This window comes from Paraflavitalea speifideaquila, assembly GCF_032395985.1.
Taxonomy (GTDB): domain Bacteria; phylum Bacteroidota; class Bacteroidia; order Chitinophagales; family Chitinophagaceae; genus Paraflavitalea; species Paraflavitalea speifideaquila.
Genome location: NZ_CP135920.1, coordinates 6,562,820 through 6,620,490, shown reverse-complemented (window position 1 = coordinate 6,620,490; position 57,671 = coordinate 6,562,820). Strand labels below are relative to the sequence as shown.

Genomic DNA, 57,671 nt, shown 5'->3' with positions numbered 1-57,671 from the left:
CTTGGCTTCATCCTCAGCCTTTGGGTTTGTACCCTCCTGTTTCCATTTGTAGATGCGATCCTTTGGAATACCACTCATTCGGGAAAATTCAGGAACTCTAATGTGTTCTATTGCCAGTTTTTCATATAATTTGACAACCAATGGATTGGTATGCGTAATTGCCATAGTTTACTTGTAATGTGGATAAAAATACAATAATAGGGTTTATTGTTGGAGAAATCTCCATTATCTTTGCCTCCCTGTTCAAACAAATTAACACCTATTATGGGAGAAAACAGGCGGCTGCAGTAAATAAATGGAAATATCTACACTAAAATTTTAAAAATACATCAATTATGCAACAGGTTTTTTATTCCTTATCATGCTTTGTATAGCTACCTATGGAAAAGCACAAACAGCATTCCCTGAAAAATTCCGGTTAACAATTTTTCAATGGGATCAAATTACCGGTTTATTGAAACATCAAAAACAATCAAATCTAAAAGGGAATGGCTTTTTAGATACCAGAAGCCAGGGGATAGCATTCATGTTCGGTCAAGTGTAGAGACTGTTACGGATGATCTGGTGGAAGAATATTCCGTACAGATAGCCACCACCGATTCAAGGCCGGTAACAGTATTGACCTTGCCTACCTTGCCGGGATATAAGTATCGGCTGGAAGTAATATGCAATGGAGTAGTAGATGGGGGAAATGGATCTATGGAAGGAAAAAGAAAAGAGGTTTCCTGGTAGATGCAGGATGGATGATCAACGCCGGCATATTGAATACCATTGAACCGACGGAGTATTTGGGAGGCGGATTGTCTTCGGCTGATTATTTTATCACCAATAATGATAGTGAAATCATTGTACAAGCTATTGGTGAAGCAAATACCTTGATCAGGTATGAATTCAAAATTAAGTTTTATGCGTTGTGGACTAATTTGTAGGCATCCTGTACAATGAAAGAGGAAACACTTCTTTATAAATAAGGCTGCGTTTATTCCTCTTGGGCAAGCCCCGTTCGCTGCCAGAAAAACAAAACCCGCAACGAAAGTTGCGGGTTTCTTGTTGCCCGACCAGGATTCGAACCTAGACAAACTGAACCAAAATCAGTTGTACTACCATTATACTATCGGGCAGCCTTGCCAATTTCTCAATTGGGAGTGCAAAAATAGGTGTTCCAATGATTTGCGCCAAAAGCTTTTAAGAAAAATTATCAATTTACCTAACATTCTCTGCCGCAGGTCATAAAGTGAGCAGGCAGAAGGTAATAATTGTTTAATTTTCGGATAAACCATTGTACATGAATCCCTTTACCCGTCGCTCATTTCTTAATAAAGCCTCTCTTTTTCAGCTACCGGCTTGTTATCAGTCCTAACACAGCCCGCCTGGAGCCGTGAACTTAATCATGCCTTTCAGCAGGCCGCCAATATACCACCCGATCAATTGGCCGGGGAAGAGGATTTTTGGTATTACGTGCAGCAATCGTATACCGTTTCTCCTTCACTGATCAACCTGAATAATGGGGGTATCGCCTTCTCCCAAAACCGTGCAGGATGCGATGAAGCGTTATCATGATCTGAGCAATGAAGCGCCCAGTTTTTATATGTGGCGTATTCTGGACCAGGGAAGGGAGCCCTTGCGAAAAACCTGGCCTTACTGGCAGGATGTTCGCCGGAAGAAATAGCCATTCACCGCAATGCCTCGGAAGCATTGGAAAATGTAATTTTTGGATTGCAACTGAAAGCTGGGGATGAAGTAGTGCTCAGTAAACAGGACTATCCCAATATGATGAATGCCTGGAAGCAACGTGAACTGCGGGATGGTATCAAACTGGTATGGGTAAACCTCGATTTGCCCAGTGAAGACAATGAGGCTATGACCAATGCATATACCAGGGCCTTTACCGCCAAAACCAAAGTAGTACATCTTACCCATGTTATTAACTGGAACGGACAGATCACTCCAGTGCGAAAGATTGCAGACGCCGCACATCAAAAAGGGATCGAGGTAGTGGTAGACGGGGCGCATAGTTTTGCCCATTTTCAATATACTATACCGGAACTTGGGGCTGATTATTTTGGTACCAGTTTGCATAAATGGCTAAGCGCTTGTATAGGCAGCGGGCTTTTGTACATTAAGAAAGACAAGATCAAAAATATCTATCCCCTATTTGCGGCACCCGACCCCAAAAGTGAGGATATACGCAAGTTTGAGAATATGGGAACACGCCCGTTCTTTATTGAACAGGCCATCGGTAAAGCCATTGAGTTTTATGATATGATCGGCGCTCAACGCAAAGAACAGCGTCTTTTCTACCTGAAAAATTATTGGATGAGTAAGGTGAAAGATATTCCTAAAGTACAGTTAGGCACTTCTATGAAACCCGGTTTTGGATGTGCCATTGGCCTTGTAAACATTGAAGGTAAGAAGCCTAGTGAATTGGAAGGATTCCTGCTTTCCAACTATAAGATTCATACCACTACAGTAGATTGGGAAAACCTTAAAGGTGTGCGGATTACCCCCAATGTATATACTACCACAAAAACCTGGATCTATTGGTTCAGGGTATTGAAAAGTTTGCCAAAGGAGGGTTTTAAGAAAGGCTTATTTACTAATAATCTTGATTTCTACCCGGCGATTTTTAGTTTCTTCCATCGGCGTACGCTCGGAAGGAAATAACTTTTGGCTGCTTCCAAATCCTTTATAAGACATGCGATTTGCAGCAATGCCGGCACTTAGCAGGTATTGGTAGATGGCTTTTGCGCGTTGTACCGATAGGTCGGGAGCGCCTGTATCAACATCAGGTCCGTCAGCTCCGCCCGATATACAACAAATATGACCGTGTATCTCAATTTGCAGGGTAGGATTGTCCTTCATCACTTTGTATAGTTCTCGTAAAATGGCGTAGGAGCCCGATAATAAAAAATGCCTGCCAGGTTCAAAATTCAAATTGGGTAAAACCAGTGTACTTCCTGCTTTGATGGCGGTATCCCTGATCATGGCCGATAAACGGGATTCAGTCTTGCTGGTTACCGGTACTTCCTGGGGTGGGGGCACTTTTACTATAGCTTGCTTAATAATAATTATTTCTACCCGTCGGTTGATAGCCCTTGCGGCATCCGTTTCTGCAAGTTCCAGCGGCTGTCGTTTTCCCAGCCCTGTTGCCTGACCAAATAGAGTAGGGGAGCATCCTTTACCCTCCAGGTATGCCCTGGTGGCTTTTGCTCTTTCCTGCGACAGGGAATCATTGTACTGATGGGAGCCTATAAAGTCGCAATGGCCTGTTATAAAAATTTGGGTGATGGTTGCCAGCGGGTTGAGCTGTAAAAAGCTATCCAATGTAGCGGTGGCCGGTGTACTAAGGCTTGCCTGGTTGAAATCAAAACGTATCAGCAGGGTATCTGCAGTTTGCTGGGAACGGGTGCCGTGCCAGCAAATGATCAGGAGCAGGCTAAAATAAAATGATCTCATACCGGGAGGCAATTTTTCACGGTTATTTCAGTAAGACGAAAGAATGGGCATATTGGTTGGGGTAGGGGATAAACAAAAAAGATGATCTGTTGATCATCCTTTTCATAAATATCAGTTCAGACAGCTTATTTAGCTTCCACCAGGTAGTAGTTCGATTTGCCCTTCTGTACCAATAAGTATTGCCCATGCAACAACAGGCTGCTTTCTATAGTAAGCTGGATATTCTCTACTTTTCTGCGGTTAATCTTCACTCCTCCGCCCTGAACGGTTTTGCGGGCCTCTCCCTTACTGGGAAAGATGCCTGTTTCGGCCAGAAAGCTCACCACATCAATACCGGCGTTGATCTTATCAGCGGGGAAATCGAATTTTGCAAGGCCTTCCAAGCCTTCCAGGTCTTCCAGGCTTAAAGATTCGGCAGGGGCGCTTTGGTTGTTGAATAATTTTTCGCTGGTTTCCATCGCTTCTGTCAATCCTTTTTCTCCATGCACGAAGACCGTTACTTCCCGGGCCAGTGCTTTTGCAGTTCCCGGGCGCCCGGATTCTCCCGATGTTTACTGATCAATCCATCCACCATCTCAGGTGTAAGGAAGGTGAATATTTTGATCCATTTTTCTGCATCTTCATCTTTTGCCTTGAACCAAAACTGATAAAAGTTATAAGCAGAGGTTTTGCTGGCATCCAGCCACACATTGCCTTTTTCCGTTTTGCCAAATTTGGTACCATCGGCTTTTGTGATCAACGGACAAGTAAAGGCAAATGCTTCGCCACCTGCTTTACGGCGTACCAGTTCGGTACCGGTGGTGATATTGCCCCATTGGTCACTGCCCCCATCTGAGTTTACAGTTTTTATGGGTATACAACCAGTAATAATCGTATCCTTGCATAAGCTGGTAGGCAAATTCGGTATAACTGATACCGGTATCGCCCTCAATACGTTTTTTACACTGTCCTTGGCCATCATGTAATTGACAGTCAGGTGCTTACCTACATCCCGCAGGAAGTGAATAAAGGAGATCTCTTTAAACCAATCGTAATTATTGACCATTTCGGCAGCATTGGCCCTGGCAGGGTCAAAATCCAGGAATTGGGATAGTTGATTCCGGATGCCTGTCACATTTATCTGTAGTTGTTCCTCACTCAATAGGTTGCGCTCTTCGCTTTTCATGGAAGGATCGCCAATCATGCCGGTAGCACCCCCACCAGGGCAATGGGCTTATGGCCGGCCTTCTGAAGATGTACCAATAGCAATATGGGTACCAGGCTTCCGATATGGAGGCTATCGGCCGTAGGATCAAATCCGATATAGGCGGTAGTCATCTCCTTTTTAGCTGTTCCCCGGTTCCCGGCATTATATCCTGGAGCATGCCCCTCCAACGTAATTCTTCTATTAGGTTCATAATATATATATCTTTGACATTGAATAGCTAATGGGAAATTGGCATAAAAAAATGAATATCCAAACTGTTCAGGTCCCAATAGCGTATTTATTTAGGATCAATACCCTCATTACCAGGTAGATCAATGAATTGTGCAAATGTAAGGATTACAGCAGGTTTACCCGGAGGGAAGCAATATTTTAGTAATAAAAATCGTTAGACTAAGTTAAGTTCTGGTGGCCTGAAATGGCTCATTTTCAGTGATCAGCCTAATGGTTTTAGGATACGTGCAGCCAAAACCTTAATGAAATAACCTTTGTAAATGAAATTGCTTATTCCGAAAATTGGATTAATGAAGAAAGCTTCATGCGTTGTCGTATCCCTTACAATAGCCCTATTGTTGCAACTAAGTTCCTATGCTCAATTTCGTAAATACTCCAACGAGTTCTTGAATATCGGCGCGGGAGCAAGGGGATTGGCTATGGGGAGCGCCCAGGTAGCCAGTGTTCATGATGGTACGGCTGGTTATTGGAACCCGGCTGGTTTGGTACATGTTAAAGACCAACCACAGTTGAACCTCATGCACGCTGAATATTTTGCCGGTATTGGAAAATATGATTACGGTAGCATAGCGATACCTTTGAAGGATAATAAAAGGGTGCTTGCTTTATCATTACTACGTTTTGCTGTGGACGATATCCCCAATACCATCTTCCTGGTAGAAGCCGATGGTACCATCAATTACAATAATATTACCAGTTTTTCTTCTGCTGATTATGCTTTTCTGTTATCATTTGCACAACCTGTAAAACTGCGTGATCCCAATAAGAGTTTAAGTGTTGGCGCCAATGCCAAAGTGATCCATCGCAAGGCAGGCGATTTTGCCACCGGATGGGGGTTTGGTTTTGACCTGGGTATACAATACCAAAGTAAACGGTTGCGATTGGGAGCTACCGTGCGGGATGTTACCACCACTTTTAATGCCTGGACCTTTAACCTGAATGAACGGGAAAGAGAGGTTTTCTTTCTTACCAAAAATGAGATACCCGTTAAATCTACTGAACTAACAGCCCCCAGGCTTATCCTGGCGGGCGCTTATACTTTCAAGATCAGCCGTACCCTGGGCCTGCTGGCAGAAGCCAATCTGGATCTTACATTCGATGGGAAGCGTAATACCGTATGGGGATCGGATGTAGTGAGTGTAGATCCTAAAATTGGATTGGAAATGGCCTGGAAAGATGTGTTTTTTGTAAGGGGCGGGGTAAATAATTTCCAGAAAGGGTTGGATGACGATGATATTACCAACCAGAAAAAAATATGGATCTATCAGCCAAGTATTGGTGCTGGCTTTAAGATATCCGATGTGCAAATTGATTATGCATTTACTAACCTGGCCAATCAATCTAATCCGTTATATACACATGTTTTTCACTGAAGCTGGACCTAAAGAAAAACAGAAAAAGAAACAGCCTTAATCCCTATAGAAAACCTTGAAACATCATACTATGAAGCGAATTTTTACACTGTTGTTAATGCTGGCGGCACTGTCTGTGGCTGCCCAGTCATATAACAATGAATGGATAAAGTTCAATCAAACTTATTATAAATTCAAAGTAGCGAATGAAGGTTTATTGCGTATTTCCAAAACCGTTCTGGATGCTGCCGGCCTGGGTAGTGCTGACGTTCAAAACCTTGAATTGTGGCGCAATGGTGTAAAAGTGCCTTTTTATTCTTCTGTGCCCACGGGAGCCTTGCCATCCAATGGCTACCTGGAATTTTGGGGCCAGCCCAATGATGGAAAGCCCGACCGGGATTTGTACCGTGACCCTGTTTATCAACATACCAACAAATACAACCTGATAACTGATACAGCTGTTTATTTTTTGAGTGTTAATAACAATCAATCTGGCTTCCGGTACCAGGAGGTAGTGAACAATGTAAGTGGCCCCTTGCCACCCCAGGAGTTATACTTTATGTATACGGCGGGTAATTATTATAAAACAAAGATCAACCTGGGCTTTGCGGTTGACTTAAAAGAATACCTATACTCATCCTCTTACGATAAAGGCGAGTTTTGGTCAAGTAGTGATATCAATCCCTCTGCCTCTTCCTCCATTGAGACTACCATTAGTGGCCTGGCTGTATATCCTTCTGGCCCCAATGCTACGTTTAGGTTTGGAGTTACAGGGAATGCGTTGAATCCGCGTACAGTAAAAGCAACAGTTGACGGAGTTGTGGTGAAAGATACTGTCATGGATTATTTCAATGACCTGAATACTTCTGCTACTTTGCCACTGACCAATATCACTGACGGGTCTGCAACTGTTAAGTTTAGCAATGGGTCTCCCATTTCTACTGACCGTATGGTGGTATCGTATTTTGAGATCATTTACCCAAGAGAATTCAAGTTTGGCAACCAGCGAAAATTCAGGTTTACCTTACCTGCAAAAGCTGCCGGTTATTACTTTGCCATTAAAGAGTTTGACTATGGCAGTACACCACCTGTACTGTATGACATGGCTTTAGGCGAACGTTATGTTGGGAATACAACAGCTAGTCCAGGTTCAATACTGTTTGCTCTCCCCGGTACTGCATTGCCTCGGGACCTGGTATTGGTAAATGCCGAAGTGGGAAATATAGCTACCGTCACTTCATTAACGGCTAAAACATTCATTGATTACAACCAGGCTTTGAACCAGGGTAATTATTTGATCATTACTCATCCATCCCTTTATGTTGGATCGGGAGGTAATAATCCCGTAAATGACTATAAAGCTTACCGGGAATCAGCAGCTGGTGGCGGCTATAAAGTGTTGGTGGCCGAAATAGATGAGTTGGTAGATCAGTTTGCTTTTGGGGTTAAAAACATCCCCTTTCGGTGAGAAATTTTATTCGATATGCCAGGGCGGCCTTTCCTGGTTCAATCAAGGATGTATTCCTGATTGGGCGTGGAACGACTTACTTTGAATACCAAAGGCATATAACCGAGGCAGTAATGGACAAATTGAACCTGGTTCCCACTTTTGGTAACCCGGCTTCGGACAACCTGTTGAGCTCGGCTACTGTATCCAGTCCTGTTCCTACAACGCCTATTGGGCGATTATCTGTTGTTAATGGAAAGGAAATTGAAGATTACCTGGAGAAAATAAAAGAATACGAAAACGTACAACACAATGCGCCTAATACTTTAGCCGGACGAGATTGGATGAAAAATGTAGTGCAGGTGACTGGTACCGCCGATTCCTATCTGGGAAATGTATTGTGTAATTATATGAGTGTGTACAGGCAGATCATAGAGGATACATTATTTGGTGGGGAAGTATATAATTTCTGTAAATCGACTGCAGGTACTTCGGAACAATTTGCTTCAGATAGAATTGCCAGTCTTTTTGCAGAAGGTATCGGATTTCTGAACTACTTTGGTCACTCCTCTGCTACAACGCTTGAATTTAATTTGGATAATCCACAGAATTATTCCAATCAAGGTAAATACCCCGTCTTTTTGTAAATGGCTGTAATGCAGGTAATTTCTTTTCGTATTATCCGCAACGCCTGGTTTCCAATGAAACTTTATCTGAAAAATTTGTATTAGCCAAACAACGGGGCTCTATTGCTTTTGTGGCTAGTACACACTTTGGTATCGTGAACTACCTGAATTTATTCCTTACACATCTATATGGGACAATATCAAGGACTGACTACCATAAATCCTTGGGAGAAACAAATAGAGATGCATTTCAATTAATGCAGAATGCTACAGGGCCATCTGACTTTTATACCCGTATACATGCTGAACAGATAACCTTACACGGAGATCCTGCCTTAGCCCTCAATTCTCAACCAAAGCCCGATTATGTGGTGGAAGAATCGCTGATTAGGGTTAATCCTGCTTTTATTTCTATCGCCGAAAGCCATTTTGAATTAAGGGCGCGGATGGTAAATTTAGGAAAGGCTGTAAACGATTCTATCGTTGTAGTGGTAAAACAGCGATATCCCGATGGCAGTACTGCTGTTTTGTATCGTGAAAAATGAAAGGAATTAATTATTCAGATTCTATTTTCCTCAATGTTCCTATTGTTGCAACCAGGGATAAAGGCACCCATACCATTACTGTAACGGTAGATGACGAGTCGGCAGTGGATGAAATGGCGGAAAACAACAACACAGCTTCCAAGGTTATTAATATATTCCAGGATGAGGCAAGGCCCGCTTTCCCCTACAATTTTTCGATCGTAAAAGACCAATCACAAAAGCTTTATGCTTCCACTGCCAATCCTTTTAGTACTGCGAAGGATTATATCATTGAAATTGATACTACCGAAAAATTTAATTCTATTGATAAGAAAAGCAGAACTATTTCGGCTCCAGGGGGTGTCATAGAATTTGATCCACAACTAGCCTATAAAGACAGTACAGTTTATTACTGGCGGGTCTCACCGGTTCCTGCTAGTGGAGGTAATTATCTATGGGCCAATCAATCCTTCATGTTCAAGAATAATATGGAAGGATTTAATCAATCACATCTTTTCCAACAGGAAAAATCACAGGCCGATCGTATGTACCTGGATACTACTTCGCGGGTATGGAAATACGGATTGCGGAAAAATAAGCTCACTATTCGTAATTGTATATTTCAGGTCGGAGCCAATCTTTGTAATCTAGAATCAGATTTCACTGTTTCAATTAACGATGATAATAGCCAAATGCGAAGTACCTGTGATGGAAGGTCGTTGGTTTTCAACGTGTTTGATAGTGTTACATTCAAGCCATGGCTCAATACCACGCCAGATGGCCTAACTAACTTAAATCGATTTGGTAGCCGACGGGCGAACTGCTTCGCTGGAAGGAAGTACAATTTTGAATTCCGATATGAAACACAGAGCGAACGAAAACTAATGATGGACTTTATGGATAGTATCCCTAAAGGGGCCTTCGTAGTAGTTCGTAGTTTTGATACCCAAATTCCTTTCTCCTTGTCTTCTACGTGGCGTGCTGATACTACCGATTTTGGTTCTAATAATTCTTTGTATCATAAATTATTGGAAGCAGGTTTTGTTGCTATTGATTCAATTAACAGGGAGAGGTCCTGGTTATTTGTATACAAGAAGGGGCAGAATGAAACATTTATTCCCAAATATGCTTTTAGCGATAATCTTACGGATAGATTAGCCGTTACTGCCGATTGCTTTACCCCTGATACGTTAGGGTTCATTACTTCCTCCACTTTTGGACCGGCCTCCGCCTGGAAGGAATTTCGTTGGGATGGTACTTCGCTTGAACAACCTTCCAGCGATCAAGCCAATATTCAGGTAATTGGCATTAATGCTAATTTTGCAGAGACGCCCTTATTTACACTTGATGAAAATACCAAGCAATTGGACATCTCTTCAGTAAGTGCGGCCGATTATCCCTATATGAAGCTGAAAATGCGTACCGCAGATTCTGTGAACCTTACGCCTTATCAGCTTAATTACTGGCGGGTAAATTATGTACCTGTTCCCGAGGGCGCTTTGGCTGCCAATATCTTCCTGAATGCACATGACTCGATAGAAGTAGGAGAACCTTTTAAGTTTTCTATAGCTTTCAAAAACGTGAGTAAGCACGATTTTGACAGTCTGATTATTAAAGCCACTATTACCGATAATAGTAATGTGCCGCATCCCATAGTCATACCCAAGCAAAAAGACCTCAAATCCGGCGATACGGTTACCATAAAAATTGAACTCCCGTCCAAGGACTATATAGGGAATAATACTATCTACGTAGAAGTTAATCCTGAGGGCAATCAGCGCGAACAATATCATTTCAATAATTTCTTGTACCGGAACCTATATGTAAAGGCTGATAATACCAATCCATTCCTGGATGTTACTTTTGATGGTATCCACATCCTTAACCGGGATATTGTTTCAGCCAAGCCGCATATTCAGATCAGGCTGAAAGATGAGGCTAAACATCTATTACTAAATGATACCAGCCTTACAACGGTACAAGTGAAATACCCCAATGGTACCATCAGACTGTATCGATTTGATAATGATACCTTACGCTTTACACCGGCTACCAACGGAACGGATAATTCGGCAGTACTGGATTTTACTCCTGCGTTTACTAATCAGGTGAATCCGGAAGGTGATGAATATGAATTGATTATTACAGGAAAAGATAGAAGTGGAAATAAAGCGGGTAGTGAATACCGGAGCCTATTCAGGGTAATTAATAAACCAATGATCTCGAATTTGCTCAACTATCCAAATCCGTTTAGTACTTCTACAGCCTTCGTATTTACCATTACTGGCAGTGAATTGCCTCAAAACATCAAAATACAGGTATTGACGGTGACGGGTAAGATTGTTCGTGAAATAACTATCAATGAATTAGGCCCACTTCGGGTAGGTAGAAATATCACAGAATTCAAATGGGATGGTACGGATCAATACGGCCAAAAGTTAGCCAATGGCGTTTATTTGTACCGGGTGGTGACCAGCCTAAACGGAAAACCATGGATAAATACAAATCAAGTACGGATAATACTGATAAATTCTTTACCAATGGGTATGGAAAAATGTACTTGATGCGGTAGAACCAACAAATACCTCATTTATATTAGGCTGCCTCCGGGGCAGCCTTTTGTTGTGTGCCGGGCATGTATATCAGCTCTAGGGTGAAAGTCCCGAATACGTGTTACAGTGCATAGTATTAGCCAAGGGCAAGGGTGTCCATCGCGAGGTGGAATCTGAAAGAAGCCGGCGGCAAACGTTCGAGCCTACGAACAGAAATTGCATACAAGGCGGGCTGACATGGGTGATGTTGCAACACAAACAGAAACCCTACACTGTGCAGACTGTCAGAACGTAAATGCAGAGGCTACATGAACGGAAAGCGGATATACTTACCCCGGGAGGTCTGCAGGCGATTCTTCGCTTAGAGCAGAAGTCAGCCGAAGCCGTAGTAGGAAGGAAACGAGCCATCTCCCCGTAAAGGGCAAAGACGGAAGACTCACAGCCAAACCGAAGGGCCGAATGTTAGAATGGCGAAAATGAACAAGACGTTTATGATTGAGGCGATTACAATAGAAGAACATTAGAAAACTACCTGTGTGAGGATAAGCCGGAAGCTAAAAGTAAAACACAGGAGGAGTTGAGCCTCATCATGCAACCAATGGGAATAACGCTGGGATGATTTTTTTAAGTAATAGTATGCTGGAAGAAATATTAGATATCCGCAATGTACAAAAGCCTTTAAGCAGGTAACTGCCAATAAAGGGGCTGGAGGTATAGATGGTATGCAGACCGATGAACTTCGCGACTACCTGAATACCAACTGGCAAACACTGCGTACTAGTATTTTAGAAGGCACGTACCGCCCCCAGGCAGTGAAGAAAGTAGAAATAGACAAGGAAAACGGAGGCGGTAAAAGGATGTTGGGAATACCTACAGTAATCGACAGGTTAATTACGCAGTCAATAGCCCAGTGGTTGAGTCCGCAGTATGAAGCGGAGTTCTCCAATTATAGCTATGGGTTTAGAGAGAATCGCAGTGCTCATCAGGCAGTGTATCAGGCTCAAACCAGCCTGAACGACGGCAATGAATGGGTAGTAGAGCTGGAGCTGGAGAAGTTTTTCGATCGGGTGAACCACGACCGGTTAATGTCGGCGCTGGCCCAAAAGATAACGGACAAGCGGACACTGAAGCTACTGCGAGCGTACCTGAACTGCGGAATAATGGAGAATGGAGTAGTGATAGAACGCAAAGAAGGCACTCCTCAAGGTTCTCCGTTATCACCGCTGATGAGCAACATTGTTTTAAATGAACTGGACAAAGAGTTAGAGGCAAGAGGCCACCGGTATGTACGATATGCAGATGACTGTAGCATCTATGTGAAAAGTGAAAAGTCAGCGGCTCGAGTGCTGACTACAATCACAGAGTTCATAGAAAAGAAGCTAAAGTTAAAAGTAAACCGCACAAAAAGTAAAGTCAGCCGCCCCAATGACAGTACGCTACTGGGTTTTTCTTTTTACCGAAGCGAAAAGGGCTGGCAAATACGTATTGCGCCCAAATCGCTGAGAAAGATTAAAGAAAAGATGAAAGAGCGAACTCAGCGTAAAGCCCCCGGTAAAGTGGAAGACAAGATAAAGAAGATGGAGGCGACAATCGTTGGTTGGGTGAACTACTTTAGGATAGCCAAAGCCAAAAGCAGAATGGAGGAACTGGACAGATGGGTAAGAACGCGTCTAAGGATGGGAATATGGAAACAATGGAAAAGACCAAAAACGCGGTGGATTAACCTGAAAAGGCTGGGAATCAATCCTGGGAAAGCCTATGAGTGGTCAAATAGCCGTAGGGGCTATTGCCGCATTGCACACAGTCCAATATTGACAAGGGCATTAAATAATGAATACTTTGTCAGGCATGGATACGTAGGGTTCGCAAACTACTATTACTGGAAAACAACTCACCAAACTAAGTTATTCTGACAAACCGCCGTATACCGGTCGGTACGTACGGTGGTGTGAGAGGTCTGTGAGGGAATTAATCCCTCACAACCTACTGATTGACTATCTATTGGGGCAGTGGTGAATATGTCTATGATCTTGAGTGGATTATAAAATAAATAGTATAATTTAGTTCTTCTCGAAAGCAATTATTAAGTGCTCACACTAACTAATGGAGATATATGGTAAAACAATACTTTCAGGTATGACAAACTTTAGTGTTGCCAGGAAAAATGCCTTGATCCTGGCTGGGTCGCTCATCCTGTCTTTTTGCTGTATTTTCCTATTTTAGGCAATGCCTTTTATCTGATGATTATCTTTCCTTATACCGTATAATTATTGAGAAGAAGATATTGGTCAAAGACTTTCTTCGCCCACTTATTGATTTATCATTTTACTTTAATTATAATCTTTCTGGCCTTAATCCTATTAGTTTTTATGTTTTTAATATAGTGATTCACGCAATCACTGTATGGCTAATATACTTATTGGCTATGCGCTTCCACCTATTTGAAGGGAAGGAGCAGGAATACTTCGCGGCCATTACAGCAATGCTGTTTCTTATATATCCCTTTCATTCAGAAAGTATAGTTTGGCTATCTGGTAGGTTATCCTCTATTGCCTGTCTATGTGCGCTGTTTTCCTTGTATATTATGCTTGGTGATAGCGTATCCTGGAAAAACGACTATTGGCAATTCTAAGCTACTTGATTGGACTGCATGCTTATGAGTCAATTCTATTCTTGCCCTTTATAATCCTGGTTTTAAAATGGGAAAAAGGTGGAAGCCGGAAACCGCTTATTACAGAGGGCATAGTATGGAGTATTATTATGTTGCTGTATCTTTTGTGGAGATACTTGATTTCAGGAGTTGTATATAATGATTATGGAAGTCATGTAGGTGATGGCCGGTTAACGAAATACCTTTTGCAGGGACTGAAAACATTCGGCAGGTCGGTATTACCACCAGTAGAGCATTCACAACTCTTAATTATTCTGTTTTGTTGTACAGCCGTTTTCCTGGGTATTATCCATTTTTATCTAATCCGTAAGTCGCAATTAAATAAATCGATCCTGTATAGGTATGGGCAATTGATGGTTGCTTTCTTCATCGCAATGTCAATACCAGTCCTTTTGGGCTAAGTACAAGAACTACAGAAGGTGATCGACTATTGTATTTCCCTTCCTGCTTTTTGTGTATGATGGCAGCCTTTATGCTATTGGTATTGATAAATAGAAATGCTTACCGGTGGGTCATTATTGGCGTTCTGACAATTGTATCGGTTTTTCTTATAGTTCAGAATAACAATCGGTGGAGTAAGGCATCTGATCTGACAAAGGAAGTACAGAAGATCATTAATCAGGATGATAAAAAGCAGGTGGTTTTGATTAATCTGCCTGAAGAATTGGAGGGCGCCTTTGTTTTTAGAAATGGATTCTTGCAGTCACTAGTTATTAATGGTGTAGATACTTCGAGGGTTATGGTTAGCCATTATCTCAACAGGCTGGAATACCTTGCAATGCCAGACAATAACCCGGTGATCAAGGAGAAAGATAGATTGTTTGTTTATCCAGCAACATACATTGTTGATAGCCAGCATGATACTCTTGAAATAAGAGGCCCACAAAATAAGTATCTTGCATCGTTGCGCAAACAAACTAGTACGATATACTACTGGAACAACATAGAGCTGGTAAAATTATATTGAGCAGCATCGGTAATGAGTAATTTGAATAAATGAAGCCATGTTTAATAAGAATGACTATATAACCCGGGGATTAAATTTTGCCAATAATCATTTATTCCCCCAGCGGAAACGATTGTCATCTCTTATGTTATATGCTACTGATTTGTGTGATTCGGCTTGTAAACATTGCCTTATCTGGGCCAAACGTCCTCCGGCTTTCCTTTCATTTGAGATGATTTGTAAGATCATGCAAAGCAGGTGCATTACACCTTCTACTATGGTGGGGCTGGAAGGAGGTGAGTTTTTGCTACATCCTGAAGCTGATAAAATATTAGCCTGGTTTTCGGAAAACCATCCCAACTTCGACCTCTTCTCTAATTGCCTGAAACCCGAAAAGCTAATCGAAGCCGTTGAGAAGTATAAACCTCATCGGCTATATATATCATTGGATGGAGATAAGGACACTTATTTGTATATGCGGGGAAAAGATGGCTACGAAAAGGTAGTACAGGTAATAACCACCTTAAAGAGCAAGGTTCCTGTATTTGTAATGTTTACTTTATCTCCTTACAATGATTTTAAAGACCTGGAACATGTAGCCGCACTTTGTAAGGAACACGGCGTGTTTCTTAGGGTCGGCATATACAATAACATCCCTTTTTTGATACCATTGATGATGCTAAGCAATCGGGTTTTGGACAGTACAAGAACAAAGAACTCCTAACTTATAAAAAGGCAAAGGAGTTACAGGAGAATAAGACAGAGCATGTATCGGATGAGGGAACATACAATCTTAAGGAGGCCTATTCTGCAGAAACGGCTCCCCCGCTATTAATTAAGGAATTCGAGGAGAATTATGATTATATCAGCCTTTACCAAAACTGGTCAAAAGGCCAACTAAGGCTAAGGTGTCATAGCATTCTGGACAGTGTAGTTGTTTTGCCCAATGGTGATGTGCCTATTTGCCAAAATCTCGATGTAAAGTTGGGAAATATACACGAAGCTGATCTAGACGAGATCTTTAATTCAAAAGAAAGTTCGAAGAAGCAACAGTTCTACTCTCACAACTGCAATCAATGCTGGGTTAGCTACCACAGGAAGTATGATATTGTTCTGTATAGGACGTTTGAGAAGTACTTTGGAAAATGGGCTACGGGCAAAATGCTCGGGTATTATAAGTGGAACGACAATGAACGACTGACTTATAAAGAAGTGATTAAATAACGGTTACCCTCTTATTTGCTCAATAATATTATAGCAGGGTCGGAGGCCGGGTAAATCATTTTTTACTAACTTATCTGTATGGGGCATCCCTTCTGTCAATTGAATAAAAGCTTCCATTTCATGATAAAAGCCTTGTAAAACAAGGGTATTTAGTTCTGCAACCGGGGTTAGTAAATTGCCGGTTGTGAAATAGGTTTTCCTTACAATAGGTTGTTGCAACAATCTTTCGATAGGGATATTCATGATTCTTTTCGGCTTTTGAAGCCCTTCAACCAAGATTGATATTGAACCGTCAATGCTTCCTCACTGCTATTGATCTCTAATACATCGGTTGGTGCGTTCCATGAAAAATGGGTTGACAGCTCAATAAGTCCCGAAATATTGCCCTGGTGCAAGACATGTAATTGGACGGTGAGGCCGTTGTTGTCTTTATTCTTTGAAAAGGATTGAAGTGTATAGTTTCCAAAGAGGTGGTCACAATAATCTAATGCGTGGATGAATAGCTCAGTAAATGGGTCACCTTGCAGATAAGAGCCAAAATGGAACCTGTATATATAACTTTTTACTTGGGAAACTCTTTTGATTACATATTTATTGGCGGGCCAGTATCTTCTTTGTAAACCAATCTTGCATATTCCTTTAGGATTAATATTGATCAATTGTTCCAATTGCTCCAGGTTATGGCAGGGCGGCTTCTCTACAAAAATAGGCTTACCGGATTTGAGTAGCTGTGTTAAAAGACTAAAATGAGCTTCTGCTTTTGTGCAAAGAAAAACACCTGCAACGGTGGGGTCATTCAGGATTGCATTAATATCATTGGTGAAATGGCAGCCCGGAAATAAGGAGCCCATTTGTTTATTCCAGGAAGAGTTTTTGGTACAGATGTATTGTAACCTTACGCCAAAATGCCGGAGGATGGGATAAAGGTTCGTCAGGCTATGCATGCCGACGCCAATGAATGCATAACCTTGTTGGGTTTTAAATAAAGGTGCGTTGAAGAGCTTTTCCTTTCTTAATGTATTAAACTTGTTTAACAGCGCGGATATCATTTATTGGCGTTTGAATGATGGACTTTTCATCAATGATGTCGGAAAATTTTCTTTTCCCGCTGAAAAATAGTGCTTTATTATTGTTCCATTAAAAATCCCGTAACAATTTTTAAATCCATTTGCTGAATAACCCCGCTTCTTACTATGAAATATAAGCCAATAGAAATAGGCAAATTCGGCTTTGAACATGGCTTTACTAATTCCCCAATGCCCTTTGAGTAAAAATATAAACTCCCTCCCAGGTCCATCAGGAGCCGGAGGATAATGACGGGCAATAGCTGTAGCAAAGGGAGGTTCCGGGTGAGTAAAATGTAATTATTCCTGAAAGTCAGAAAGGTTTTTAGGTGGTTTTCCCAGGATAGGCTTCCTCCGCCAATATGGAATACGACCGATTCTGGGCAGGCGTAGATTTTATAACCGGCGTGTTGCGCGCGCCAGCATAGGTCAATATCTTCCTGATGCATGTAATAGTAGTCATAAAAACCTCCAATTTCTTCATAGATGGAAGATTTGAGGAACATACAGGCGCCACTGGCCCAAAATATTTGTGCCAGATTATCATACTGGCCGCTATCGGGCTCTATGGTCAGCAAAATTCTGCCCCGGGCAAATGGATAACCCAATCTGTCAATCCATCCTCCGCAGGCTCCCGCATATTCAAACATCTGTTTTTCATCCAGGGACCGGAGTTTAGGCTGGCATATAGCAATATCATCGTGCGCTTCCATTAACTCGATCACCGGCTCAATAAAACCGAGGGTAACCTCTATATCAGAATTCACCAGCAGGAAATAATCTGCCTGTATTTGTGATAAGGCCAAATTATAGCCGCTGGCATACCCTTTATTGGCATACATTCGAATAATATGAACCGAAGGGAAATGTTGTTCCAGCACCTTAATAGAATCATCATTGGAAAAATTATCGATAACATAAATTTCCTTGTTGCTATAGGTGGTTTGCAGGAGGGAGGGCAGGAATCGTTTTAAATATCCACTGGTATTCCAGTTTAATATTAAGATGGCAACTGAAGGGCTGTTTTTCATATGGATATCGAAAAATTGTCTGTTCAGGATTTAAACTGGGCTATCCGTTGCACATATTTTCCAATCATATCAAATTCAAGGTTTACCCTGGTGCCCGAAGATATATTTTTAATATTGGTATGTTCAAAAGTATAGGGAATAATTGCTACAGAAAACTCATTTTGTGTGACCCCGAAAATGGTCAGGCTGATGCCATTCAGGCTAATGGAACCCTTTTCTATGACGAGTGTAGCGAATGCCTCCGGAAAGCGAAACCTGAATTCAAAGCTTCCATCCCGATCCTTTTATCAATACACTCGGCGGTGGCATCCACATGCCCCTGTACAATATGCCCATCCAAGCGCCCCTGGAAGGTTAAGCATCTTTCCAGGTTTACCAGGCTACCGACTTCCCAACTGCCTAAATTGGTTTTTTCCAGGGTTTCTGCGATGGCTGTAACCCGGTACCTGTCACTTTTTATTTCTTCCACGGTGAGACAAACACCGCTGTGGGAAATGCTCTGGTCAATTTTCAATTCCCCAGTGATTGGGGAGGAGAGCCATAATGTTCGATTGGTGCCTGCCTGTAAAACTTCTTCTATGCGGCCTAAGGCCTCTATAATTCCAGTAAACATGAAGCAAAAATCGGTTTTTAATGGTAAATGTTGTTCTATTTCAGATTTTCTGTTATCTTTGCAACCCCAAAAGCATTTTAAAGGAGGTATACAACTATGCTGATCATTGATTCAAAAGATTGCGAAAATATTGACAAAGCGCTCAAGAAGTACAAGAAGAAATTCGAAAAAGCAAAGATCCTGTTGCAACTGAGAGAGCGTCAATCTTATACCAAGCCTTCCGTAAGACGTCGGAGCCAAGTATTAAAAGCTGTCTATAAGCAAAAATAGCCAGCGGTCAGATCGAAGGATAATTCATTCATTCTGAATAGTATATTGGAATAGCTGCAAAGTTCTTAACTTTGTAGCTATTCTTTGTACCTATATCAGGACATTCTATGCTGTCTTCTCCCAATTCTGCTATCCAATCCTTTATTGACTACCTAAGGTTTGAAAAAGGTATGCCGATAATACCATACGGGCATATCAAGATGATTTAGAGGACTTTACAGTGTTTTTGGCCAATGAAATGGGTATGGTAAACCCTGTATTGTCAGAAATATCCGCTGCATTCATCAGAAGTTGGCTCGTTGATTTGAAAGAAAAGAAGAAAAATTCAGCTAAATCAATTAACCGCAAGATTTCCTCCCTTAAGTCCTTTTTTAAGTATCATTTACGGCAAGGTAACCTGGTAAAGACCCCATGAGTAGCATTATAGCTCCCAAGGTTAGTAAGCGGCTACCACAATATGTAGAACAGCAGGATATGAATGTTCTCTTTAATCAGGTTGAATTTCCCGATACGTGGAAGGGGCGTACAGACAGGCTGTTACTGGCTATATTTTATAATACAGGCATGCGTTTGTCTGAATTAGTAAACCTGAAGGAAAGTCAGGTAAATAAGGCGGGGAATACCCTTAAGGTGTTGGGGAAAGGCAATAAAGAACGATTGGTGCCTGTTAGTGCCGATCTGATAGCTGTCATACAATCTTATATTGCCCGGAAAAGAAAGGAGTTGGAAGCACCAGATACTACGTATCTGTTGGTGAATAACAAAGGGAGAAAGCTTTATGCCAAATCTGTCTATCTTTCTGTAAAGGAATGGCTAGCCACAGTTACTACTATTGATAAGAAGAGCCCGCACATATTGCGGCATACCTTTGCCACCCACCTAATGAATAACGGGGCCGATCTGAATGCCGTTAAAGAGCTATTGGGGCATGCTAGCCTTGCTGCCACACAGATATATACCCACAATACCATCGAGAAGCTGAAAGATGTCTACAGGAAAGCGCATCCAAAAGCGTGAAAGAAATGCAACACTTTTCAAGTGTCCAAAGCCTTATTGTTTGTTAATGTTCCCAGTACTTTGAACACCAGAAGTGGTATCCCGTTTTGCTAGTGAAAGACCGTAAATTATTTCCTTGGAAAGGATAACAATTTAATGGTGTAACACGTTATAATTTTACAACCTCAAAAGCTAAATTTAATTTGGAAAGAAATAGATGCTGTATTAACTTCATAGGAGTCAAAAAGACCGCGCCTATGTAGCATTATTACTCCCAAGATCTTTATTTATTGTTCACAGTTAAAATGCGATTGTATGAACGTCAACATTCAGACCGTGCGTTTTACTCCCGATGTAAAACTGGTAGATTACGTTAACAAAAAACTTCAAAAACTCAACACTTTTCATGACCGCATTATCAAGGTAGATGTATTCCTTAAGCTGGATAATGTAGTGCACAACATCAAAGATAAAATTGCAGAAATACGCGTTCAGATACCCCGATACCAGTTCTTTGTAAAAGCTTCGTCTAAGTCATTTGAAGAATCTTTCGACAATGCGCTGGAATCCCTGGTAAGCCAGGTAAAGCGAAAAAGAAAAACAAGCAGCCTAAAAGATTGAAGCTGCCCCAGAAAAGGGGCAGTTTTTATTTCCCCCTTTTCCCTGACTTTCACTCCTAATTTTAGTGTCTGCCTCTTCTAAAAACAGTTCTACTGCTCCAGTACAAACTTATACTCTAGTCCCATGGCATTGGTGGGACGCAAACATGTACCGGGTTTGCATAGTCAGGGGCTCAAATACCCTCTACGACCTGTACAGGTATGTTCGGGAGATAGTACTGCCATTGAGCACTTTTAGCTCACTCTTAGCTAACTTCCTGACCATTCCTTGGCAAATACCCTGCAAGTGGCACTCCAGTAGCAGGGGCTCGCACTGAGCCTTTATAGTCTGCGACATCCCTAATATCGATCCTGGCATATTGCTCCTGTAGAAGTCAGTACTTATTATCCGTGCTGACAATTCTAGTAATTATTCGCCTCCCGGCATTTTCTCTTCCCTGTTTTTCGATTTAGACTTTTCTGGAATTATAAAAACGATATCTTGCGGCCCGAAACAGCCTTCACGGGGAATTTTAGGCTGGTTTGTTTTCGACTGGGAGGAGAATTATGTGCAAATGGTTGAAAACAAGCAAAAAAATTGGAGTCAAAGTTTTTGTATTTAACAAATTCGATTACCTTTGCCTTCCCAAAAATAAGCAGGGTATCAGTGAGTGTGCGGGAAGTTCTTTATTATGTTGACTGTCAGTATTTTTACCAGCTTTCAACAATAGTCATTAGTCTACATTAATTCAGCTGGTAGAGTATCTCGTTTAATCCCGGGAGGTTCCGTTAGTTTGGATAAAGCATTTGTAGATTGAATTGCCACTTTAGCTCAGCTGGTAGAGCAACTGATTTGTAATCAGTAGGTCGTTGGTTCGATTCCGACAAGTGGCTCCATATAAAGCCGGAAAAGGTAATCTTATACTTCGGACTTTATTAACAAGGGCAGGTTCCAGAGCGGCCAAATGGGGCGGACTGTAAATCCGCTGTCTTTCGACTTCAGAGGTTCGAATCCTCTCCTGCCCACACCATCGCCCGCCATAGCTTTAAGCGAAGGTGGGTAATTTGGTTATAAAGATCTTTAATGTATTGTTTCGCTAAATTGTTTGAAGCGAAAATTTGCGGGAGTAGCTCATTTGGTAGAGCGATAGCCTTCCAAGCTATAGGTGGCGAGTTCGAGCCTCGTCTCCCGCTCTCAGAAAGCAAAAAGAATTGATTGAGTAGGTTTTACACGGAAAGCCTCCAGGTTGTATTGGCCTGATGAAGATTAGGAAATGCCTCAACTTACTTTTTGCATGGAGTCTGATATATGAACCTGGATTCCGGTTTCATACAATGAGCTCCCGACGGGTGTAAGGCCGTTGTAGCTCAGTGGTAGAGCACTTCCTTGGTAGGGAAGAGGTCGTGAGTTCGATTCTCACTAACGGCTCAGTTCTTTAAAAATTGTAAATCAGGATGGAGGCTGTTTAAATCAACAGGCTCATTCGGGTTAGTGGCGATTGATCCTGCTGTGGGCAGGAATGAAGTAAAAATGTGTGACGCAACAGGTACTTTTTGGTACCGGAGATGCTGACTACATGATAAAAACAAAAATTGTAAAACCACACAACTAAAAACAGATAACGATGTCAAAAGAGACTTTTAAGAGGGATAAACCTCACGTTAACGTAGGTACCATTGGCCACATTGACCACGGTAAAACCACCCTTACTGCTGCTATCACTACTATCTTGTCTTCAAGAGGTATGGCTACAGCGAAGAAATATGATGAAATTGATGCTGCTCCTGAAGAAAAGGAGAGGGGTATTACCATTAATACGGCACACGTTGAATACCAAACGGTTAATCGTCACTATGCACACGTTGACTGTCCAGGTCACGCCGACTACGTGAAGAATATGATTACCGGTGCTGCCCAAATGGACGGTGCTATCCTGGTTGTGGCTGCTACAGATGGTCCCATGCCTCAAACAAAAGAGCACATCCTGCTGGCTCGTCAGGTAGGTGTTCCCCGCATGGTGGTTTTCATGAACAAAGTTGACCTGGTTGATGACCCCGAGTTACTCGAACTGGTTGAAATGGAAATTCGTGAACTGTTGACATTCTATGGTTTTGATGGTGATAACACCCCTATTATAAAGGGTTCTGCAACCGGCGCTCTGGCCGGTGAAGAAAAATGGGTAAAAGCTATCGACGAGCTGATGGAAGCTGTTGATACTTACATTCCCCTGCCTCCCCGTCCTGTTGACCAACCGTTCCTGATGAGTGTGGAAGACGTTTTCTCTATCACTGGTCGTGGTACTGTTGCTACTGGTCGTATCGAGCGTGGTCGTATTAAAGTTGGTGAAGCTATCGAAATCGTTGGTCTGATGGATGCTCCTTTGGCTTCTACAGTAACTGGTGTGGAAATGTTCCGCAAACTGTTGGATGCTGGTGAAGCTGGTGATAACGCAGGTCTGCTGTTGCGTGGTATTGAAAAGACCCAAGTTCGTCGTGGTATGGTACTGGTAAAACCAGGTTCTATCACTCCGCACACTGAATTCAAAGGCGAGGTGTATGTATTGAGCAAAGAAGAAGGTGGACGTCACACTCCGTTCTTCAACAAATACCGCCCTCAGTTCTATTTCCGTACTACCGACGTTACTGGTGAGGTTGAATTACCTGCTGGTACTGAGATGGTAATGCCTGGCGATAACACTTCATTGTCTGTGAAACTGATCCAACCCATCGCGATGGAGAAGGGTCTGAAATTCGCTATCCGTGAAGGTGGTCGTACAGTAGGTGCCGGTCAGGTTACTGAAATCGTAAAATAAGCCTTGCTTTTCCCCTTTTACGGGGTTGAGTATGAAAGCTTAGACGTATATTTGCAAAGTACCTGAACCTTATGGTTCAGGTACTTTGTTCTAAAGAAGAAGTTCTTTGCATAGCCCGTATAACTTTTATAATCAATTGATTATATTGAACGGGTAATTAACACACACGGGCATGGTGCAACGGTAGCATACGGGTCTCCAAAACCTTTGATCTGGGTTCGAATCCTAGTGCCCGTGCTAATAATTTGAAAATGACTTAATTTGAGTGTTTGAAAATGATTTTATCCAATTTTCAAATGAACCCATTTTTCAAATTAGCAAATTCATTATATGAATAAAGTAACAACCTACTTCCAGGAATCATACAAGGAGTTGGTGGAAAAAGTCACCTGGCCTACATGGGCGCAATTGCAACAATCTACCATGATTGTGTTGGTTGCTACCTTGTTGATTACAGCTATTGTATGGGTAATGGACCTCGCTGCTCAATCTGGCCTTAAATTTATCTATTCATTATTTTAATAATGGAAAATCAAACTATTCAACAACAGGAAACTAAATGGTATGTGCTCCGGGTGGTCAGTGGAAAAGAGCGCAAGGTGAAGGAGTACCTGGACAAGGAGATTTCCCGTGGCGGATGGGGAGAGGTGGTAAAACAGGTTTTCCTCCCGGTAGAAAAAGTATACAAAGTACAGAACGGGAAGAAAGTAATGCGGGAAAGGAACTATTACCCCGGTTACGTAATGATTGAGGTAATTGAAGGCAAATTATCTGATGACCTTCGTGAGGCTATCAAAAATACAACCAGTGTAATCCACTTCCTGGGTAAGGAAAATCCGATCGCTCTGCGTAAGGCTGAGGTGAATAAGATGTTGGGTAAAATGGATGAAATGGCCGAAGCAGGTGGTGTAAGTATGATCGAACCTTTCATTGTTGGTGAAACAATTAAGATCATTGAAGGACCATTTAATGATTTCAATGGTATCATTGAAGAAGTGAACGACGAGAAGAAGAAATTAAAAGTTACAGTAAAAATATTTGGCCGTTCTACACCTGTTGAATTGAACTATATGCAGGTTGAAAAGTTAGCTTAGTAATTTATGCCATCATAATTTTTAAAAGGCCACCAGCTGTTTCGGTGGCCTTTTACTTTGAGGTCAGTACGAATAGTTTAATAAAAAAGCCTTCCATACACTACAGGAAGGCTTACTATTTTAGCAGGGAATCTTATTATTGGTTATCATCATCGCCCGGCTCATCAGCAGGTCCGTCAGTATCTTGCGTAGGCTCATCATAAGAAGGTTCTTCAATAATAATGACTTCTTCTACAATGATATCTTCTTCAACAGGCGGCGGAGACGCTACTTTTTAGGCGCTGGTTTTTAGCTGCTTTTTTCTTCGCAGGAGCTTTTTTGGCAGGAGCTTTTTAGCAGGGGCTTTCTTAGCCGGAGCCTTTTTAGCTGGTGCTTTTTGGCAACCTTTTTAGCTGCTTTCTTTGCTGCTTTTTTAGGAGCCGCTTTTTCTTAGCCGCTTTCTTCGGGGCTGCTTTTTTCTTTGTTACTTTCTTAAGTGCTTTTTAGCTACTTTTTTGGAGCTGCCTTTTTCTTTGGGGCAGCCTTCTTTTTAGGAGCAGCTTTTTAGCTGTTTTTTCTTTGCTTTGGCCATAGTGTGATATATTTTTTTAGTTGTTCGAGAAATACATTGCAGCAAGTTGCAATTCAATGCAAAAGCTACGTAGAAAAATTCAAAAAATAAAAATTCATCAGAAGTTTGCCTGTTGCTTACATAGTCAGTCTCACCCTAATATGTTGCTAACGGTCAAATAAGCGCGCCTGGAACCCCTGTCTGGCATAACTTTGAGGTCTCATTAGGCTTTAGAAAAAGAATTGTTTTTCTCGCAAATTTCCTAACTTTGCGTCCCCAATTATAAGTTCTTTTGGTCCCATATCTGTTGGGATAGAGGAATTTGGGAGACTAAGTATCAGCAAATCAGCTGAAAAAGGTCGTTTGAACCAATAAATCAAATAAAATGGCTAAAGAAATTACCGGCTTCGTAAAGCTACAGGCAAAGGGCGGTCAGGCCAATCCGGCACCTCCCATCGGTCCTGCTCTCGGTTCCAAAGGTATCAATATCATGGAATTCTGTAAGCAGTTCAATGCCCGTACGCAAGACAAAATGGGAAAAGTTCTCCCAGTATTGATCACTGTTTATTCCGACAAGTCTTTTGATTTCGTCATTAAGACCCCCCTGCTGCTGTTCAGTTATTGGAAGCTGCCAAGCTGCAAAGTGGTTCAAAGGAACCTAACCGCAATAAGGTAGGTAAAGTGAACTGGAACCAGGTTGAGGCTATTGCTAAAGACAAAATGCCCGATCTGAATTGTTTTACCCTGGAAAGTGCTATGAAAATGGTGGCTGGAACCGCCCGTAGCATGGGACTTACAGTGGATGGTAAAGCTCCCTGGGAAAATTAATTCTTCACGGTCTTCGCAATCCTTGCGGGGGCTTCCTAAAAACTGAATGACAATGGGAATCGCTAAAAAAGAAAAGCGGTAGACGCTAAGATCGATAAAAACAAATTGTATTCACTGAAAGAAGCATCTTCAATCGTAAAAGATGTGAATACTACAAAATTTGATGCTTCTGTTGACCTGCATATCCGTTTAGGTGTAGATCCTAAAAAGCCGACCAGGCTATCCGCGGTACTGTAACCTTACCTCATGGTACTGGTAAAACAAAACGTGTACTGGTTTTGTGCAACCCCGATAAAGAAGCCGATGCGAAAGCAGCAGGTGCTGATTATGTAGGTCTGGATGAATTTATCACAAAAATCGAAGGTGGTTGGGTAGATATAGATGTAATTGTTGCTACTCCTTCCGTAATGCCTAAGATTGGTAAACTGGGTAAAATCCTGGGTCCCCGTAACCTGATGCCTAACCCCAAAACAGGTACTGTTACCAATGATGTAGCAGCTGCTGTAAATGAGGTGAAGGGTGGCAAAATAGCTTTTAAGGTTGATAAAGCAGGTATTATCCATGCTTCTATCGGCCGTGTAAGCTTCAGCCCTGAAAAATCGCAGCGAACAGCCATGAGCTGATCAATGCTATTATCAAGGCCAAGCCATCATCTGCTAAAGGTACTTACCTGAGAAGCATATTCATGGCTAGCACCATGAGCCCGGCTATCCCAGTGGAAACCAAATCTTTAATGAACTAAATTTAATAACGCGTTCATGGGCTACGATCCTGCAAAGGAAAAGAAGCTGACAGCGAAAACATCTAAAAATTTGCGTTATGACCAAGCAAGAAAAAAATGAAGTAATTGACGTGTTGAAAGAGAAGTTCTCTCAATACAACAATTTCTATATTACCAATACAGAATCTCTGACTGTTGCGCAGATTGGTAAACTGCGTCGTGTTTGTTTCGATAAGAATGTCGAAATGAAAGTGGCTAAGAACACCCTTATTAAGAAAGCCCTCGAAAGCCTGGATGAAAAACGTTATTCCGGTGTATTTGAGTCTTTGAATGGTGTTACTGCCATCATGTTCAGTGAGAATGCTAAAGAACCAGCCCTGATCATCTCTGACTTCCGTAAGGATATTAAGCCCAGCAAAGTAGCGAAGCCCCCAAGGCCCGAGCTGAAAGCTGCGTTTATTGATGGTGATGTGTTTGCTGGTGATGATCAACTGCAGACCCTCGTTGCGCTGAAAAGCAAAAACGACCTTATCGGCGAAATCATTGGATTACTGCAATCTCCTGCCAAGAATGTTATCAGCGGCCTGAATGCCGGTGGCAAATTGGCCAGCCTGGTAAAAGCCCTGGAAGACAGAGCACAAGCGTAGTAGATGCTGCTGTACTTTGGGTGTTAGTTAATTACTACTACCTAAAGCCGACGGCTCCAAATAACACCCAAGTCTTCGGGTATAAGTGAAGACAAATTAAATTTACCTCCGCCGGAGTGAGGGCATATAGCCTGAACCATGAAGGCGGTTATTAAAAATGTAAAATGGCAGACTTAAAAGCATTCGCAGAACAGTTAGTAAGCCTGACTGTTAAAGAAGTAAATGAATTAGCTAAGATCCTGAAGGATGAATACGGCATCGAGCCTGCAGCTGCTGCTGTAGCTATTGCTGGTCCTGCTGGCGCTGCTGCTCCTGCTGCAGAAGAAAAGACTTCTTTCAACGTTATCCTGAAAAATGGTGGCGCAAACAAGCTGAACGTAGTTAAGATCGTAAAAGATCTGACTGGTCTCGGTCTGAAAGAAGCTAAAGATCTGGTAGACGGTGCACCTAAGCCCGTTAAAGAAGGCGTAAGCAAAGCTGATGCAGAAGCACTGGTTGCTAAGCTGAAAGAAGCAGGTGCTGATGTTGAAATCGCTTAATCAGGATTCCAACTCACATAATTACCCCGGTCAACCGACCGGGGTTTTTTATTAGCCACCTTTCCAGGCGACTTCTACCATTGCTTATACTCCTACTTTACCAGGATTTGCCGCCCTTCCTTCCCGGTTTTTTACAATTCCCTCACCCCAATAGGTCATGTTGGGGGAAAATGTTTTGTGTATCAGATAGCCCGAATACCGCTTATTGCAGGCCAGGATTGCTTTAGCAAGCTTTTTTGAAGGGAATGGTTTAGATTAGCGCTTTATTACTATTTCCTATTGCTTATGAAAAGAGTATCACTGAAAGACATAGCTAAAATGGTAGGGGCTTCGCCTTCAACCGTATCGTTTATTTTGAACGGTAAAGCCAGTCAGATGCGGATCAGTGAAGAATTGAAAAATAAGGTATTGGCTGCGGCTAAAAAGATGGGTTATCAGCCTAATCAGGTAGCTGTAAGTCTCCGGACCGGGCAAACGAAAATACTTGGACTTTTGGTGGAAGACATATCCAATAACTTTTTGCATCCTTGGCTAAAATCATCGAGGACGAAGCGGAAGAGTTTGGCTATAAGGTGGTTTATTCCAGCACGGAAAACAATAGTAAAAAGGGCGTAGAGTTGCTGCGGATGTTAACTCAGCGTCAGGTAGATGGCTACCTGATAACACCTACGCTTGGTATGGAAGATGATATTGAGATGTTGGTGAAGCATAAAAAGCCTTTGGTGTTGATGGATCGCTATTTTCCAGAGATTGAAGCGGCCTATGTGCAAGTGGATAATACGGGTGCAGTGCTTAAAGGCATGGAGCACCTGATCAAAAAAGGGTATAAAAGATAGCTTTTATTACGATCGAATCGGGATTGATCCAGATGCATCAGCGGGAAGAAGCTTATGCTACAGCTATTAGCGGAAGTGCAGAGCAAAAGAAAAAATTTGTTCTTAAAGTAAACTATAGTGGCGGAAGAGAGGTGGTGATAGCACAAATAACCGAGTTCCTGAAGAAGAATAAACCAGATGCGGTATTCTTTGCCACTAATTACCTGGGGATTCTGGGGTTGGAAAGCATCAGGTCATTGGGTTTAAATATTCCAAAGGACCTGGCCGTGATCTGTTTTGATGACAATGATATTTTCCGTTTACACTTGCCAGGAATCACTGTACTCCAGCAGCCGGTAGAGGCCATTGCACGGACTGCTATTCATATACTTATGCAACAACTAGGTAACAATAAGGTGGCTATTAAAAAAATCAGGTACAACTTGCAGCGAATTTTATAGTCAGGGAGTCTACTTAAGAAAAGGGAGCATTAACAGTTTGTTGTATTTCTTTTTGCAAAATCGGTTTAGTTACGTAATATTGGCTCGTACTTTGCGTTAAAAACGCGGTAGTCCAATCTCCTTATCCATTAATTTAAGCCTTATTCGATGCGCTCAGCATTTTATGTAATGCTATAAATAAGTAGAGCACGATTTTTTTACATTATGGCTAAAACGTTTTAGTATTGGCCTAATCAAATAAATTAGTCACTGGTTATGGGGGTTTATTTAACCAGGTGATGATAAAAGATTAATAAACGAAGAGTTTTTTTAATACAAACAAAATAAACCCACACAAAACACTTGCGTATGGAAAAGCGACGTTCCAACTTCGTAAGGAAAGGTTTGCATTGTCTCCTGGCTTTGCTATTCCTTTCCTTAACAGCCTTCTCTCAAACAAGGACGGTTACTGGTAAAGTCACCGGGTCCAAAGATGGCCAACCTTTAGCTGGAGTAACTGTCACAGTTAAAGGTTCTTCCGTTTCTACACAAACAAATGCTGAAGGTAATTTCAGCATTAATGTTCCCCAAAATGCTCAGGCGCTAACTTTTTCTTCTGTAGGCTATCAGACTGATGAGTTTACACTAGGAACAGGTGAGACGATCAATGTAAGGCTAACGCCAACTTCCAGTACATTGGATGATGTAGTGGTAGTAGGTTATGGTACTACCCGGAAATCGGATTTAACCGGTTCTGTGGGTACTATTAAGGCAGCACAGTTACAGGAAAGGCCTGCCGCCTCCCTTAACCAGGCCTTAGCTGGCCGCATTGCGGGTGTTCAGGTGAATACCAACTCCGGCCGTCCGGGTGGTCAAACCAATATCCGCATTCGTGGATTCAGCTCCATTAATACAACCAACAACCCGTTATATGTAATTGATGGGGTTATTTTGCCGGTTGGTTCACAAACACAAAATAGTAACTCTATTGACTTTATCAATCCTAATGATATAGCTTCTGTAGAGATATTAAAAGACGCTTCGGCTACGGCTATTTATGGAGCGAGGGGCGCTAACGGTGTTATCCTGATCACTACCAAACGTGGTACCAGCGGTGGTGCCAGGATTACTTACGATGGTGATATCAGTGTTCCTACCATTGGCCCCAAAAGGGTTGAGATGCTGAATGCACAGGAGTTTATTGATGTTGAGAACCTGGCCTATGATAATATCAAGGTTTATGATCCTGCAGGATGGGCCGCTGGTAACTATTCAACTGTAGTTGATCCCCGGATTAAAAGAAAGAGCCTGCCAAACTTATTCGATGCCAATGGCAACCCACTTTATAATACAGATTGGTTAAAAGAATCTACCCAGAGTAAATTATCTCAAAACCACCAATTGGGTTTTACAGGTGGCAATCAAGATAATACTTATGGTATATTCCTCGGTTACCGTGATGAAAACGGTCTTTTGTTGAATTCCTATCTCAAACGTTATTCTGGTCGTTTTGTATGGGATGGTAAAATGAAAGATTGGTTGAAAGTAGGCGGTAGTCTTTCTTACAACAACCAGGAAGAAAACCTGGTAGATATTGGTACTGGTGGACTCAACTCTGTACGTATGATCACAGAAGGCCTTCCCTTCCTACCTGTAAAATATCCTGACGGCAGCTGGGCAGAAAACTATCATTATCCAGGTGCTGAAGGTGGTTCTAACCCTGTGCACATCCTCAATGAAAGAAAATTCATTCTCAATACCCAAACAACCTTAGGTAATGTGTATGTAAACATTAACCTGGCAAAAGGGCTTGAATTCCGTAGTCAGGTTGGTGTGAACGTTATAACACGTGGTGTGAATCAATATAACGGTCGTACGTTAGACCAGATCTCACGTTCACAAAACGGTACAGCCAACGTTTCAAATGGTCGTGAAACATTCTGGTCTTCTGAAAACTATTTTACTTATAACAAGAAGATTGGCAAGGATCACTCATTTACCGGCTTGTTGGGTTTATCCTGGCAGGAAACGAATATCTTCAATATTAGCGCTGCTTCTCAGAACTTTTCAACCGACTTTTTCGAGTTTAATAATATAGGTGCCGGTAGCCAACAGAATCCTGGTGGTTCAGGTAGGGCGAGGTTTGCATTCAATTCGTATTTTGGAAGGATCAACTATTCTTACAAAAACAAATACTTGTTAACCTTTACCGCTCGTGCTGATGGATCATCCAAGTTTGGTGAGGAAAATAAATATTCACTGTTTCCATCTGCAGCTATTGCCTGGAGAGCTTCCGAAGAAGATTTCTTGAAAAACAGCAATATTATATCTAACCTGAAGGTTCGTGCCAGCGTAGGTCAAACTGGTAACTCGGAGATCAATACTTATTCGGCCTTGGCTCAGTTAAGCTCGGGATATGCCGGTATTATCAATGATACAAGGGTTACAGGTGTTGGTACCGGAAGATTGGGTAACTCTGGTCTCTCTTGGGAAAAACAGCACAATCGGATCTGGGTGTTGAAATCAGTTTGTTCAATAACAGGATCAACCTGGAGGCAGATGTTTATTATCGTAAAACAACGGATATGTTGTTGAGCGCTCCTCTTCCTACTTCTAGTGGATATGGTTCCATTTCCACTAATATTGGTAGCATGGAGAATAAGGGATTGGAAATCGGTTTAAACACAGTTAACATTAGTACGAAAGATTTTGTGTGGACCACTACGTTCAATATTTCAATGAATAAGAACAAAGTGTTGTCTTTGGCTACTCCTGCCTCGATATTTGGTGGTAATCCTAACTTCCTTTCTAGTACAGGTATTATCCGTGTAGGTGATCCGGTAGGCTCATTCTGGGGTTTGGAACGTCTGGGTGTATGGACTGCTGCTGAAGCAACTGAAGCTGCTAAGTTTGCCAGCTACCGTGGTGGTAAACCCATTTTACCTGGTGATATTAAATACCGGGATCTGAATGGCGACTACCAGATCAACGATGCTGATCGTAAGATCATTGGTCATGGAAGTCCCAAAGGATGGGGTGGTTTCTTCAATAGCTTTAAGTATAAGAACTTTGAATTGTTGATTGAACTGCAGTATACTTATGGTAATGATGTATTGAACATGATGCATCACTCTGGTGAAGACCGCGTGAGCATTGCCAATAGCTTTAAAACAGTATTGGATGCCTGGGATCCGAAAAAGGCAATAACAATACCATGGTTGCGGCCATCAGGGATACAAGAGCTGGTTATGTTACCAATGTTGATAGCCGTTGGATTGAGGATGGTTCCTTTATTCGTGGAAAGAACCTCTTACTGGGATATAACTTCCCTGCAGCTATTGCACAAACCTTAAAACTTAACAGGCTGAGGGTATATGCTTCTGTGCAGAACTTCTTCCTTGCTACGAAGTTTCGTGGCAATGATCCGGAAGTTACCACTTATGGTAATGCATTTGCGCAAGGGCAAACCTTCTTTGATTACCCCAAACCGACTACTTACCTCTTGGGTGTGAATGTTAGCCTGTAATAGATTTATCACGAAAAAAAGTTTATACAAAATGAAACTCAAATTCATAAATACTGCTAAATTATCAGTCGGTGCGATTGTGTTTGTCGCACTGACGAATATATTGCCAGGTTGCAACAAGTACCTGGAGGAAAATGATCCTTCCAACCTCACGCCAGATAACTATTATACAATACCTGAGCATGCGGAAGCTTCCATTGCTGCAGCTTATTCCAATACCCGGTTTATTGGAGGTGGTGCAGGTATTTTCTCTGTCAACTGGTCCATGCTTGAAATGGTTACCGGAACCGCCGGAACCGAAACAGGACAAAATACCGATTTGAACAACCTGCTTGGCTTGGCCTATAATGGAGATAATGTGCATGTGCGTAACTGGTGGAATGGATTGTATGGTGTTATTGCACAAACTAACCTTACCTTAGAAAAGGTACCTGGTATTAATCCTATGGATGCAAACAGGAAAAAACAGATACTTGGCGAAGCAACTTTTCTTAGGGCATGGGCCTATTTTTACCTGGTTCGTATTTTTGGCGATGTGCCCTTGTTGACGAAGCCTGTGCTTTCGGCTACTTCTCCGGATATGTATCCTGGCAGGACTTCCAAAGAAGAAGTGTATAACCAAATTGTAGCTGACCTGGTATCAGCAGAAGCATCAGGTTTACCTTGGCGGGACGTGACTGGAAGGACTTCTTTGGGTGCTGTAAAATCTTTGTTAGCAGAGGTATATCTGACAATGGCTGGTTTCCCGCTTAATAAAGGGGCATCACATTACACACTAGCTGCCAACAAGGCCAATGAGGTAATAGCCAATGGTTCCTTTAGCCTATTCGCCAAATATGGCGACCTACACAGTGTTGCCCAGGACAATAAAGGTGAAAATATTTTCCAGATACAGTATTTGGTAGGTGTTTCTGAGAACCCATTGCAGGGTATTTTGCTGCCTAACTTCAAGGATATCTCAAGGTATGGAACTGAAATTGGCTCTACTGTGCCTGCATTGCAGTTTTATAATTCTTTTGAAGCAGGTGATAAACGGAAAGAAGATACCGTTGGTTTCTTTTATACCAGCTATTATACAGAAGGCTTCAAACTGCCCAAGAAAAATTTGGGTGCGCCCTATATCTATAAACATTTTGATTCTCTTGCTCATGGTGTTTTAGGGAAGGAAGGTACCGGACAAAGTAGCTTGAATTTGAATCAGATCCGTTATGCCCAGGTATTGTTGAGCTATGCGGAGGCACAAAATGAAGCAGGAGGTGGGCCCAATGCCGCTGCCTGGACTGCGCTTAAAGATATACGCACCAGAGCTGGCCTTACCACGCCGGCGATAGGCACTTTTTCACAGGCATCATTCCGTGAAGCCATTTATAGAGAGCGGTGGCATGAACTGTGCTATGAAAACATCACCTGGTTCGATATGGTGCGTCTGAGAAAAGCGTATAATTCGACTTCAAATGGATTCGACAATTTTGTAGGATATACCTTACCTCCAAGTGGTGCTAAATTGGCCAATAAGCACCTGTTATTCCCGCTGCCGACGGAAGAAATGAAGAATAATCCGAATCTCAAGCCTCAAAATCCAGACTATCAATAACAATGGAACACATCGTGCACTAATAGGGTGTAGGCGATAAAAAGACAACCTGTGTCCAGAAAAACTAAAAATACAATACCCGGGCTCCAAAAGGCCCGGGTATTGTATTTTAATCCTCCTGGTTCGATAATTATTTTGCAAAAACGGTTTAGCTACCTAATTTAGGAGGTCTATTATTGTGTTTCTATCCTTAAACTGTTTTTCTTATATCTTCAATCATGAAAAATATAGCACAATTGGTGATGGCACTGGCTTGCTTCAGTTCCATGAATGCCCAGCTGGTAACCACCGTTTCGGACCCCGTAGAATGGATCAACCCATTGATGGGTACGGATTCAAAAGGAAGCCTTTCCAATGGTAATACCTATCCGGCTATTGCTGTTCCCTGGGGATGAATTTCTGGATGCCACAAACGGGCACTATGGGTAATGGATGGGCCTATACGTATAGCTCGGACAAGATCCGGGGATTTAAGCAAACGCATCAGCCTTCTCCCTGGATGAATGATTATGGGCAATTTGCCATCATGCCGGTAACGGGGGCGTTAAATTCAAACAGGATGATCGCGCCAGCTGGTTCTCCCACAAAGCGGAAGTAGCCAAACCTTACTATTACAGCGTATACCTGGCCGATTGGGATATTACTACTGAGATTACACCTACTGAACGGGCTGCTCAATTCCGGTTTACTTTCCCACAACACGATAGTTCTTTTATCGTGATCGATGCGCTCGACAAGGGATCTTATGTTAAGGTGATCCCCGGCGAAAACAAGATCATTGGTTATACCACCCGCAACAGTGGGGGCGTACCTGCCAATTTCAAGAACTATTTTGTTATCTATATCGACAAGCCTTTCACGGTTTCTTATGCCTGGAAGGACAGTGTATTGATCAAGGGGGCTGCAGAGTCAGATGCCAAGCATGCCGGCGCTGTGATTGGTTTTAAGACCAGCCGGGGCGAAAAGGTAAATCTAAGGGTGGCTTCCTCATTCATCAGCTACGACCAGGCTGATATATCCCTGAAACGGGAAGTAGGTACGGATGGATTTGACGTGACCAAGCAAAAAGCGAAAGCAGCCTGGAACAAGCAATTGAACCGTATCCTGGTAGAGGGCGGAACCATTGATCAAACAAGGACTTTCTATTCCTGTCTGTACCGTATGCTGCAGTTCCCGCAAAAGCACTATGAATTGGATGCTACGGGAAAGATCATTCACTACAGCCCCTATAATGGGGAGGTGTTGCCGGGTTATATGTTTGCCGGCACCGGCTTCTGGGATACTTTCCGGGCGCTGTATCCTTTCCTCAATTTCATGTTTCCCAGCATCAACAAAGAAATGCAGGAAGGCCTGATCAATGATTATAAAGAGGGCGGCTTTTTACCCGAATGGAGCAGCCCCGGCTTCCGGAGTGTAATGGTAGGTAATAACTCCGCTTCGGTGGTGGCTGATGCCTATATCAAAGGAAATCGTGGTTATGATATCAATAAGCTGTATGAAGCCCTGCTACATGGCGCCAATAATGAAGGGCCCATGACAGCTGTTGGCCGTGCTGGTGTGAAGTATTACAATGAATTGGGGTATGTGCCTTATGACGTGAAGATCAACGAAAATGCTGCCCGTACGCTGGAATACGCTTATGACGACTTCACGATCTGGCAATTGGGTAAAGCTTTGGGGCGCCCCAAGGAAGAAACGGATCTGTATATGAAGCGTAGCCAGAACTTCCGGAACCTGTTTGATCCCGAGACGAAACTAATGCGCGGTAAAAATCAGGATGGGAAATTCCAAACGCCATTCAATCCTTTCAAATGGGGTGATGCTTTTACAGAAGGCAATAGCTGGCATTATAGCTGGAGTGTGTTTCATGATATCGAAGGGTTGAAGAACCTGATGGGTGGCAACAAACAATTTGTAGCCATGCTGGATTCCGTATTTTCTATGCCTCCTGTATTTGATGAAAGTTACTACCGTGGTGTTATTCACGAGATCCGGGAAATGCAGATCATGAATATGGGGCAATATGCTCATGGAAATCAGCCCATCCAACACATGATCTATTTGTACAACTATGCCGGCGAACCCTGGAAAACGCAGTATTGGATACGCCGGGTAATGGAGCAGTTATATAAAGCTACTCCGGATGGTTATTGTGGTGATGAAGACAATGGACAAACATCGGCCTGGTATGTTTTTCGGCCATGGGTTTTTATCCCGTATGTCCCGGAACTACCCAATATGTATTGGGAACGCCTTTATTCAAGAAGATGACGCTCGTTTTGGATAATGGTAAAAAGCTGACGATTAATGCTCCGGCTAACAGTGATGCCAATAAATACGTACAGCAGGTAAAACGGAATGGAGCGGTGTATAGCAAGAATTGGGTAGATCATTTTGATCTGTTCAAAGGGGGACACTTGATTTCAATATGGGAAGTACACCCAGTAAGACAAGAGGTACTACGCCTGATGCATTCCCTTATTCATTTTCAACACAATCAAACAAATAAGCCCCAGATGAAAACACCCCTTTTCCTGGCATTATGTTTAACCGTTGTGTCATCCTTTGCGCAGAATGATTGGAACCGTATAGGTAATGAAGGAATAATCTCCAAAGATTCAATCAAAAAGAAAGGCTATACGATCTTGTTTATCAATAAGGATTCAGGATTTAGCACGATCACTAAACAACGGATGATCGATACGTATTTCAAAGTATATCCGAAGGAGGCCAAGCGGTTCAATAAAGAAACCAGGAAGCTGGTGACTTTTATCATTGATCCGGAATACAAGGGAGTAGCTGCTGCAGGTGGTGGTATTATCCGGGTTAATCCCAAGTGGATGGCCGATCATCCTGAAGACCTGGATGTGGTAACACATGAAGCAATGCACATTGTACAATCTTATCCTGGCGGAGCAGGTCCCGGATGGCTTACTGAAGGTATTGCAGATTATGTGCGGCATGTGTATGGCGTTAATAATGAAGCCGGCAAATGGGCGCTACCAAAATTTGATACCAAACATCATTATACCAATAGTTACCGTGTCACTGCCCGCTTCCTGGTATGGACAGAAAAGAATTTCAATAAGAAGCTGGTAAATAAGCTGGACAATGCTATGCGTACAAAAACATATAAACCGGAGATCTGGCAGGAACTGACTGGTAAAACGCTGGACGAGCTTTGGGGCGAATATACAAAGCAACCCACTATTTAGAATTTGCAGGCATTGGTTTGTAAATGCGCGCAATTTCACTGGTTAATGAAGATAATCGTTGTGATCTGGTAAATGGATCACAATAAAAATTCCGGCAGGTGGAGACTTCTGCCGGAGTAATCAATGGAAAGTTATTAAATCAAATCAAAGCATGAGAAAACTATTGCTGAGTGGGCTGTTGAGTGTACCGGTATGGTGTATTGGTCAAGCAGGTTCAGAAAACCTGGTACCCTACGTAAAACCGATCATTGGCACACAACGTATGGGGCATACTTATCCCGGCGCCACGGTTCCTTTTGGTATGGTGCAACTAAGTCCTGATACGGATACCATTCCTTATGAAATGAATGGAAAATACAATGGGGATGTTTATAAATATTGTGCGGGTTATCAATATGAAGACAAAACAATTGTAGGGTTTAGTCATACACATTTCAGCGGTACAGGGCATTCTGATCTGGGTGATTTCCTGATCATGCCTACGGTGGGGAGTTAAAGCTCAATCCTGGTACAGCTACTGACCCGCGCAGTGGATTCCGTTCTTCTTTTTCTCATGCTAATGAAGTTGCAGAAGCCGGTTATTATAAAGTAAAGCTGGATGATTATAATATCCTGGCTGAACTTACGGCCACTAATCGGGTGGGGTTTCATCAATATACATTCCCCCAATCAGATCAGTCGCATATTGTATTGGACCTCATGTCGGGCATCTACAATTATGAGGATAAGAATGTATGGACGTTTGTGCGGGTTGAAAATGATACCTTGATTACCGGCTATCGGCAAACCAATGGATGGGGCCGTACCAGGACGGTATATTTTGCCATGGCTTTTTCAAAACCTTTTTATCAGTATGGGAATAAGAATTTTTCCAAACGTCAGGTGTACCAGGGATTCTGGCGCAAGTTTGACCAAACGAAGAATTTTCCGGAGATGGCCGGCAAACAGTTAAGGGCATATTTTGATTTCAAGACAATGGCAGGTGAGCAGATCAAGATCAAGTTTGCTTTGTCTTCTGTTAGTACGGAGGGGGCTGTATTGAATCTCCGGACGGAAGCGCCGGATTGGAATTTTGAACGAGTAAAGCAGCAGGCGCAGGATGCCTGGAATAAGGAGCTGGCAAAAATCACGATCCAGTCAAAGAATAAGGATGACAAGGAAAATTTCTATACATCGATGTACCATGCTTGTCTAAGCCCTATCACGTATATGGATGTAGATGGTTCTTACCGGGGATTGGATCAGAACATTCATAAAGCAAAAGATTTTACCAACTATACGATTTTCTCGCTGTGGGATACTTACCGGGCTTTGCATCCCTTCTTTAACCTGGTACAGCCATCCCGGAATGCTGATATGATCAAATCGATGCTGGCGCATTATGATCAAAGTGTGCAACAGATGCTGCCTGTGTGGAGTCATTATGCCAATGAAAATTGGTGTATGATCGGGTATCATAGTGTATCATTGATTGCCGATGCAGTAATGAAGGGCAATGCTCCTTTTGATGCCAATAAGGCGCTGGATGCTTGTGTAGCTACAGCCCGTCATGGTAGCTATGATGGGTTGAGTTATTATATGAGTATGGGATATGTGCCGGAAGATAAAAACGGTTCATCGGTATCCAAAACGCTGGAGTATGCTTATGATGACTGGAGTATTGCGCAGATGGCTAAGAAGCTGGGCAGGATGGATATTTATGAGGAATTCAGCAAAAGATCTCAATATTTTAAGAATGTATATGATGCATCTATTGGTTATATGCGCCCTAGAATGAGTGATGGCAGTTTCAGGAAGGATTTTGATGTATTGAGTACGCACAACCAGGGATTTATTGAAGGTAACGCCTGGAATTATAGCTTGTATGTACCACATGAGCCGGAGCAACTGATTGAGATGATGGGTGGGAAAAAGCGTTTTGTGGCGCACCTGGATTCTTTATTCACGATGCACTTGCCTGATAAATACTTTGCAGAGACGGAAGATATTACGCGTGATGGCATTATTGGTAACTATGTGCATGGCAATGAGCCTTCGCACCATGTACCTTATTTATACAACTGGACCGACCAGCCCTGGAAAACGCAGGAAAGGGTACGTATGATCCTGAAAAAGCAGTTTAAGCCAACTCCGGATGGTTTGGGTGGTAATGACGATTGTGGGCAAATGAGCGCCTGGTATATTTTTACCGCATTGGGCTTTTACCCTGTGGCGCCTGGATCTGATCAATATGCGATTGGCAGTCCGGCTGTGGATGGGGCTACCTTGCAACTGGAAAATGGCAAAAGCTTTGTTATTGAGGCACAAAACCAGGGGATAAAAATGTATATGTTCAAAAGATGCTGTTGAATGGCCAGCCCTTGAACCGTTTTTACCTTACTCATAGTGATATTACCAATGGGGGTAAGTTGGTTTTTGTGATGGGGGAGAAGCCGAAGAAGAAGTAGGAACAGTGATTGGATAGTTATAAACGTTAATAGAATGCCAGGTTGAATCGATGAATAATTGGTTTGGCCTGGCATTTTCGTTGGGCAATGGGCCCCGATATGGGGAGATATGGAGGAGAGTGGGAAGAGAAGGGGAGGAAGAGGCTAGGAAAAGAGAGGGAATATCGCTATAAGGTCGCTATAACATCGCTATCAGGCCGTTGTAAGGCCGCTATGAAATGGCCCTCCTGGCATTGAAATTGGGTGTGTTTTTGGTACTGGATGTTCCAGGGCGGTCGGAATGGCAGGTAGCCAGGGCAATTCATTTATCATGATTAGTAATATACGAAAAAAGCAGGACTTGGATGCTGATTTTAGGGGTGATTATGCGCTTTTTTTCAAATAATTTCTCGCTGTTGAGCGGGAACCCTTAAATTTGAAGAACTACAGATTCTTGCTTTTACGATTTACAAGTTAGTCCGAGACTGCCCGTTTAGCAGCAAAATCAGCCACGTGCCCCAAAAACTACTGCCAACATTATGAAACGTGTGTCGCTAAAAGATATCGCTAAAATGACCGGAGCTTCTCCTTCGACCGTATCCTTTGTTCTGAATGGTAAAGCGAAGGAAATGCGGATCAGTGAGGATCTGGCGAAGAAAATAGTGGCCATAGCCAAAAGGGAGGGGTATCATCCCAACCAGGTAGCGGTTCGATTAAGAACAGGTAAATCACAAATGTTGGGGCTGGTAGTGGAGAGTATTTCGGGAAATTTCTTTGCTGCCTTGGCAAAGGTTATTGAGGAGGAGGCGCAGCAGTATGGCTATAAGGTAGTGTATTGTGCCACGGAGAATGATGGGAAAAAGGGACAGGAGCTGATCAGGATGTTGTCTCAACAGCAGGTGGATGGATATATTATTACCCCGGCTTTGGGTATGGAATCGGATGTGGAAGAGTTGATTGACCATAAAAAGCCAGTTGTATTGCTGGATAGTTATTTCCCTCAAATGGATGTGCCGCATGTGCTGGTTGACAATTATGGAGGGGTGACCAAGGGTATGAAACACTTAATCAGCCGGGGTACAGGAAAATTGGTTTTATTACGGTTGATCTTCAACTGATCCAGATAAAGGATCGTTTGCAGGCTTATACGGAAAGCCTGAAAGCCGCCCATATACCGGTTAATAAAAAGAATATCCTTTCATTGGGGTATAAGATCACCAAGGCTGATGCCATCAAGCAGTTATCGGTCTTTATTAAAAATAACCCTCAATTGGATGCTCTTTTTTTGCGACCAATTACCTGGGTTTATTGGGTATAGAGAGTTTGCAGCAGTTGGGCATTAGTATTCCCAAGGATGTGGCCATGATGAGTTTCGATGATCATGATGTGTTCAGGTTATTCCCTCCCGGGATAACGATCATTGAGCAGCCGGTGGAAGAGATTGCCAAAACAGCCATTAACTTACTGATGGCACAACTGGGTAAAAATAAGCCAATTAAGAAAAATAAGGTGCAATTGCCGGCCAAATTGGTAATCAGGGGACTACTTAATTTAAAACAGGGAGCGTCCGAATGGCTTGCTTCTGGCACTTTAGTCTTTAGGTTGTTGGAGGAGCGATAGTCGGGTCAAAAAAATGAGATATTCAAAAGGTTGCTGATTGTTAGTGTTTTAAAAATTTGTACTTTTAAATCCCTAGTTACTGAACCGGGAAGCGGATAAAGTGTTTATTTAGTTGTTTCAGTTTATTCCGTTCGGCAAGGTAACCGGAGCCGGAATTGTTACCCCCAAGTGTCCGGTGCTACTTTTGGAACAAATTTTGTGAATTGTTGAGGTTTTTCATTACCTTTGCCGTCCATTTTTCACAATGCTAATTAGCTGGGGTACGTTATTACATGGCCAAATTTACATAACTACTTCATTTTGAATGCACAGAGAACTTAATTGTTCTCCTGTGATTTTTTTGTGTATAGACGATTTTTGATGATTTTTTGAACGTTCGAACAACTAAAAAACCGGTTTTAATCAATATGTCTTCAACAAAATTGCAAAGCAGGATCAACTTTGGTAAGATTAAAAATTTAGCTGAAGCTCCTGACCTACTCGAAGTACAGATCCAATCATTCAAAGAATTTTTCCAGTTAGAGACTACTCCGGACAAACGTAACATCGAAGGTTTGTTTAAGGTGTTTAAGGAAAACTTTCCTATCACCGATACACGTAACATCTTCGTACTGGAGTTCCTGGATTATTTTATTGACCCGCCCCGCTACACCATCGAAGAGTGTATGGAGCGCGGATTGACTTACGCGGTACCGCTGAAAGCGAAACTGCGTTTGAGCTGTAATGACGAGGAACACGTTGATTTTCAGACAATTGTTCAGGATGTATTCTTAGGAAACATTCCTTACATGACGCCACGTGGTACCTTTGTGATCAATGGTGCTGAGCGGGTGGTTGTATCGCAGTTGCACCGTTCACCCGGTGTATTCTTCGGTCAGTCCATTCACCCCAATGGTACCAAGATCTATTCTGCCCGGGTTATTCCTTTCAAGGGAGCCTGGATGGAATTTGCCACGGATATTAATAACGTGATGTATGCCTACATCGACCGTAAGAAGAAATTCCCGGTAACAACCCTGTTGCGTTCTATCGGTTTTGAAACCGATAAGGACATTCTTGAGCTCTTCGGAATGGCGGATGAAGTAAACGGTGATCTGAAATCCCTAAAAGCTTACCTGGGCAAACGCCTGGCTGCCCGCGTTTTGAGAACATGGGTAGAAGACTTTGTAGATGAAGATACCGGTGAAGTAGTATCCATTGAGCGTAACGAGGTGGTATTAGAGCGCGATACTGTGTTGGATGAAGAAGCCATTGAGATGATCGCTGATATGGATGTAAAGAGCGTATTTGTACAAAAAGAAGATGTGGGTGGTGATTTTGCGATCATCTACAACACATTGAATAAAGATACTTCCAACAGTGAGCTGGAAGCGGTGCAACATATCTATCGTCAGTTGCGCGGCGCCGATGCTCCTGATGATGAAACCGCACGCGGTATTATCGATAAATTGTTCTTCAGCGACAAACGTTATGACCTCGGTGAAGTTGGTCGTTATAAGATCAACCGCAAGCTGAATCTTAACCAGCCGCTGGAGCAAAAACATTGACCAAAGAAGATATCATCGAGATCATCAAGTATCTCGTTCGTCTTACCAATGGTAAAGCGGAAATTGATGATATCGATCACCTTAGCAACCGTCGTGTACGGACCGTAGGTGAGCAGTTGTATGCTCAATTCGGTGTTGGTTTGGCTCGTATGGCCCGTACCATCCGTGAGCGTATGAACGTACGTGACAATGAGGTGTTTACGCCAGTTGACCTGATCAACGCACGTACGCTGTCTTCTGTGATCAACTCTTTCTTTGGGACTTCTCAATTGTCTCAGTTCCTCGATCAAACCAACCCGCTGAGTGAGATCACGCATAAGCGTCGTATCTCCGCACTCGGGCCAGGCGGTTTGAGCCGTGAGCGTGCAGGCTTTGAGGTTCGTGACGTACACTATAGCCACTACGGTCGTTTGTGTACCATCGAAACACCGGAAGGTCCAAACATCGGTCTGATCTCTACTCTTTGCGTACACGCAAAGATCAATGAATGGGCTTTATTGAAACGCCGTACCACGCCGTACAAAATGGTAAGGTGGATCTGAAGAAACTGACTTTCTTAAGTGCAGAAGAAGAAGATATAGCCAAGATCGCCCAGGCCAGTGCGCCATTGGATGAGAAAGGCAATTTCGTAGAAGAAAAGATATCTTCCCGTCAAACAGGGGACTTCCCGATCCTGGAGAGAGCAGAAGTGGAATTCATGGACGTTGCTCCTAACCAGATCGTTGGTTTGAGTGCTTCACTGATTCCGTTCCTGGAGCATGATGATGCCAACCGTGCGTTGATGGGATCAAACATGCAACGTCAGGCTGTTCCCCTTATCCGTCCTGAAAACCCCATCGTGGGTACAGGGTTGGAAGGAAAAGCTGCCCGTGATGCCAGGGTTCAGATCCTGTCTGAAGGCGAAGGTGTGGTAGAATATGTAGACGGTAGTGAAATTCATGTTCGTTATGATCGTACAGAAGGCGACCGATTGGTAAGCTTTGAGGACGATTTGAGAATCTATAGACTCACCAAGTTCATTAAAACGAACCAGGAAACCTGTATCAACCACAAGCCTGCCGTTAAGAAAGGCCAAAGGTTGAAGAAAGGCGACTTCCTCACTGAGGGATACGCTGTGCAGGCTGGTGAACTGGCCCTGGGTCGTAACCTCCGTGTGGCATTCATGCCATGGAAGGGTTACAACTTCGAGGATGCCATCGTTATCAATGAAAAAGTAGCCCGTGAGGACTTGTTTACTTCGATCCATATTTCTGAATATGAGTTGGAAGTACGTGATACCAAGCTGGGTGAAGAAGAGCTGACACCAGATATCCCCAACGTTTCAGAAGAGGCGACTAAGGACCTCGATGAAAATGGTATCATCCGTTTGGGTGCTGCTATCAAAGAAGGTGATATCCTGATCGGTAAGATCACTCCTAAAGGAGAAAGTGATCCTACTCCTGAAGAGAAGCTGTTAAGGGCCATCTTCGGTGATAAGGCAGGTGATGCCAAAGATGCTTCACTGAAAGCACCCAATGGTGTGGAAGGTGTAGTAATTGGTAAGAAACTGTTCCAACGCGCCAAGAAAGATAAGAATGCAAAGATCCGTGAGAAGGCAGCCCTTGAAAAGCTGGAAAAAGTGCACGAGAAGAATGTAGAAGAGCTGAAGGAACTGTTGCTGAGTAAGCTGCAAACCCTGTTGAAGGACAAACCTTCTGCTGGTGTTAACAACAACTTCGGTGAAGTTCAGATCGGTAAGGGCGCTAAGTTCAATCCGAAGAACCTGTCTTCTATCGACTATCAGAACGTTAATCCGCTGGGTTGGACAGGAGATGCTGCAATTGATGACAATATCAACATTCTCTTGCACAACTACAATATCAAGTACAACGAAGAACTGGGACGCTACAAGAGAGAGAAATTCAATATCTCTATCGGTGATGAGTTACCTGCTGGTGTATTGAAACTGGCTAAAGTTTACCTGGCTGTTAAGCGTAAGCTGAAAGTGGGTGATAAGATGGCCGGCCGCCACGGTAATAAAGGTATCGTTGCCAAGATCGTTCGTGCAGAAGACATGCCGTTCCTGCATGATGGTGAGCCAGTGGATATCGTACTGAACCCGCTTGGTGTACCTAGCCGTATGAACCTTGGACAGATCTATGAGACTGTACTGGGTTGGGCTGGTCAAAAACTGGGTGTTAAATTCGCTACACCGATCTTCGATGGTGCTACAGTAGAAGAAATTGCCAACCATATTGATAAGGCCAACCTGCCAAGCTTCGGTCACAGTTATCTGTTCGATGGTGAAACAGGCGAGCGCTTCCACCAGAAAGCTACGGTGGGTGTGATCTACATGATCAAACTACACCACATGGTGGATGATAAGATGCACGCCCGTTCTATCGGACCATACAGCTTGATCACACAACAACCGTTGGGTGGTAAGGCACAGTTTGGTGGTCAGCGTTTCGGTGAAATGGAAGTGTGGGCATTGGAAGCATACGGTGCATCCAATATCCTGCAGGAGTTGCTCACCATTAAATCAGATGACATCATCGGTCGTGCGAAGACTTATGAAGCCATCGTTAAGGGTGACAATATTCCAAGAGCCGGTATCCCTGAGTCATTCAACGTATTGGTGCATGAGTTGAGAGGTTTGGGTCTTGATCTGAAATTTGAATAATATTTTCAAGCTGTTGGCTGATAGCGGTTAGCTATTAGCCAACATTCTTTGATAAAATTTTTCCTGCCTTTTGCTAATCCCTAAAGGCTAACAGCTAAAAGCTAAATTATAATATGGCTATTAAAAAAGATAATCGTCCCAGGGCCACCTTTTCGAAGATCACGATCGGTCTGGCTTCACCGGATTCTATTTTAGAGCGTAGCTATGGTGAGGTATTGAAGCCTGAGACAATTAACTATCGTACTTATAAGCCTGAGCGTGATGGCTTGTTTTGCGAACGTATTTTCGGACCAGTTAAGGATTATGAGTGTGCCTGCGGAAAATACAAACGTATCCGTTATAAGGGTATTGTGTGCGACCGTTGCGGTGTAGAAGTTACAGAAAAGAAAGTTCGTCGTGAGCGCATGGGCCACATTAAACTGGTGGTACCTGTAGTGCATATTTGGTACTTCAAGAGCTTACCTAACAAAATTGGTTACCTGTTGGGTGTAAGCTCCAAGAAGCTGGAAACAATTGTTTATTATGAAAGGTTTGTAGTAATCCAGGCTGGTATCCGTGAAGATCGCGGATTAAAGATGGGTGATCTGCTGACTGAAGAAGAATATTTAGAAATCCTGGAGAACCTTCCTAAGGAGAATCAATACCTGCCTGATGAAGATCCCCTGAAGTTCATTGCCAAGATGGGTGCTGAAGCGGTACATGATATGCTGCAACGCATTGAGCTGGATAGCTTGTCCTTCTCTCTGCGTAATGCTGCTGCTACCGAAACATCACAACAACGTAAAGCGGATGCGCTGAAGCGATTGAGTGTGGTAGAAGCATTCCGTGAGGCCAATAGCCGCATCACCAACCGTCCTGAGTGGATGGTAATGCAGTACATTCCTGTCATTCCGCCTGAATTACGTCCGTTGGTTCCTCTGGATGGTGGTCGTTTCGCGTCTTCTGACCTGAATGACCTTTATCGCCGGGTGATCATCCGTAACAACCGTCTGAAAAGGTTGTTGGAGATCAAGGCGCCTGAGGTGATCCTGCGTAATGAAAAACGTATGTTGCAGGAAGCGGTTGACTCTCTGTTCGACAATAGCCGTAAATCCAATGCTGTTAAAGCAGAAGGTGGACGTGCTCTGAAATCATTGAGTGATGTGTTGAAAGGTAAACAAGGTCGTTTCCGTCAAAACCTGTTGGGTAAACGTGTTGACTACTCCGGTCGTTCTGTAATCGTAGTAGGTCCTGAGTTGAAACTACATGAGTGTGGTTTACCGAAGGATATGGCTGCTGAGTTGTTCAAACCGTTTATCATCCGTAAGTTGATTGAAAGGGGTATCGTAAAAACAGTTAAATCTGCCCGTAAGTTGGTAGATCGCAAGGAAGCTGTTGTTTGGGATATCTTAGAGAATATATTGAAAGGCCACCCTGTGATGCTTAACCGGGCCCCTACGCTGCACCGGTTGTCTATCCAGGCCTTCCAACCTAAATTGATCGAAGGTAAGGCGATCCAGTTGCACCCGCTGGTATGTGCTGCGTTTAACGCCGACTTTGATGGTGACCAGATGGCGGTACACGTTCCACTCAGCAATGCTGCTGTATTGGAAGCGCAATTACTGATGCTGTCTTCACACAACATTCTTAATCCTCAAAATGGTGCTCCGATGACCCTTCCTTCACAGGACATGGTACTCGGTCTGTACTATATTTCGAAGGGTAAGAAAACGATGGGTGATGAGATCGTTCGTGGAGAAGGAAAAGCATTTTATAGTGCTGAAGAAGTGATCATTGCCTATAATGAAGCCCGTGTTGACCTGCATGCCTATATCAAGGTAAAAGTTGATGTGCGTGAAAATGATGGTACACTGAAAAGGAAACTGATAGAGACTACTGTCGGCCGTATACTGTTCAACCAGTTTGTACCTAAAGAAGTAGGTTATATCAATGCGCTGCTGACCAAGAAGAGCTTGCGTGAGATCATTGGTGATATCATCAAGATCACCAACGTTCCGAAAACAGCTAAGTTCCTTGATGACATTAAGTTACTTGGTTTCCGTACGGCCTTCCAAGGTGGTTTGTCATTCAACGTGAATGACCTGATCATTCCTTCTATCAAAGAAGAAGTGCTTGAAAATGCGAAAGGTGAAGTAGATGAAGTTTGGGATAACTATAACATGGGTCTTATCACCAACAATGAGCGTTATAACCAAATCGTAGACATCTGGTCACGTGTGGATACCCGTATTACGGAAACACTTATCCGTGAGATGAGCAGCCATAAACAAGGGTTCAACTCGGTGTACATGATGCTTGATTCTGGTGCTCGTGGTTCTAAACAACAGATCAAACAGCTTTGTGGTATCAGGGGTCTGATGGCGAAGCCGAGGAAATCTGGTTCTACTGGAAGTGAGATCATCGAAAACCCGATCCTCTCCAACTTCAAGGGCGGTCTGAACGTATTGGATTACTTCATCTCTACGCACGGTGCGCGTAAAGGTCTTGCCGATACGGCCCTTAAAACAGCCGATGCCGGTTATCTGACCCGTCGTCTGGTGGATGTAGCACAGGATGTAGTTATTACAGAAGAAGATTGTGGTACACTGCGTGGTATTGCCATCAGTGCACTGAAAGATAATGAAGAGATTGTTGAACCGCTGTATGACCGTATCATTGGCCGTACCTCACTGCATAATGTATACAGTCCTGATGCGGATAAACTGATAGTAAGCGCCGGTGAAGTGATCACTGAAGACATCGGTAAAGAAATTGAAGAGGCCAATATTGAAGCTGTAGAGATTCGTTCTGTACTTACTTGCGAAAGCAAGCGTGGTGTGTGTGTGAAATGTTATGGTAAGAACCTGGCTACCGGTAATATTACACAGAAAGGTGATGCTGTTGGTATCATCGCTGCGCAGTCGATCGGTGAGCCTGGTACACAGTTAACACTTCGTACCTTCCACGTGGGTGGTGTGGCCGGTTCTGCTTCGGTGGAATCATCCTTGATCGCCAAGTTTGATGGTACTGTACAATTCGATGGTTTGCGTACTGTAACTACTGAAAACAACGAAGGTGACAAAGTTCAGATCGTAATTGGCCGTACAGGTGAGTTGCGTATCATGGATGTGAAGAATGACCGTTTACTAATCACTAACAACGTACCTTATGGTGCTACCTTGTTTGTGAAGGATGGTCAAAACGTGAAGAAAGGTGATATCATCTGTACTTGGGATCCGTTCAACAACGTAGTAGTAGCTGAAATTGCTGGTCAGATCAAGTTTGAGAATGTAATTGAAGGTATTACTTACCGCGAAGAAGCTGATGAGCAAACAGGTCACCGTGAGAAAGTGGTTATCGAAACAAAGGATAAGAATAAAATACCAACGCTGATCGTAGAAGGCAAGGAAGTGAAATTGTACAACCTGCCAGTTGGTTCACACATCATAGTAGATCAGAGTGAAGATGTTCGTGCAGGACAGGTACTGGTGAAGATCCCTCGTACGCTGCGCATGCAGCGTGATATCACGGGAGGTCTGCCACGTGTAACTGAACTGTTTGAAGCACGTAATCCCGGTAACCCTGCTATTGTGTGCGAAATTGATGGTGTAGTTTCTTTTGGTGCTATCAAACGTGGTAACCGCGAGATCGTGGTAGAAGCGAAAGATGGGGTTGTGAAGAAATACCTGGTGCCATTGACCCGTCAGATCCTGGTACAGGACGGTGACTTTATCAAGGCTGGTGCTTCTCTGTCTGATGGGCAGGTAGCTCCGGGTGATATCCTTTCTATTAAAGGTCCGTTCGCTGTACAAGAGTACGTTGTGAATGAGATCCAGGAGGTTTATCGCTTGCAGGGTGTAAAGATCAATGACAAGCACATTGAAGTGATCGTTCGCCAGATGATGAAGAAGGTAGAAATTGTGGATCCGGGTGATACCCGCTTCCTGGAGGAAGACCTGGAAGATCGCTTTGACTTTAATGAAGAGAATGACTGGATCTTCGATAAGAAGGTAGTAAGTGATCCGGGCGAAAGCTCCAAGCTGCGTGCCGGTCAGATTGCCAGTCTGCGTGAGATCCGTGAAGAAAACTCTTTACTACGTCGTTCCGATAAGAAACCAGTAGAATTCCGTGATGCCAATCCGGCTACTTCACACCCGGTTCTGTTGGGTATTACGAAAGCCTCTCTGGGTACACAAAGCTGGATCTCAGCGGCTTCGTTCCAGGAAACAACGAAGGTGTTGTCATCTGCGGCTATCCAGGGTAAGAGCGATGATATGCTCGGTCTGAAAGAGAATGTTATCACAGGTCACCCGATCCCGGCTGGTACTGGTTTGCGTGACTTTGAGAACATGGTAGTAGGTAGCAAGGAAGAATATGAATTGCTGCAAACTACACGCGAAGCAATGAGCTTTGATGATGATGAGTAATCGCAGATGAAAACGGATCATGCTTATTTCACAGATTAATAAGTGATTGACAATACAAGCAGGAAGTGAAAGCTTCCTGCTTTTTTATTGAAGGAAAGGCAGCTTGGAAACGCGGGGTATATGGGTTGGATAAATTGTTGAATGGCATGAATACTTAGTTGCAAATTATCCTGTTGAGTAAATGAAATTTATGTATATCTTGTTGGCGTATTGAACTAATTCAGGACTGTTAAAAGTTTTAACAATTTTCTTTTAACGCAAGATTTTATCTTGCAAAAAAGGCGTGAATGAGAAATATCTCTACTATTTTAAGCATCATTGCACTGGCGCTTGCCGGTGTACTTTTTACCTGCATTTTTCTGATAAAGGGAAGTCTAAAAGTGTATCTGTTGATGCCGGTAAGAACAGTCAGCACGATTTTAAGATCGCATATTTCGACATCGATTCTTTGCAGTCCAGCTATACTTTCTATAAAGATGCTCTGGAAGAAATGAAAAGTAAGGAAGGTGTTGCCAACGCAGAATTACAGGACATTAAAGCCAAATTCCAAAAGCGGATCCAACAGTTGCAGGAAAAAGGCCCTACTATGTCACAAGCAGAAGGGGAAGCTGCCCAGCGTGAGGTAGCAAAAATGGAGCAGGATTACAGGAAAAGAGAAGCCCAGTTACAGGATAACTTACAAAACCAGCAAATGGATATGACCAAGCTGATGCGTAAGCAAATTGAAGACTATCTGGCAGAGTTTAATAAGCAAAAGGGATATGCCTATATCTTCTCTTATGAGCCTGGCTTTATTATGTACTACAAGGACTCGCTGTATGATGTGACGGGAGCCCTGGTGCAAGGCCTGAATGAGAAGTACAAGAGCAAGAAGAAGAAATAGATTGGGAATAATGAGTGGTGAGTGGTCAGTTGTGGGAGAAGACGTGAATCAGTTGCTGGGGTGGGTTTGGGGATAGATAGGGTGGAGATGGTGTAAAACCCTTATGTGTTGGCCGTAGCAGGCATGCGTATATGTTTCAATAAGAATTGATTATACTTCGTTAAAATAGGTAAACGCAGCTAGTTAATAGCTGCGTTTTTTTGTATACTGTATAGAAGCGTTTTCCTTATCTTGAGGATTCATTATTTTAAAACACTTTGACCTTTATTTAACTGCTATGGCTGAAACAACACCTGCTTTTAAACCCTCCCTGGGCCTGGTTGACGCTACGATGGTAGTGGCGGGCTCGATGATTGGCTCCGGTATTTTTATTGTAAGTACTGATATTACCCGTTATACAGGCAGCGCTGGATGGCTGGTCATGGTGTGGTTGATCACCGGTTTCATGACAATTACAGCAGCGGTAAGTTATGGCGAGTTGAGTGGCATGTTCCCCAAAGCTGGCGGTCAATATGTTTACCTTAAAGAGGCTTTCAACCCGCTGGCCGGATTCCTCTATGGATGGAGCTTTTTTGCGGTAATACAAACCGCCACCATTGCTGCGGTGGCTGTTGCCTTCAGTCGCTTTACCGCTTATCTTGTTCCGGAACTGGGAGAAAAGAACATCCTGTTTACCCTGGGCAAATTAAAGGTGTCGGCAGCCCAGCTGCTTGGCATTGCGATGATCACCTTTCTTACTTATACGAATACCAAAGGTATTAAAGGAGGTAAGATCATACAAACGACCTTTACTACGGTAAAGCTGTTGTCGTTGTTTGGTCTCATCATCCTTGGTTTTCTGCTGGCAAAGCACAGTTTCTGGGGTGAGAACTGGCAAACCGGATTGAATGCCATGCAACTGGAGAAGGATGCAGGTGGCAATTTTGTAACCAACGGCAATTGGTTCCCGATTGCGGGTACCGCACTTATTGGCGCTATCGCTGCCGGTATGGTGGGCTCCATCTTCAGTAGTGACTCCTGGAATAACGTAACCTTCATTGCAGGAGAGATCAAGAACCCCAAGCGTAATATTGGTTTAAGTCTATTCCTGGGTACACTTATCGTTACGGTCATCTACGTTACTACCAATTTGATGTATCTACATGTATTGCCCATGAAAGAGATAGCCTTTCCTGATGGCGACCGGGTAGCTGTGGCTGCTTCTATTTCCATTTTTGGCGATATCGGCGCCAAGGTGATAGCTGTGATGATCATGATCTCAACATTTGGTTGTAATAACGGATTGATCCTTGCAGGCGCTCGCGTTTATTATACGATGGCTAACGATGGGTTGTTCTTTAAAAAAACAGGTATATTGAATAAAAATGCAGTACCTGAATATGCATTGTGGTTGCAGTGTATTGTGGCTTCCATCCTTTGCCTCAGTGGTGGTTATGGCGACCTGCTGGATATGATCTCTTTTGTGGTTGTAATGTTTTATGCGCTCACTATCATTGGCATCGCGGTGCTAAGGAAAAAACGCCCAGATATAGAGCGTCCTTACAAGGCCTTTGGTTACCCGGTGTTACCGGCGATCTATGTAGTATTGGCTCTTACCTTCTGCGTATTCCTGATCATTATGAAGCCTGCTTATGCAGGTGCGGGGCTGGCCATTGTGCTGGTGGGTATTCCATTGTACTACATCGCTTTATCCAATAAAAGAAAAATGCTATCAACAAGTAGGTCATCTGATAGAGGCTGCTTATAAGCTGATTTTCCGGAAAATACAATACCTTGCAAACCTTGCAAGGTATTTTTTATTTAATGTAAGCACTATATGAGTGGAGTCAATTTCGATAAGCTGTTTGCTCAATTCAATGGTATTAAGGTAGGGGTAATAGGAGATGTGATGTTGGATACCTATTGGTGGGGTCATGTAGATCGAATCTCACCTGAAGCGCCCGTGCCGGTGGTGGCGCTGGACAAACGGGAATTCCGGATCGGCGGAGCTGGGAATGTGGCCCTAAACCTAGTATCCTTAGGGGCCCAGGTAACCGCTTTATCGGTAACCGGGAAAGATGATGATGGTCAGTTATTGAAAGGATTGTTTGAGGACTTTAATATCAGTACAAAATATTTATTGCAATCAGGTTCCCGTATTACCACCAATAAAGTGCGCATCATAAGCCGTAACCAGCAAATGATGCGGCTTGATTCAGAGACCACCAAGGACCTATCCCCGAAGATGAACAGATGCTGTTGGACCAGGTGGAACAATACATCATTCAGGAAAAACCACAGGCTATTGTACTGGAGGATTATAATAAAGGGGTGCTTACCGAAAAGGTGATTAAAGCAGTGATAGCCCTTTGTAAGCAATACCAGGTGATTACAACGGTTGATCCCAAGCGCAAGAACTTCTTTGCTTATGAGGGAGTAGACATCTTTAAACCCAATATGAAAGAGGTAAAAGATGGGCTTAACCTGCTGTTGGAAGATGTAAATATGGAGGCTTTGACGGATATCCACCGTCAGTTGGAGGAAAAGCTACACCACCATATTTCCTTCATAACCCTGTCTGAAAAAGGGGTATTTTACCACAATCACGAAACTTCGCGGATCATTCCTTCGCATTTACGCAATATAGCCGATGTATCGGGGGCAGGCGATACGGTAATTGCTGTTGCATCCCTGATCTATACGGCTACGAAAAGCATTGACCTGATGGCAGAAGTAGCCAATATTGCCGGCGGTCTGGTATGTGAAGAGGTGGGTACGGTAGCCATCAACAAAGAGAAATTACTACATGAGTGCAAAATGTTGTTGCAGTAGGTAAGGTATCGCAAAACATTCGCTAATTGACCTGTCTGTATTTGCGAGCCTCCTGGGGCGACTAACTCAATTTCTTCAGAAAAGGTAATTTACCTGCCCCATGGCATACAATTGATGGTTATTGATTTGCGTTATTATATGGTAATCAGTTAATTTAGCTTAGGTAAGCAGCAGATTATACTATACGGCCGTCTTAGACAGTTAAAACCTTCAATTACGGAATGCTCGCAGTCACAATACTGGGAAATAATTCAGCATTACCGGCATATGACCGGCATCCAACGTCACAGCTGGTGACACTGGATGACCACCTCTTTCTGGTAGACTGCGGAGAAGGGACACAGATACAACTGTCAAAATACCGCATCCGATGGGGCCGCATTAACCATATCTTTATATCCCACCTGCATGGAGATCATTACTTTGGTCTACCAGGATTCATTAACAGTATGGGGTTATTGAACCGGGAAAATGACTTGCATTTATACGCTCCTGCTCCACTAAAAGAAATACTTGACCTGCAATTAAAGGCGGCGGCGACTGTATTGCCATATCCTTTGCATTTCCATCCATTGGAAGGGGGGGGTATTGGTAAAAACAGACCGGTTCAAAGTATCTTGCTTTACCACCAAACACCGTATTCCTTGTTGGGGATTTCGGTTTGACCAGGTAAAGGCTCCCCGCCGGGTAAACCCGGATAAAGCCATCAAGCATGAAGTTCCTGCCTCCTTTTATGACCGGCTTAAGCAGGGAGAAGATTATGAAACCAAATCAGGGGACCTGATACAAAATGACTGGGTAACTGATCCGGCGCCGAAACCGCAATCTTATGCTTATAGTGCCGATACGCTGTATGATGAAGAGCTGGTTGAAAAGGTCCAGGGGTGGATATGTTGTACCACGAAACCACTTACCTGAAAGACCTGAATGACCGGGCTGCCAGTCGATTCCATTCTACTACTATACAAGCTGCCTGCATAGCCCAAAAAGCCAATGTTGGCCGCCTTTTGATCGGCCATTTCAGTTCCAAATATGATAAACTGGAAGTGTTCAGGGAAGAAGCCAGTGAAGTGTTTCCCAATACGGACCTGGCATTGGAGGGTGTTACGTATAAGGTATAATTTGGAAGACAGGAAGTGCGTAAAGACCAGAAGACGGAAAGACTGGAAGAACAACGACAACATCACTATTGTATTACCTACCGACTTTCGGTCTATTTCTGAAGAAAAAAAGGCGCAAAGCAATACAGGGAATATGCTTCACGCCTTTAACTAACCCACCAATTATTTAATTCCGCAAATAGGCTTTTACTTGTTCATGCAATGCACTGCTCAATGGGGTCATGGGCAAGCGCAAGGTATTTTCAATTAACTCCAGTTCAGTTAAGAATGCTTTTACGCCAGCAGGATTGTTTTCTGCAAACATCAGGTCATAGGCTTCAATCAACTGGTCATTCAGCTTTTTGGCTGTAGACAGGTCTTGTTGCAGGGTGAAGCGCACCATATCGGTAAACTGCTTGGGGAAGGCATTAGCTGCCACGCTGATCACACCATCCATCCCGGAAGCTACCTGGGCAAAGGTTAAAGCGTCATCGCCACTTACTACCAGGAAATCTTTGGGACGGTCGCGTAAGATAAGGCTGCACTGGCCCATATCGCCACTGGCTTCTTTTATACCGGCTATATTGGCCACTTCATTGGCCAGGCGCAGGGTAGTGGCGGCGGTCATATTCCGGCCGGTACGGCCAGGTACATTGTACAGCAAAACGGGTTTGGGAGCGGCTTCTGCCAACAGTTTATAGTGTTGGTAAATACCTTCCTGCGAGGGCTTATTGTAATAAGGACTGGCGCTCAGAATGGCGGTGGCTTTTTCAAGGGGAAGTATTGGAGATCTTTCAGCAGGTCGCGGGTATCGTTGCCACCAATGCCTACTACTACAGGAACACGGGCATTTACCTTTTCGTAAGTGTATTGAATAATGTCTTTCTTTTCTTCCTTGCTTAGAGTAGGGGTTTCACCGGTTGTTCCCAATGTAACTACATATTCAACGTCTCCTTTGATCACAAAGTCGATGAGTTTGCCAAGGGCATCAAAATCAACTGCTTCGTTGGAGGTGAAGGGGGTAACGAGTGCTACGCCTGTGCCTTGTAATGTTTGCCTGAGCGACATTCTATTGTTGGTTTTTAATTTAATGATCTCATGAAAATCCCTAAAAACAAAAGCCTCCCCGTTACAGGAAGGCTTCAATCTATTTCAGACATACAAAATTGTCTTCAACCTTCCGTGTACCTGGAGTGTTTCTTGACTTGCTTTGTATGTTTCTTTATTAATTGCATGATGAGTACCAAAAATAATCAGCAATTGTATTCCACCCAAATTTTTATGAAAGAAACTGCTGCTAATGGTGTAATTGGTGGGCTTAAAGCATTGTTGCAACGCAAAAACAGAAGTGACAGGTGTTGCATTAGGCTGTTTCATCCCAGAAGCCCATCTTGCCAAATTTCTCAATACGATTTTGAATGCGTTGTTCTGGTGTTAATTGATACAACTCATTGATGGTATTGATGAGGTAGGGCTTTAAGAGATTTGCAGCTTCGGCATAATCCCAATGGGCGCCTCCAACAGGTTCGGGAATGATCTCATCAATAAGGCCAAACTGGTGCATATAGTCGGGCGTAAGCTTGAGTTGTTCGGCGGCTTTTTCCTTCTGATCCCAGCTGCGCCACAAGATGGAACTACAGGATTCGGGAGAGATCACGGTGTACCAGGTATTTTCCAGCATGAATACTTTGTCGCCTACGCCAATACCCATGGCTCCACCAGAAGCTCCTTCGCCAATCACTACGCAAATGACGGGAACTTTGAGGCGCATCATTTCGTAGATGTTACGGGCAATTGCTTCGCCCTGGCCTCTTTCCTCGGCTTCAAGACCGGGATAGGCGCCAGGCGTATCAATTAAGGTGATCACAGGTTTATTGAATTTCTCGGCCAATTTCATCAGGCGCAAGGCTTTTCGATAACCTTCGGGGTTAGCCATACCGAAATTGCGCAACTGGCGTGCTTTGGTATTGATCCCCTTCTGCTGACCGATAACCATCACAGTTTTTCCATCGAGGGAAGCAAAACCTCCTACCATGGCCTTATCGTCCTTTACATTACGGTCACCAAAGAGCTCTACAAAGTCGGTAAAGAGTTTATCGATATACTTGAGGGTATAAGGACGGTCGGGGTGGCGGCTTAGCTGTACTTTTTGCCAGGGGGTAAGGTTCTGGGTGATTGCCCTACGTGTTTCAATTACGCGCTCTTCCAGTTTTTTATGGGGTCGCTGAGGTCGATCTTGCTTTTTTCAGCTTTTTGTTTCAGTCCTTCAATATCATCAAACAGTTCTTTAATGGGTTTCTCAAATTCTAGAAATTGGCGGTTTTTGTCTTGCGGCATAAACAGGAAATATAAAGCTGTAAAATTAAGGGTTGAGGCCTTTTCCTGCGAATGTTTTCTTAATGGGCCTTTTGAGGGATATAAGAAAGGCCCGCCTCATGAGGAGAAGACGGGCCTGGTTTACAAGATTTCACTACTATAAACCCTAAAGCATTGATAATGAGCTGAATTATTTAGTAGCTGGCTTTTTCCTGAAAGTTGCTTTACCCAGGACGATCAGCATTTCTTCGTTGTCTTTGTACTGTTCCGCATATTTTTCGTTGGTTAACAGGTTTACCTGTACATAGT

The 57,671-nt window shown here is 43.1% G+C and carries 57 protein-coding genes, 6 tRNA genes and 5 pseudogenes (2 of these 68 running past the window's edge); 53 read left to right on the top strand and 15 right to left on the bottom strand.

Translation table 11 applies throughout. The annotated features are described in order from the left end of the window. A protein-coding gene (locus tag RS881_RS45460; protein ID WP_315816848.1) for a S24 family peptidase crosses the window boundary here: on the bottom strand, positions 1-165 show its start. It extends 564 nt beyond the left edge of the window; 165 of the gene's 729 nt are visible here — the first part of the coding sequence; the start codon lies at positions 163-165; the stop codon falls past the left edge of the window. A 500-nt stretch (positions 166-665) separates the two neighbouring features. On the opposite strand from RS881_RS45460, the gene RS881_RS45455 reads away from it, so the two are divergent. Next, positions 666-929 (top strand): hypothetical protein, encoded by a 264-nt coding sequence (locus RS881_RS45455; protein WP_315816847.1) that lies wholly within the window; start codon positions 666-668, stop codon positions 927-929. Positions 930-1,050: 121 nt separating this feature from the next. Here RS881_RS45455 and RS881_RS45450 read toward each other — a convergent pair. Continuing rightward, positions 1,051-1,121 (bottom strand) — tRNA-Gln (locus RS881_RS45450). Positions 1,122-1,344: 223 nt separating this feature from the next. Here RS881_RS45450 and RS881_RS45445 point away from each other — a divergent pair. Next, on the top strand, positions 1,345-1,560 hold the full coding sequence (locus RS881_RS45445; RefSeq protein ID WP_315816846.1) for a hypothetical protein: 216 nt from the start codon (positions 1,345-1,347) through the stop codon (positions 1,558-1,560). Between the two features lie 30 nt (positions 1,561-1,590). Further along, positions 1,591-2,664: an aminotransferase class V-fold PLP-dependent enzyme gene (locus RS881_RS45440; RefSeq protein WP_315816845.1), complete on the top strand. Its 1,074-nt coding sequence runs from the start codon at positions 1,591-1,593 to the stop codon at positions 2,662-2,664. On the opposite strand, the gene RS881_RS45435 is transcribed toward RS881_RS45440, so the two are convergent. The 3 genes and pseudogenes from RS881_RS45435 to tyrS form a co-directional block, all read right to left on the bottom strand. Beyond that, on the bottom strand, positions 2,590-3,456 hold the full coding sequence (locus RS881_RS45435) for an OmpA family protein (RefSeq protein WP_315816844.1): 867 nt from the start codon (positions 3,454-3,456) through the stop codon (positions 2,590-2,592). The two genes, RS881_RS45440 and RS881_RS45435, sit on opposite strands and share 75 nt — an antisense overlap. A 125-nt stretch (positions 3,457-3,581) precedes the next feature. Beyond that, on the bottom strand, positions 3,582-3,944 hold the full coding sequence (locus tag RS881_RS45430) for a S4 domain-containing protein (protein WP_315816843.1): 363 nt from the start codon (positions 3,942-3,944) through the stop codon (positions 3,582-3,584). Positions 3,945-3,952: 8 nt separating this feature from the next. Further along, positions 3,953-4,773, bottom strand: a pseudogene (tyrS, locus tag RS881_RS62030) (tyrosine--tRNA ligase). A gap of 411 nt (positions 4,774-5,184) precedes the next feature. Here tyrS and RS881_RS45415 point away from each other — a divergent pair. The 8 genes and pseudogenes from RS881_RS45415 (at position 5,185) to RS881_RS60825 (ending at position 16,236) form a co-directional block, all read left to right on the top strand. Then, complete coding sequence (locus RS881_RS45415; RefSeq protein ID WP_315816841.1) at positions 5,185-6,267, top strand: putative type IX sorting system protein PorV2; 1,083 nt, start codon at positions 5,185-5,187, stop codon at positions 6,265-6,267. A 70-nt stretch (positions 6,268-6,337) separates the two neighbouring features. After that, positions 6,338-7,714 (top strand): hypothetical protein, encoded by a 1,377-nt coding sequence (locus tag RS881_RS45410; RefSeq protein WP_315816840.1) that lies wholly within the window; start codon positions 6,338-6,340, stop codon positions 7,712-7,714. Next, positions 7,711-8,864: pseudogene (locus RS881_RS60830) on the top strand (C25 family cysteine peptidase). The gene RS881_RS45410 and the pseudogene RS881_RS60830 overlap by 4 nt, the downstream one beginning before the upstream one ends. After that, positions 8,861-11,407, top strand: a complete 2,547-nt coding sequence (locus tag RS881_RS45395; protein ID WP_315816838.1) for an interleukin-like EMT inducer domain-containing protein — start codon at positions 8,861-8,863, stop codon at positions 11,405-11,407. The pseudogene RS881_RS60830 and the gene RS881_RS45395 overlap by 4 nt, the downstream one beginning before the upstream one ends. Before the next feature lie 710 nt (positions 11,408-12,117). Beyond that, complete coding sequence (gene ltrA, locus RS881_RS45390; protein ID WP_315816837.1) at positions 12,118-13,308, top strand: group II intron reverse transcriptase/maturase; 1,191 nt, start codon at positions 12,118-12,120, stop codon at positions 13,306-13,308. Positions 13,309-14,523: 1,215 nt separating this feature from the next. Continuing rightward, entirely contained in the window at positions 14,524-15,033 is a 510-nt protein-coding gene (locus RS881_RS45385) for a hypothetical protein (protein ID WP_315816836.1), read from the top strand. Positions 15,034-15,070: 37 nt separating this feature from the next. Continuing rightward, on the top strand, positions 15,071-15,736 hold the full coding sequence (locus tag RS881_RS45380) for a radical SAM protein (RefSeq protein WP_315816835.1): 666 nt from the start codon (positions 15,071-15,073) through the stop codon (positions 15,734-15,736). A gap of 230 nt (positions 15,737-15,966) precedes the next feature. After that, a complete protein-coding gene (locus RS881_RS60825) occupies positions 15,967-16,236 on the top strand; it encodes an SPASM domain-containing protein (protein ID WP_350340017.1) in 270 nt (89 codons plus the stop codon). A 3-nt stretch (positions 16,237-16,239) separates the two neighbouring features. Here RS881_RS60825 and RS881_RS45375 read toward each other — a convergent pair whose 3' ends face one another. The 5 genes from RS881_RS45375 to RS881_RS45355 all read right to left on the bottom strand — a co-directional run bounded on the left by RS881_RS45375 (position 16,240) and on the right by RS881_RS45355 (position 18,944). Beyond that, entirely contained in the window at positions 16,240-16,479 is a 240-nt protein-coding gene (locus RS881_RS45375; protein ID WP_315816834.1) for a hypothetical protein, read from the bottom strand. Then, on the bottom strand, positions 16,476-17,285 hold the full coding sequence (locus RS881_RS45370) for a Gfo/Idh/MocA family protein (RefSeq protein WP_315816833.1): 810 nt from the start codon (positions 17,283-17,285) through the stop codon (positions 16,476-16,478). Before RS881_RS45370 ends, RS881_RS45375 begins: the two co-directional genes overlap by 4 nt. Before the next feature lie 77 nt (positions 17,286-17,362). Continuing rightward, positions 17,363-18,331, bottom strand: a complete 969-nt coding sequence (locus RS881_RS45365; protein WP_315816832.1) for a glycosyltransferase family 2 protein — start codon at positions 18,329-18,331, stop codon at positions 17,363-17,365. Positions 18,332-18,354: 23 nt separating this feature from the next. After that, positions 18,355-18,552, bottom strand: coding sequence for a hypothetical protein (locus tag RS881_RS45360; RefSeq protein WP_350340324.1), 198 nt, complete (start codon positions 18,550-18,552; stop codon positions 18,355-18,357). Then, positions 18,549-18,944, bottom strand: a complete 396-nt coding sequence (locus RS881_RS45355; RefSeq protein ID WP_315816831.1) for a riboflavin synthase — start codon at positions 18,942-18,944, stop codon at positions 18,549-18,551. Before RS881_RS45355 ends, RS881_RS45360 begins: the two co-directional genes overlap by 4 nt. Before the next feature lie 96 nt (positions 18,945-19,040). Here RS881_RS45355 and rpsU point away from each other — a divergent pair, with 96 nt between their 5' ends. The 42 genes and pseudogenes from rpsU (at position 19,041) to RS881_RS45150 (ending at position 55,067) form a co-directional block, all read left to right on the top strand. After that, positions 19,041-19,214, top strand: a complete 174-nt coding sequence (gene rpsU, locus RS881_RS45350; protein WP_425476322.1) for a 30S ribosomal protein S21 — start codon at positions 19,041-19,043, stop codon at positions 19,212-19,214. Between the two features lie 220 nt (positions 19,215-19,434). Continuing rightward, positions 19,435-19,629, top strand: coding sequence for a site-specific integrase (locus RS881_RS45345; protein WP_315816830.1), 195 nt, complete (start codon positions 19,435-19,437; stop codon positions 19,627-19,629). Continuing rightward, entirely contained in the window at positions 19,626-20,231 is a 606-nt protein-coding gene (locus tag RS881_RS45340; RefSeq protein ID WP_315816829.1) for a phage lytic cycle repressor MrpR family protein, read from the top strand. The genes RS881_RS45345 and RS881_RS45340 overlap by 4 nt, the downstream gene beginning before the upstream one ends. A 294-nt stretch (positions 20,232-20,525) precedes the next feature. After that, positions 20,526-20,831, top strand: a complete 306-nt coding sequence (locus tag RS881_RS45335; RefSeq protein ID WP_315816828.1) for an HPF/RaiA family ribosome-associated protein — start codon at positions 20,526-20,528, stop codon at positions 20,829-20,831. 799 nt (positions 20,832-21,630) lie between these two features. Next, positions 21,631-21,706, top strand: a tRNA-Thr gene (locus RS881_RS45330). A 46-nt stretch (positions 21,707-21,752) separates the two neighbouring features. Continuing rightward, a tRNA-Tyr gene (locus tag RS881_RS45325) sits at positions 21,753-21,835 on the top strand. A 95-nt stretch (positions 21,836-21,930) separates the two neighbouring features. After that, a tRNA-Gly gene (locus RS881_RS45320) sits at positions 21,931-22,003 on the top strand. Positions 22,004-22,166: 163 nt separating this feature from the next. Then, positions 22,167-22,238, top strand: a tRNA-Thr gene (locus RS881_RS45315). 196 nt (positions 22,239-22,434) lie between these two features. Then, on the top strand, positions 22,435-23,622 hold the full coding sequence (gene tuf / locus RS881_RS45310) for an elongation factor Tu (RefSeq protein ID WP_315816827.1): 1,188 nt from the start codon (positions 22,435-22,437) through the stop codon (positions 23,620-23,622). Between the two features lie 166 nt (positions 23,623-23,788). Further along, a tRNA-Trp gene (locus RS881_RS45305) sits at positions 23,789-23,859 on the top strand. Positions 23,860-23,952: 93 nt separating this feature from the next. Next, on the top strand, positions 23,953-24,144 hold the full coding sequence (secE, locus tag RS881_RS45300) for a preprotein translocase subunit SecE (RefSeq protein ID WP_315816826.1): 192 nt from the start codon (positions 23,953-23,955) through the stop codon (positions 24,142-24,144). A gap of 2 nt (positions 24,145-24,146) precedes the next feature. After that, positions 24,147-24,716 (top strand): transcription termination/antitermination protein NusG, encoded by a 570-nt coding sequence (gene nusG, locus RS881_RS45295; RefSeq protein ID WP_315816825.1) that lies wholly within the window; start codon positions 24,147-24,149, stop codon positions 24,714-24,716. Between the two features lie 935 nt (positions 24,717-25,651). Further along, positions 25,652-25,942 carry an uL11 family ribosomal protein gene (locus RS881_RS45290; RefSeq protein ID WP_425476321.1) on the top strand — a complete coding sequence of 97 codons (291 nt, stop codon included), beginning with the start codon at positions 25,652-25,654 and terminating at the stop codon, positions 25,940-25,942. Then, positions 25,888-26,094 (top strand): uL11 family ribosomal protein, encoded by a 207-nt coding sequence (locus tag RS881_RS62025; RefSeq protein WP_425476320.1) that lies wholly within the window; start codon positions 25,888-25,890, stop codon positions 26,092-26,094. Before RS881_RS45290 ends, RS881_RS62025 begins: the two co-directional genes overlap by 55 nt. 221 nt (positions 26,095-26,315) lie before the next feature. Continuing rightward, on the top strand, positions 26,316-26,717 hold the full coding sequence (locus RS881_RS62020; protein WP_425476406.1) for a hypothetical protein: 402 nt from the start codon (positions 26,316-26,318) through the stop codon (positions 26,715-26,717). 196 nt (positions 26,718-26,913) lie between these two features. Beyond that, positions 26,914-27,462, top strand: coding sequence for a 50S ribosomal protein L10 (gene rplJ, locus RS881_RS45280; RefSeq protein WP_315816824.1), 549 nt, complete (start codon positions 26,914-26,916; stop codon positions 27,460-27,462). Between the two features lie 164 nt (positions 27,463-27,626). Continuing rightward, positions 27,627-28,001, top strand: coding sequence for a 50S ribosomal protein L7/L12 (gene rplL / locus RS881_RS45275; protein WP_315816823.1), 375 nt, complete (start codon positions 27,627-27,629; stop codon positions 27,999-28,001). A gap of 285 nt (positions 28,002-28,286) precedes the next feature. Continuing rightward, the gene (locus tag RS881_RS45270; protein WP_315816822.1) at positions 28,287-28,616 is read left to right on the top strand and encodes a LacI family DNA-binding transcriptional regulator; all 330 of its coding nucleotides are present in this window, start codon (positions 28,287-28,289) and stop codon (positions 28,614-28,616) included. Next, positions 28,529-28,837: a type 1 periplasmic-binding domain-containing protein gene (locus tag RS881_RS45265; RefSeq protein ID WP_315816821.1), complete on the top strand. Its 309-nt coding sequence runs from the start codon at positions 28,529-28,531 to the stop codon at positions 28,835-28,837. Before RS881_RS45270 ends, RS881_RS45265 begins: the two co-directional genes overlap by 88 nt. Before the next feature lie 32 nt (positions 28,838-28,869). After that, positions 28,870-29,277 carry a substrate-binding domain-containing protein gene (locus tag RS881_RS45260; protein ID WP_315824812.1) on the top strand — a complete coding sequence of 136 codons (408 nt, stop codon included), beginning with the start codon at positions 28,870-28,872 and terminating at the stop codon, positions 29,275-29,277. Between the two features lie 348 nt (positions 29,278-29,625). Beyond that, positions 29,626-31,851, top strand: a complete 2,226-nt coding sequence (locus RS881_RS45255) for a SusC/RagA family TonB-linked outer membrane protein (protein ID WP_315816820.1) — start codon at positions 29,626-29,628, stop codon at positions 31,849-31,851. Beyond that, the gene (locus tag RS881_RS45250) at positions 31,785-32,609 is read left to right on the top strand and encodes a TonB-dependent receptor domain-containing protein (RefSeq protein WP_315816819.1); all 825 of its coding nucleotides are present in this window, start codon (positions 31,785-31,787) and stop codon (positions 32,607-32,609) included. The genes RS881_RS45255 and RS881_RS45250 overlap by 67 nt, the downstream gene beginning before the upstream one ends. Positions 32,610-32,638: 29 nt before the next feature. Further along, on the top strand, positions 32,639-32,782 hold the full coding sequence (locus RS881_RS45245) for a hypothetical protein (protein WP_315816818.1): 144 nt from the start codon (positions 32,639-32,641) through the stop codon (positions 32,780-32,782). A gap of 31 nt (positions 32,783-32,813) precedes the next feature. Beyond that, a complete protein-coding gene (locus RS881_RS45240) occupies positions 32,814-34,376 on the top strand; it encodes a RagB/SusD family nutrient uptake outer membrane protein (protein WP_315816817.1) in 1,563 nt (520 codons plus the stop codon). A gap of 218 nt (positions 34,377-34,594) precedes the next feature. Continuing rightward, a complete protein-coding gene (locus RS881_RS45235; protein WP_315816816.1) occupies positions 34,595-34,771 on the top strand; it encodes a hypothetical protein in 177 nt (58 codons plus the stop codon). Further along, positions 34,768-36,736 (top strand): annotated as a pseudogene (locus RS881_RS45230) (GH92 family glycosyl hydrolase); the annotation flags it as partial. The gene RS881_RS45235 and the pseudogene RS881_RS45230, both read left to right, overlap by 4 nt. Positions 36,737-36,844: 108 nt before the next feature. Beyond that, on the top strand, positions 36,845-37,591 hold the full coding sequence (locus RS881_RS45225) for a basic secretory protein-like protein (RefSeq protein WP_350340323.1): 747 nt from the start codon (positions 36,845-36,847) through the stop codon (positions 37,589-37,591). 151 nt (positions 37,592-37,742) lie between these two features. Beyond that, positions 37,743-40,038: pseudogene (locus RS881_RS45215) on the top strand (GH92 family glycosyl hydrolase). A 518-nt stretch (positions 40,039-40,556) separates the two neighbouring features. After that, positions 40,557-41,135: a LacI family DNA-binding transcriptional regulator gene (locus RS881_RS45205; protein WP_315816812.1), complete on the top strand. Its 579-nt coding sequence runs from the start codon at positions 40,557-40,559 to the stop codon at positions 41,133-41,135. A gap of 17 nt (positions 41,136-41,152) precedes the next feature. Beyond that, the gene (locus RS881_RS45200) at positions 41,153-41,335 is read left to right on the top strand and encodes a hypothetical protein (protein ID WP_315816811.1); all 183 of its coding nucleotides are present in this window, start codon (positions 41,153-41,155) and stop codon (positions 41,333-41,335) included. Further along, on the top strand, positions 41,326-41,637 hold the full coding sequence (locus RS881_RS45195; RefSeq protein WP_315816810.1) for a substrate-binding domain-containing protein: 312 nt from the start codon (positions 41,326-41,328) through the stop codon (positions 41,635-41,637). Before RS881_RS45200 ends, RS881_RS45195 begins: the two co-directional genes overlap by 10 nt. A gap of 407 nt (positions 41,638-42,044) precedes the next feature. After that, a pseudogene (rpoB, locus tag RS881_RS62015) lies at positions 42,045-43,225 on the top strand (DNA-directed RNA polymerase subunit beta); the annotation flags it as partial. Positions 43,226-43,333: 108 nt separating this feature from the next. Continuing rightward, the gene (locus tag RS881_RS62010) at positions 43,334-43,726 is read left to right on the top strand and encodes an RNA polymerDNA-directed RNA polymerase subunit B (protein ID WP_425476405.1); all 393 of its coding nucleotides are present in this window, start codon (positions 43,334-43,336) and stop codon (positions 43,724-43,726) included. Next, a complete protein-coding gene (rpoB, locus tag RS881_RS62005; RefSeq protein WP_425476319.1) occupies positions 43,672-45,846 on the top strand; it encodes a DNA-directed RNA polymerase subunit beta in 2,175 nt (724 codons plus the stop codon). Before RS881_RS62010 ends, rpoB (RS881_RS62005) begins: the two co-directional genes overlap by 55 nt. Positions 45,847-45,959: 113 nt before the next feature. After that, positions 45,960-50,252 (top strand): DNA-directed RNA polymerase subunit beta', encoded by a 4,293-nt coding sequence (gene rpoC / locus RS881_RS45185; protein WP_315816809.1) that lies wholly within the window; start codon positions 45,960-45,962, stop codon positions 50,250-50,252. Positions 50,253-50,535: 283 nt separating this feature from the next. Next, on the top strand, positions 50,536-51,135 hold the full coding sequence (locus RS881_RS45180; RefSeq protein ID WP_315816808.1) for an OmpH/Skp family outer membrane protein: 600 nt from the start codon (positions 50,536-50,538) through the stop codon (positions 51,133-51,135). A gap of 277 nt (positions 51,136-51,412) precedes the next feature. Continuing rightward, positions 51,413-52,882, top strand: a complete 1,470-nt coding sequence (locus RS881_RS45175) for an APC family permease (protein WP_315816807.1) — start codon at positions 51,413-51,415, stop codon at positions 52,880-52,882. A gap of 69 nt (positions 52,883-52,951) precedes the next feature. Continuing rightward, complete coding sequence (locus tag RS881_RS45170) at positions 52,952-53,464, top strand: bifunctional heptose 7-phosphate kinase/heptose 1-phosphate adenyltransferase (RefSeq protein WP_315816806.1); 513 nt, start codon at positions 52,952-52,954, stop codon at positions 53,462-53,464. Continuing rightward, positions 53,383-53,946, top strand: coding sequence for a bifunctional heptose 7-phosphate kinase/heptose 1-phosphate adenyltransferase (locus RS881_RS45165; protein WP_315816805.1), 564 nt, complete (start codon positions 53,383-53,385; stop codon positions 53,944-53,946). The genes RS881_RS45170 and RS881_RS45165 overlap by 82 nt, the downstream gene beginning before the upstream one ends. A gap of 221 nt (positions 53,947-54,167) precedes the next feature. Next, a complete protein-coding gene (locus RS881_RS45160) occupies positions 54,168-54,611 on the top strand; it encodes an MBL fold metallo-hydrolase (RefSeq protein ID WP_315816804.1) in 444 nt (147 codons plus the stop codon). Continuing rightward, positions 54,535-54,864: an MBL fold metallo-hydrolase gene (locus tag RS881_RS45155; RefSeq protein WP_315825039.1), complete on the top strand. Its 330-nt coding sequence runs from the start codon at positions 54,535-54,537 to the stop codon at positions 54,862-54,864. Before RS881_RS45160 ends, RS881_RS45155 begins: the two co-directional genes overlap by 77 nt. Beyond that, positions 54,831-55,067: an MBL fold metallo-hydrolase gene (locus RS881_RS45150; RefSeq protein ID WP_315816803.1), complete on the top strand. Its 237-nt coding sequence runs from the start codon at positions 54,831-54,833 to the stop codon at positions 55,065-55,067. Before RS881_RS45155 ends, RS881_RS45150 begins: the two co-directional genes overlap by 34 nt. Positions 55,068-55,233: 166 nt before the next feature. Here RS881_RS45150 and RS881_RS45145 read toward each other — a convergent pair whose 3' ends face one another. From RS881_RS45145 to RS881_RS45125, 5 genes are all read right to left on the bottom strand, one after another. Further along, entirely contained in the window at positions 55,234-55,758 is a 525-nt protein-coding gene (locus RS881_RS45145; RefSeq protein ID WP_315824811.1) for a dihydrodipicolinate synthase family protein, read from the bottom strand. A gap of 38 nt (positions 55,759-55,796) precedes the next feature. Then, positions 55,797-56,114 (bottom strand): dihydrodipicolinate synthase family protein, encoded by a 318-nt coding sequence (locus tag RS881_RS45140; protein ID WP_315816802.1) that lies wholly within the window; start codon positions 56,112-56,114, stop codon positions 55,797-55,799. A gap of 295 nt (positions 56,115-56,409) precedes the next feature. Further along, the gene (locus tag RS881_RS45135) at positions 56,410-57,222 is read right to left on the bottom strand and encodes an acetyl-CoA carboxylase carboxyltransferase subunit alpha (RefSeq protein ID WP_315824810.1); all 813 of its coding nucleotides are present in this window, start codon (positions 57,220-57,222) and stop codon (positions 56,410-56,412) included. Between the two features lie 17 nt (positions 57,223-57,239). Then, complete coding sequence (locus RS881_RS45130; RefSeq protein ID WP_315816801.1) at positions 57,240-57,383, bottom strand: hypothetical protein; 144 nt, start codon at positions 57,381-57,383, stop codon at positions 57,240-57,242. Positions 57,384-57,552: 169 nt separating this feature from the next. Continuing rightward, a protein-coding gene (locus RS881_RS45125; RefSeq protein ID WP_315816800.1) for a hypothetical protein crosses the window boundary here: on the bottom strand, positions 57,553-57,671 show its end. Its footprint extends 376 nt past the window's final position; only the last 119 of its 495 coding nucleotides appear in the window; the start codon falls outside the window, past its right edge; it ends in the stop codon at positions 57,553-57,555.

What these genes read in the sequence shown, in the direction of transcription:
- RS881_RS45455 (WP_315816847.1), top strand. Translation starts at nt 666, where the DNA reads ATGCAATGGAGTAGTAGATGGGGGAAATGGATCTATGGAAGGAAAAAG.
- RS881_RS45435 (WP_315816844.1), bottom strand. Translation starts at nt 3,456, where the DNA reads ATGAGATCATTTTATTTTAGCCTGCTCCTGATCATTTGCTGGCACGGC.
- RS881_RS45415 (WP_315816841.1), top strand. Translation starts at nt 5,185, where the DNA reads ATGAAGAAAGCTTCATGCGTTGTCGTATCCCTTACAATAGCCCTATTG.
- RS881_RS45410 (WP_315816840.1), top strand. Translation starts at nt 6,338, where the DNA reads ATGAAGCGAATTTTTACACTGTTGTTAATGCTGGCGGCACTGTCTGTG.
- RS881_RS45395 (WP_315816838.1), top strand. Translation starts at nt 8,861, where the DNA reads ATGAAAGGAATTAATTATTCAGATTCTATTTTCCTCAATGTTCCTATT.
- ltrA (WP_315816837.1), top strand. Translation starts at nt 12,118, where the DNA reads ATGCAGACCGATGAACTTCGCGACTACCTGAATACCAACTGGCAAACA.
- RS881_RS45385 (WP_315816836.1), top strand. Translation starts at nt 14,524, where the DNA reads ATGATGGCAGCCTTTATGCTATTGGTATTGATAAATAGAAATGCTTAC.
- RS881_RS45380 (WP_315816835.1), top strand. Translation starts at nt 15,071, where the DNA reads ATGTTTAATAAGAATGACTATATAACCCGGGGATTAAATTTTGCCAAT.
- RS881_RS45375 (WP_315816834.1), bottom strand. Translation starts at nt 16,479, where the DNA reads ATGAATATCCCTATCGAAAGATTGTTGCAACAACCTATTGTAAGGAAA.
- RS881_RS45370 (WP_315816833.1), bottom strand. Translation starts at nt 17,285, where the DNA reads ATGATATCCGCGCTGTTAAACAAGTTTAATACATTAAGAAAGGAAAAG.
- RS881_RS45365 (WP_315816832.1), bottom strand. Translation starts at nt 18,331, where the DNA reads ATGAAAAACAGCCCTTCAGTTGCCATCTTAATATTAAACTGGAATACC.
- RS881_RS45355 (WP_315816831.1), bottom strand. Translation starts at nt 18,944, where the DNA reads ATGTTTACTGGAATTATAGAGGCCTTAGGCCGCATAGAAGAAGTTTTA.
- rpsU (WP_425476322.1), top strand. Translation starts at nt 19,041, where the DNA reads ATGCTGATCATTGATTCAAAAGATTGCGAAAATATTGACAAAGCGCTC.
- RS881_RS45340 (WP_315816829.1), top strand. Translation starts at nt 19,626, where the DNA reads ATGAGTAGCATTATAGCTCCCAAGGTTAGTAAGCGGCTACCACAATAT.
- RS881_RS45335 (WP_315816828.1), top strand. Translation starts at nt 20,526, where the DNA reads ATGAACGTCAACATTCAGACCGTGCGTTTTACTCCCGATGTAAAACTG.
- tuf (WP_315816827.1), top strand. Translation starts at nt 22,435, where the DNA reads ATGTCAAAAGAGACTTTTAAGAGGGATAAACCTCACGTTAACGTAGGT.
- secE (WP_315816826.1), top strand. Translation starts at nt 23,953, where the DNA reads ATGAATAAAGTAACAACCTACTTCCAGGAATCATACAAGGAGTTGGTG.
- nusG (WP_315816825.1), top strand. Translation starts at nt 24,147, where the DNA reads ATGGAAAATCAAACTATTCAACAACAGGAAACTAAATGGTATGTGCTC.
- RS881_RS45290 (WP_425476321.1), top strand. Translation starts at nt 25,652, where the DNA reads ATGGCTAAAGAAATTACCGGCTTCGTAAAGCTACAGGCAAAGGGCGGT.
- rplJ (WP_315816824.1), top strand. Translation starts at nt 26,914, where the DNA reads ATGACCAAGCAAGAAAAAAATGAAGTAATTGACGTGTTGAAAGAGAAG.
- rplL (WP_315816823.1), top strand. Translation starts at nt 27,627, where the DNA reads ATGGCAGACTTAAAAGCATTCGCAGAACAGTTAGTAAGCCTGACTGTT.
- RS881_RS45270 (WP_315816822.1), top strand. Translation starts at nt 28,287, where the DNA reads ATGAAAAGAGTATCACTGAAAGACATAGCTAAAATGGTAGGGGCTTCG.
- RS881_RS45260 (WP_315824812.1), top strand. Translation starts at nt 28,870, where the DNA reads ATGCATCAGCGGGAAGAAGCTTATGCTACAGCTATTAGCGGAAGTGCA.
- RS881_RS45255 (WP_315816820.1), top strand. Translation starts at nt 29,626, where the DNA reads ATGGAAAAGCGACGTTCCAACTTCGTAAGGAAAGGTTTGCATTGTCTC.
- RS881_RS45240 (WP_315816817.1), top strand. Translation starts at nt 32,814, where the DNA reads ATGAAACTCAAATTCATAAATACTGCTAAATTATCAGTCGGTGCGATT.
- RS881_RS45235 (WP_315816816.1), top strand. Translation starts at nt 34,595, where the DNA reads ATGAAAAATATAGCACAATTGGTGATGGCACTGGCTTGCTTCAGTTCC.
- RS881_RS45225 (WP_350340323.1), top strand. Translation starts at nt 36,845, where the DNA reads ATGCATTCCCTTATTCATTTTCAACACAATCAAACAAATAAGCCCCAG.
- RS881_RS45205 (WP_315816812.1), top strand. Translation starts at nt 40,557, where the DNA reads ATGAAACGTGTGTCGCTAAAAGATATCGCTAAAATGACCGGAGCTTCT.
- RS881_RS62010 (WP_425476405.1), top strand. Translation starts at nt 43,334, where the DNA reads ATGGCCCGTACCATCCGTGAGCGTATGAACGTACGTGACAATGAGGTG.
- rpoB (WP_425476319.1), top strand. Translation starts at nt 43,672, where the DNA reads ATGGGCTTTATTGAAACGCCGTACCACGCCGTACAAAATGGTAAGGTG.
- rpoC (WP_315816809.1), top strand. Translation starts at nt 45,960, where the DNA reads ATGGCTATTAAAAAAGATAATCGTCCCAGGGCCACCTTTTCGAAGATC.
- RS881_RS45175 (WP_315816807.1), top strand. Translation starts at nt 51,413, where the DNA reads ATGGCTGAAACAACACCTGCTTTTAAACCCTCCCTGGGCCTGGTTGAC.
- RS881_RS45170 (WP_315816806.1), top strand. Translation starts at nt 52,952, where the DNA reads ATGAGTGGAGTCAATTTCGATAAGCTGTTTGCTCAATTCAATGGTATT.
- RS881_RS45160 (WP_315816804.1), top strand. Translation starts at nt 54,168, where the DNA reads ATGCTCGCAGTCACAATACTGGGAAATAATTCAGCATTACCGGCATAT.
- RS881_RS45140 (WP_315816802.1), bottom strand. Translation starts at nt 56,114, where the DNA reads ATGTCGCTCAGGCAAACATTACAAGGCACAGGCGTAGCACTCGTTACC.
- RS881_RS45130 (WP_315816801.1), bottom strand. Translation starts at nt 57,383, where the DNA reads ATGCCGCAAGACAAAAACCGCCAATTTCTAGAATTTGAGAAACCCATT.